54 protein-coding genes (2 of these 54 cut by a window edge) are annotated in these 57,671 nt (G+C 49.7%); 21 read left to right on the top strand and 33 right to left on the bottom strand.

Going from position 1 to position 57,671, the window contains the following annotated elements; all coding sequences use genetic code 11:
• A protein-coding gene (locus tag VIS94_11235; GenBank protein HEY9161647.1) for a hypothetical protein crosses the window boundary here: on the top strand, window positions 1–625 show its 3' portion. It extends 401 nt beyond the left edge of the window; only the last 625 of its 1,026 coding nucleotides appear in the window; the start codon falls outside the window, past its left edge; it ends in the stop codon at window positions 623–625.
• 92 nt (window positions 626–717) lie between these two features.
• Here the strand turns inward: VIS94_11235 and VIS94_11230 are convergent, their stop codons facing one another.
• A complete protein-coding gene (locus VIS94_11230; GenBank protein ID HEY9161646.1) occupies window positions 718–2,193 on the bottom strand; it encodes a phospholipase D-like domain-containing protein in 1,476 nt (491 codons plus the stop codon).
• A 203-nt stretch (window positions 2,194–2,396) separates the two neighbouring features.
• Between VIS94_11230 and VIS94_11225 the strand changes: the two genes are divergently transcribed.
• The gene (locus VIS94_11225; GenBank protein ID HEY9161645.1) at window positions 2,397–3,836 is read left to right on the top strand and encodes a hypothetical protein; all 1,440 of its coding nucleotides are present in this window, start codon (window positions 2,397–2,399) and stop codon (window positions 3,834–3,836) included.
• On the top strand, window positions 3,823–4,047 hold the full coding sequence (locus VIS94_11220) for a hypothetical protein (protein ID HEY9161644.1): 225 nt from the start codon (window positions 3,823–3,825) through the stop codon (window positions 4,045–4,047). The genes VIS94_11225 and VIS94_11220 overlap by 14 nt, the downstream gene beginning before the upstream one ends.
• A 53-nt stretch (window positions 4,048–4,100) precedes the next feature.
• Here VIS94_11220 and VIS94_11215 read toward each other — a convergent pair whose 3' ends face one another.
• Window positions 4,101–5,348, bottom strand: coding sequence for an acyl-CoA dehydrogenase family protein (locus tag VIS94_11215; protein HEY9161643.1), 1,248 nt, complete (start codon window positions 5,346–5,348; stop codon window positions 4,101–4,103).
• A gap of 117 nt (window positions 5,349–5,465) precedes the next feature.
• On the opposite strand from VIS94_11215, the gene VIS94_11210 reads away from it, so the two are divergent.
• On the top strand, window positions 5,466–6,530 hold the full coding sequence (locus VIS94_11210) for a DUF484 family protein (protein HEY9161642.1): 1,065 nt from the start codon (window positions 5,466–5,468) through the stop codon (window positions 6,528–6,530).
• Here the strand turns inward: VIS94_11210 and VIS94_11205 are convergent.
• A complete protein-coding gene (locus tag VIS94_11205) occupies window positions 6,506–8,143 on the bottom strand; it encodes a radical SAM protein (GenBank protein HEY9161641.1) in 1,638 nt (545 codons plus the stop codon). The two genes, VIS94_11210 and VIS94_11205, sit on opposite strands and share 25 nt — an antisense overlap.
• 63 nt (window positions 8,144–8,206) lie before the next feature.
• On the opposite strand from VIS94_11205, the gene VIS94_11200 reads away from it, so the two are divergent.
• From VIS94_11200 to VIS94_11190, 3 genes are read left to right on the top strand one after another with little or no spacing between them, the layout of a single operon-like run.
• The gene (locus VIS94_11200; GenBank protein HEY9161640.1) at window positions 8,207–9,568 is read left to right on the top strand and encodes a phosphomannomutase/phosphoglucomutase; all 1,362 of its coding nucleotides are present in this window, start codon (window positions 8,207–8,209) and stop codon (window positions 9,566–9,568) included.
• Complete coding sequence (locus VIS94_11195) at window positions 9,568–10,242, top strand: TIGR04211 family SH3 domain-containing protein (protein HEY9161639.1); 675 nt, start codon at window positions 9,568–9,570, stop codon at window positions 10,240–10,242. The genes VIS94_11200 and VIS94_11195 overlap by 1 nt, the downstream gene beginning before the upstream one ends.
• 25 nt (window positions 10,243–10,267) lie before the next feature.
• Window positions 10,268–11,248, top strand: a complete 981-nt coding sequence (locus tag VIS94_11190; GenBank protein HEY9161638.1) for a threonine/serine dehydratase — start codon at window positions 10,268–10,270, stop codon at window positions 11,246–11,248.
• A 71-nt stretch (window positions 11,249–11,319) separates the two neighbouring features.
• Here VIS94_11190 and VIS94_11185 read toward each other — a convergent pair whose 3' ends face one another.
• The 5 genes from VIS94_11185 to VIS94_11165 are packed head-to-tail and all read right to left on the bottom strand — an operon-like array spanning window position 11,320 to window position 14,800.
• Window positions 11,320–12,225 (bottom strand): thiamine pyrophosphate-dependent enzyme, encoded by a 906-nt coding sequence (locus tag VIS94_11185; protein HEY9161637.1) that lies wholly within the window; start codon window positions 12,223–12,225, stop codon window positions 11,320–11,322.
• A 10-nt stretch (window positions 12,226–12,235) separates the two neighbouring features.
• Window positions 12,236–13,435: a transketolase C-terminal domain-containing protein gene (locus VIS94_11180; protein ID HEY9161636.1), complete on the bottom strand. Its 1,200-nt coding sequence runs from the start codon at window positions 13,433–13,435 to the stop codon at window positions 12,236–12,238.
• Between the two features lie 5 nt (window positions 13,436–13,440).
• A complete protein-coding gene (locus VIS94_11175) occupies window positions 13,441–13,752 on the bottom strand; it encodes a 4Fe-4S binding protein (GenBank protein HEY9161635.1) in 312 nt (103 codons plus the stop codon).
• 2 nt (window positions 13,753–13,754) lie between these two features.
• A complete protein-coding gene (locus VIS94_11170) occupies window positions 13,755–14,315 on the bottom strand; it encodes a 2-oxoacid:acceptor oxidoreductase family protein (GenBank protein ID HEY9161634.1) in 561 nt (186 codons plus the stop codon).
• A gap of 32 nt (window positions 14,316–14,347) precedes the next feature.
• Window positions 14,348–14,800, bottom strand: coding sequence for an Lrp/AsnC family transcriptional regulator (locus tag VIS94_11165; GenBank protein ID HEY9161633.1), 453 nt, complete (start codon window positions 14,798–14,800; stop codon window positions 14,348–14,350).
• 172 nt (window positions 14,801–14,972) lie between these two features.
• Here VIS94_11165 and VIS94_11160 point away from each other — a divergent pair, with 172 nt between their 5' ends.
• Window positions 14,973–15,779: a PilZ domain-containing protein gene (locus VIS94_11160; protein ID HEY9161632.1), complete on the top strand. Its 807-nt coding sequence runs from the start codon at window positions 14,973–14,975 to the stop codon at window positions 15,777–15,779.
• 183 nt (window positions 15,780–15,962) lie between these two features.
• Window positions 15,963–16,361: a hypothetical protein gene (locus tag VIS94_11155; protein ID HEY9161631.1), complete on the top strand. Its 399-nt coding sequence runs from the start codon at window positions 15,963–15,965 to the stop codon at window positions 16,359–16,361.
• 21 nt (window positions 16,362–16,382) lie between these two features.
• On the opposite strand, the gene VIS94_11150 is transcribed toward VIS94_11155, so the two are convergent.
• Window positions 16,383–16,595 (bottom strand): hypothetical protein, encoded by a 213-nt coding sequence (locus VIS94_11150; GenBank protein ID HEY9161630.1) that lies wholly within the window; start codon window positions 16,593–16,595, stop codon window positions 16,383–16,385.
• A 71-nt stretch (window positions 16,596–16,666) separates the two neighbouring features.
• Between VIS94_11150 and VIS94_11145 the strand changes: the two genes are divergently transcribed.
• Complete coding sequence (locus VIS94_11145) at window positions 16,667–17,413, top strand: alpha/beta hydrolase (GenBank protein HEY9161629.1); 747 nt, start codon at window positions 16,667–16,669, stop codon at window positions 17,411–17,413.
• A 240-nt stretch (window positions 17,414–17,653) separates the two neighbouring features.
• On the opposite strand, the gene VIS94_11140 is transcribed toward VIS94_11145, so the two are convergent.
• The 5 genes from VIS94_11140 to VIS94_11120 form a co-directional block, all read right to left on the bottom strand.
• A complete protein-coding gene (locus VIS94_11140) occupies window positions 17,654–18,064 on the bottom strand; it encodes a hypothetical protein (GenBank protein ID HEY9161628.1) in 411 nt (136 codons plus the stop codon).
• Between the two features lie 5 nt (window positions 18,065–18,069).
• Window positions 18,070–18,597: a hypothetical protein gene (locus VIS94_11135; protein ID HEY9161627.1), complete on the bottom strand. Its 528-nt coding sequence runs from the start codon at window positions 18,595–18,597 to the stop codon at window positions 18,070–18,072.
• Between the two features lie 194 nt (window positions 18,598–18,791).
• Window positions 18,792–21,392, bottom strand: coding sequence for an ATP-dependent chaperone ClpB (gene clpB / locus VIS94_11130; protein HEY9161626.1), 2,601 nt, complete (start codon window positions 21,390–21,392; stop codon window positions 18,792–18,794).
• Window positions 21,393–21,629: 237 nt separating this feature from the next.
• Window positions 21,630–22,454, bottom strand: coding sequence for a CoA-transferase (locus VIS94_11125; GenBank protein HEY9161625.1), 825 nt, complete (start codon window positions 22,452–22,454; stop codon window positions 21,630–21,632).
• Window positions 22,447–23,493, bottom strand: coding sequence for a CoA-transferase (locus VIS94_11120; GenBank protein HEY9161624.1), 1,047 nt, complete (start codon window positions 23,491–23,493; stop codon window positions 22,447–22,449). The genes VIS94_11125 and VIS94_11120 overlap by 8 nt, the downstream gene beginning before the upstream one ends.
• Before the next feature lie 315 nt (window positions 23,494–23,808).
• Between VIS94_11120 and VIS94_11115 the strand changes: the two genes are divergently transcribed.
• The 4 genes from VIS94_11115 to VIS94_11100 all read left to right on the top strand — a co-directional run bounded on the left by VIS94_11115 (window position 23,809) and on the right by VIS94_11100 (window position 28,074).
• Window positions 23,809–24,750, top strand: a complete 942-nt coding sequence (locus VIS94_11115; protein ID HEY9161623.1) for a carbohydrate kinase family protein — start codon at window positions 23,809–23,811, stop codon at window positions 24,748–24,750.
• On the top strand, window positions 24,750–25,607 hold the full coding sequence (locus VIS94_11110) for a class II fructose-bisphosphate aldolase (GenBank protein HEY9161622.1): 858 nt from the start codon (window positions 24,750–24,752) through the stop codon (window positions 25,605–25,607). The genes VIS94_11115 and VIS94_11110 overlap by 1 nt, the downstream gene beginning before the upstream one ends.
• A 90-nt stretch (window positions 25,608–25,697) precedes the next feature.
• A complete protein-coding gene (locus VIS94_11105) occupies window positions 25,698–26,942 on the top strand; it encodes an SIS domain-containing protein (GenBank protein HEY9161621.1) in 1,245 nt (414 codons plus the stop codon).
• A 163-nt stretch (window positions 26,943–27,105) separates the two neighbouring features.
• Window positions 27,106–28,074, top strand: a complete 969-nt coding sequence (locus VIS94_11100; GenBank protein ID HEY9161620.1) for a PfkB family carbohydrate kinase — start codon at window positions 27,106–27,108, stop codon at window positions 28,072–28,074.
• A gap of 47 nt (window positions 28,075–28,121) precedes the next feature.
• On the opposite strand, the gene VIS94_11095 is transcribed toward VIS94_11100, so the two are convergent.
• The 6 genes from VIS94_11095 to VIS94_11070 form a co-directional block, all read right to left on the bottom strand.
• A complete protein-coding gene (locus VIS94_11095) occupies window positions 28,122–29,951 on the bottom strand; it encodes an amidohydrolase family protein (GenBank protein ID HEY9161619.1) in 1,830 nt (609 codons plus the stop codon).
• A gap of 591 nt (window positions 29,952–30,542) precedes the next feature.
• Window positions 30,543–31,898, bottom strand: a complete 1,356-nt coding sequence (locus VIS94_11090; protein ID HEY9161618.1) for a sigma-54 dependent transcriptional regulator — start codon at window positions 31,896–31,898, stop codon at window positions 30,543–30,545.
• On the bottom strand, window positions 31,895–32,956 hold the full coding sequence (locus VIS94_11085; protein ID HEY9161617.1) for a hypothetical protein: 1,062 nt from the start codon (window positions 32,954–32,956) through the stop codon (window positions 31,895–31,897). Before VIS94_11085 ends, VIS94_11090 begins: the two co-directional genes overlap by 4 nt.
• Window positions 32,934–35,111: an ATP-binding protein gene (locus VIS94_11080; protein ID HEY9161616.1), complete on the bottom strand. Its 2,178-nt coding sequence runs from the start codon at window positions 35,109–35,111 to the stop codon at window positions 32,934–32,936. The genes VIS94_11085 and VIS94_11080 overlap by 23 nt, the downstream gene beginning before the upstream one ends.
• Before the next feature lie 12 nt (window positions 35,112–35,123).
• On the bottom strand, window positions 35,124–36,482 hold the full coding sequence (locus VIS94_11075) for a UTP--glucose-1-phosphate uridylyltransferase (GenBank protein HEY9161615.1): 1,359 nt from the start codon (window positions 36,480–36,482) through the stop codon (window positions 35,124–35,126).
• Window positions 36,427–37,704 carry a replication-associated recombination protein A gene (locus VIS94_11070; GenBank protein HEY9161614.1) on the bottom strand — a complete coding sequence of 426 codons (1,278 nt, stop codon included), beginning with the start codon at window positions 37,702–37,704 and terminating at the stop codon, window positions 36,427–36,429. The genes VIS94_11075 and VIS94_11070 overlap by 56 nt, the downstream gene beginning before the upstream one ends.
• Before the next feature lie 268 nt (window positions 37,705–37,972).
• Between VIS94_11070 and rpsT the strand changes: the two genes are divergently transcribed.
• The 3 genes from rpsT (at window position 37,973) to VIS94_11055 (ending at window position 40,826) form a co-directional block, all read left to right on the top strand.
• Window positions 37,973–38,245 (top strand): 30S ribosomal protein S20, encoded by a 273-nt coding sequence (gene rpsT / locus VIS94_11065; GenBank protein HEY9161613.1) that lies wholly within the window; start codon window positions 37,973–37,975, stop codon window positions 38,243–38,245.
• A 130-nt stretch (window positions 38,246–38,375) separates the two neighbouring features.
• Window positions 38,376–38,588, top strand: coding sequence for a hypothetical protein (locus tag VIS94_11060; protein ID HEY9161612.1), 213 nt, complete (start codon window positions 38,376–38,378; stop codon window positions 38,586–38,588).
• Window positions 38,589–38,648: 60 nt separating this feature from the next.
• Window positions 38,649–40,826 (top strand): acylase, encoded by a 2,178-nt coding sequence (locus VIS94_11055; protein HEY9161611.1) that lies wholly within the window; start codon window positions 38,649–38,651, stop codon window positions 40,824–40,826.
• Window positions 40,827–40,897: 71 nt separating this feature from the next.
• Here the strand turns inward: VIS94_11055 and icd are convergent, their stop codons facing one another.
• The 12 genes from icd to VIS94_10995 form a co-directional block, all read right to left on the bottom strand.
• Window positions 40,898–42,103: an isocitrate dehydrogenase (NADP(+)) gene (icd, locus tag VIS94_11050; GenBank protein ID HEY9161610.1), complete on the bottom strand. Its 1,206-nt coding sequence runs from the start codon at window positions 42,101–42,103 to the stop codon at window positions 40,898–40,900.
• A gap of 108 nt (window positions 42,104–42,211) precedes the next feature.
• Window positions 42,212–44,122, bottom strand: a complete 1,911-nt coding sequence (locus tag VIS94_11045) for a histone-lysine N-methyltransferase (protein HEY9161609.1) — start codon at window positions 44,120–44,122, stop codon at window positions 42,212–42,214.
• 1 nt (window position 44,123) lies between these two features.
• Complete coding sequence (locus VIS94_11040) at window positions 44,124–44,933, bottom strand: LysM peptidoglycan-binding domain-containing protein (GenBank protein HEY9161608.1); 810 nt, start codon at window positions 44,931–44,933, stop codon at window positions 44,124–44,126.
• The gene (aspS, locus tag VIS94_11035; protein HEY9161607.1) at window positions 44,930–46,717 is read right to left on the bottom strand and encodes an aspartate--tRNA ligase; all 1,788 of its coding nucleotides are present in this window, start codon (window positions 46,715–46,717) and stop codon (window positions 44,930–44,932) included. Before aspS ends, VIS94_11040 begins: the two co-directional genes overlap by 4 nt.
• A 129-nt stretch (window positions 46,718–46,846) precedes the next feature.
• Entirely contained in the window at window positions 46,847–48,067 is a 1,221-nt protein-coding gene (gene hisS, locus VIS94_11030; protein HEY9161606.1) for a histidine--tRNA ligase, read from the bottom strand.
• Between the two features lie 72 nt (window positions 48,068–48,139).
• On the bottom strand, window positions 48,140–49,012 hold the full coding sequence (locus VIS94_11025; GenBank protein ID HEY9161605.1) for a radical SAM protein: 873 nt from the start codon (window positions 49,010–49,012) through the stop codon (window positions 48,140–48,142).
• A 71-nt stretch (window positions 49,013–49,083) separates the two neighbouring features.
• Window positions 49,084–49,503, bottom strand: a complete 420-nt coding sequence (tsaA, locus tag VIS94_11020) for a tRNA (N6-threonylcarbamoyladenosine(37)-N6)-methyltransferase TrmO (GenBank protein HEY9161604.1) — start codon at window positions 49,501–49,503, stop codon at window positions 49,084–49,086.
• Entirely contained in the window at window positions 49,500–50,801 is a 1,302-nt protein-coding gene (larA, locus tag VIS94_11015) for a nickel-dependent lactate racemase (protein HEY9161603.1), read from the bottom strand. Before larA ends, tsaA begins: the two co-directional genes overlap by 4 nt.
• A gap of 7 nt (window positions 50,802–50,808) precedes the next feature.
• Complete coding sequence (locus tag VIS94_11010) at window positions 50,809–51,468, bottom strand: lysoplasmalogenase (GenBank protein ID HEY9161602.1); 660 nt, start codon at window positions 51,466–51,468, stop codon at window positions 50,809–50,811.
• 41 nt (window positions 51,469–51,509) lie between these two features.
• Window positions 51,510–52,298, bottom strand: a complete 789-nt coding sequence (locus VIS94_11005; protein HEY9161601.1) for an SDR family oxidoreductase — start codon at window positions 52,296–52,298, stop codon at window positions 51,510–51,512.
• A gap of 33 nt (window positions 52,299–52,331) precedes the next feature.
• Window positions 52,332–53,066, bottom strand: a complete 735-nt coding sequence (locus VIS94_11000) for an RNA methyltransferase (GenBank protein HEY9161600.1) — start codon at window positions 53,064–53,066, stop codon at window positions 52,332–52,334.
• Between the two features lie 12 nt (window positions 53,067–53,078).
• A complete protein-coding gene (locus tag VIS94_10995; protein ID HEY9161599.1) occupies window positions 53,079–53,834 on the bottom strand; it encodes a slipin family protein in 756 nt (251 codons plus the stop codon).
• Window positions 53,835–53,968: 134 nt separating this feature from the next.
• On the opposite strand from VIS94_10995, the gene VIS94_10990 reads away from it, so the two are divergent.
• Window positions 53,969–54,604 carry a metallophosphoesterase gene (locus tag VIS94_10990; GenBank protein ID HEY9161598.1) on the top strand — a complete coding sequence of 212 codons (636 nt, stop codon included), beginning with the start codon at window positions 53,969–53,971 and terminating at the stop codon, window positions 54,602–54,604.
• Here the strand turns inward: VIS94_10990 and VIS94_10985 are convergent.
• A complete protein-coding gene (locus VIS94_10985; GenBank protein ID HEY9161597.1) occupies window positions 54,601–55,752 on the bottom strand; it encodes a TraB/GumN family protein in 1,152 nt (383 codons plus the stop codon). The two genes, VIS94_10990 and VIS94_10985, sit on opposite strands and share 4 nt — an antisense overlap.
• A 100-nt stretch (window positions 55,753–55,852) precedes the next feature.
• Between VIS94_10985 and VIS94_10980 the strand changes: the two genes are divergently transcribed.
• The 3 genes from VIS94_10980 to VIS94_10970 all read left to right on the top strand — a co-directional run.
• Window positions 55,853–56,881, top strand: coding sequence for a 3-deoxy-7-phosphoheptulonate synthase (locus tag VIS94_10980; GenBank protein HEY9161596.1), 1,029 nt, complete (start codon window positions 55,853–55,855; stop codon window positions 56,879–56,881).
• Between the two features lie 329 nt (window positions 56,882–57,210).
• Window positions 57,211–57,453 carry a type II toxin-antitoxin system Phd/YefM family antitoxin gene (locus tag VIS94_10975; GenBank protein ID HEY9161595.1) on the top strand — a complete coding sequence of 81 codons (243 nt, stop codon included), beginning with the start codon at window positions 57,211–57,213 and terminating at the stop codon, window positions 57,451–57,453.
• Window positions 57,450–57,671, top strand: partial view of a Txe/YoeB family addiction module toxin gene (locus tag VIS94_10970; GenBank protein ID HEY9161594.1) — the 5' portion only. It continues 42 nt past the right edge of the window; only the first 222 of its 264 coding nucleotides appear in the window; its start codon is at window positions 57,450–57,452; its stop codon lies off the right edge, out of view. Before VIS94_10975 ends, VIS94_10970 begins: the two co-directional genes overlap by 4 nt.

Raw genomic sequence — 57,671 nt, 5'->3', positions numbered from 1 at the left:
TATCGGACAGAATTTTGAATCGCTTGGCTTCGACAGCATAATTATGGAAATCACTGATACGGGCGTAACCATCACAGCTTACTTAAGCGAGAATCCGATTGATGACATGCCTGTAAACCTGACCTGGAATGAGCTTGACGGCATAGGCGACCTGGATGATCCACCCGCATACCAGCTTTTCAGCTGGATCGGCTATTCGGTATGGATGTACTATTATGAGCTTATGGGCATTGAATACAGAAGCATGAAACTCATTTATGACAATGCCGCTGACATTGCGCTCAATAAGAAGGTTACTATTGACGGCACGGCATTTCCCCCCGGTACCGGCACGCCGGGAAAACTTGTCATAAACTGGATCGATTCATCAGGCGACGGCATCATGGGGCAACGGGACAGCTTTACATGCTTATTCACGAACTGGTGGGAGGATATCCCTGAGGGTGACCATGATGCCCTTTTCAATGGAACCATATACCTGACCGACTTCAGCAAAACCGATAATAATATCGGATTCAACTGTGCGTTCAGCAGCTTCTCGGTAACTGAAACCTATAACGGATCGGTGGATGAAGGGTCACGCCTGACCATGAACGGCGGTTTTAGCCTGCGCCTGTCCTGGTAACAAAAGACTGCGGCAAGAAAAGCTCAAAATCAAAAGTTCAGCGATTTTATCCCCGCATGAATCCGTCGGGGATAAGGATCATATGACATTCATCAATCATCGGAATGTGGAGGCGGGATATTTTTGCGGTGTTTTACGCGGATTCTGAACGCCCTTAAAAAAAGAACCAGAGCAAACCATATGCTCAAGAGTGCAAACGGAACAGCCAGAACTCGCGGCCATAATATTGCAAGTGCTGCAAGCGCCAGCAGTATAATCCCCGCACTGAACATGATCTTCGCATCCGCCGGATCCAGGATCCTGCGGCTTGTAATGGCCGCTTCCACCACCCGGCCTGCCCGGATGACGCCGACCCCGGCACGGCCCAGGTTTCCCTTTCTTCCCCCCTTTGCCGGATGGTCTTTTCTGGGCCTTTTCACGCTGGGTCTTGCTGCATGGCGTTTGTCCAGAACGATCTCTGTTGAATGCGTCAGGTCCTCGAGATACATACGTTCCATGACAAGGGCCAGATTTTCATCCTCGATGGCCACGTCGAGTTCATAATTCCCGAGCCAGCTTGAAATGTTCAGGTTGCTCGAGCCTATCCTTGCCCATCTACTGTCCGATACCGCAGTTTTCGCATGGAGCATCGGGCCGTTCCATTCGAATATCCTCACCCCTGATGTTAGAAGCGGCTGGTATCCGGCCCTTGAAACCGCCCTCAATACGGGAATGTCGGTCGTACCCGGGACAAGGAGCCTTACATCGACGCCGTCTCTTGCCGATGCCATAAGCGCCTGAACATACGGGGTAAGCCCGACAAAGTACGCATCAGTAAGCCAAAGAGATCTTCGTGCAGTAGCTGCTATGAGCTGATCCATCCGGAACAGCCCTGCAATATTAGGGACACTCGCCACAACACGCAGCATCACGTCTCCTTCCGGGTGAAGGGCGCCTGCTTGAGGGATCTCTTCTTCGGGCAATCCCGGACCCATTGTTGCCCAAACGTCTGCAAAAGCCTTTTCTATATCCGCAACAGCCGGCCCCTTAATCATGACCCCGGTATCACGCCACGGTTCAATCCCCTTTTCCGGATACCCTGCCCATGGACGCCCCACACAAAGGCCCGAGACAAAGCCGATACTGCCGTCTATCGCTATCATTTTACGGTGGTCCCTGCTGAGCCAGTTGAGCGGACGGTCAATGCGGGGCGCGTTGAAGCAGCGCACCTCCACCCCTGCAGCCTTGAGTTTTTTCATAAAACGTCCGGATGTCCTGCCGAGAGCACCCATCCAGTCATAGATAAACCTGACCATGACTCCTTCTCTCGCCTTTGCCGCCATAACCTCGGCAAACTCGCTGCCGATATCGTCGTCATAGATGATGTAGGTCTCGAAATGGATGCTTTTCCTGGCCCCGTGCATGGCTTCAAGCCAGGCCGGATAATTTTCGGCTGCATCCTTCAGAATGCTAACGCTGTTTCCCTGTATGAGAGGTGCACCCGCTGCCCTTGAGAACGCCTGCTCGGCAAGGAGCCTGAGATCCGGATTCGTCCCGGAAAAAGGCCTTATTGAATATCCTTTCTTCATGGGAATACATCTAACAAGGCACGCTCATAATGTCCATAGACACTAGATTATCAGGTCTTTAAAAATCAAGTAATTATCAACTCTTTACTATCGTTCCTAAAAATATCATAGGGGGCGGATATGACGTTACCTAAGAATTGACCGGCCTTCATGCTTGTTATATAATTAAATCTTAATTTATTTTGTATTAGGGGGGGATTCCGATGGAGATTAAGAAAATCAACTGTTTTTTCTACATGTTCATTATTTTTGCTGCGTCATTATCGGGCTGCATCACAAGCTTTTCCCCAAAAGATTCTGTAGTTGCCGTCAGGCCAGGTGAAACACAGGTGTTCACCATCAAAACCTCCCCCGTCTACCAGGAGTATGAATGGTTACTCGACGGTATACGGCAGAACGGCACCGGGAATAGCTATGAATATACACCGGACGAGTCCGATACAGGCGAGCATGAGGTTAGAGTGATTGCCGGCAGCGACCGGCATTCATGGAAGGTCCTTGTAAAATCTATCACCTGGGAGAAAACCTATGACGTGGGCAGTTCCAACATTTCATACTCATCTAACACCGTTTTACAGACAGACGATGGAGGATATGTGGTCGCTGGCATCACCGACAGCAGGCTGACCATACTAAGGCTGGACAGCGCAGGGAACAGACTGTGGGATAGGAAACTGGATAATTTCTATGACTATAACAAACCAAAAATCTCGATAGCCCAGGCAAAGAACGGCGGATTCGCGGTTGTTTTGACACAGTCGATCGAGGTTGGTTATAGTGATTATGAAGAAAACGTCATCGCAATAAAACTGGACAAATTAGGGAATGTCGAATGGTCTCAATATTATATCAAAAATGTCGAGTCTAAACTCATATCATTTAAAAAAGTTACTGACGGTGGCTATCTCCTATATGCCAACAAACTGCCTGTTGGGCTAGTACTGATAAAGCTCGATGATGACTTGATGATATCATGGGAAATAAATTTTGAATCATTTGGTTACCCAACCGAAGTAATAGAAACTGATGATGGTGGCTTTAATGTCGTGTTTGGCGAATACTATGGCATAAACTTAAAAAGATATGATTCTTCTGGTAATTTTGTATGGGAAAAAGACAATAAATATTGCAGTGGATTTTGTAATGACAGTATTATACCTGCAGATCATGGGGGTTTTTTGATTTATTCAGGTAAGCTAACGACAAAATTTGACCAGAAAGGCGATACACAGTGGGAATTCAAGGGTATCACAAACCCGATAAACCGTTCAGATTCGTTGCATACGATAAAGCATGCAAACGATGGTGGTTATATAATCGGAGGATCGTCAAGGCTTTTCCCAATAGAAGGTTACTTCTGCTTACCAATATATGATTGCATAGCCGGGATCTGCAGATGGAAGATTTTTTGCGGATTATTCCCGATCAAAGAATTCGCAAGTGATGCATGGGTGAGTAAAATTGACTCTGCAGGCGATTTTGAATGGAGCAGATATTACGGAGATACGATTGACAATTATTCTATTGAATCCATCAGTCAGACCTCTGACGGAGGCTTCATCGCAGCCGGAAGAAAAACGAGCAGAGATGGCAGTACAAACATGTTCTATGTAATCAAGCTCGATATGAATGGAAATCTTTAGAAGGAACCTGCTGGACACTAGGTTTTTGATGACTCCTGACGAGTTGAAGACGAAAGATGTTCACAGGAATACGACGATATATCTTGTGATGAGATATTCCGGGCTTTGCAACCGGGGAATCGGCGAATTGTTCGGCGGCATGCATTATACGGCAGGAGCACGCTGCACTCCGGCTTCTCATAAGAACCGGGCAAAAACAGGAAACTCATAAGTTAAGTCGAGAATATTTTGTCAAGGTTCAAGGCCTGACACGGACACGTGAGGTTATTCGTAGACTTTTTCCTCTTCTGCATCCGCATTTAAAGCGTCAGCCTCCACATCGCGCTGGTCAACCTTGGACACTGATTTCCAGTACTCCTTGTACCACTCGGTCTGAATTATGTACTGCATGATCTCGTTCGTGCCGACCCATATCATCGAGAGTCTCATGTCCCTTAGCATCCTCTCGATCGGATATACATTGGTATAGCCTATGCCGCCCATGACCTGCATGGCGTTGTTAACGGCCTCCCAGCAGCTTTCGGTCACGAACTTCTTGGACTGCGATACCATGCGCCTTGCACGGCCAGGTGTCACTTTGCCGGAATCTATCGCAAGCGAGGTCGAGTAGCACATTGAACGTGCCGCATCGAGCAGCATGACCGCATCGGCCACCTTGAAGCCGACCGCCTGGAAGTTCTGTATGGCGAACCCGAAGGCCTTTCTTTTGCTGGTATATTTCGTGGCGATCTCGACCGCCGGACGGACACTGCCTATTGTCATGGACGCCGTGCCGAGACGCTCAGGGATCATCATGCGCTGAAAAACCTCGAAGCCGTTGTTGAGCCCTCCCAGTATGTTCTCTTCGGGCACATAGACATCCTTGAGTACAAGCCTTGCCGCGCCGCCTCCGCGCACTCCCATAAGACCGTATATGTATTTCGTCTCGAGTCCTTCGGTCCTGGGCACGATGAATGCGGTAAGCGACTTGTGCGCAGGAGCAGCCTCGTCCGTCTTGGCATATATGAGGAAATAATCCGCACCCTCGCCGCCTACGATGAATCTCTTCTGGCCTGTGAGCCTGTAACCGTTTCCGTCTTTTACGGCTTTGGTGGTCGCACCGAAGAAGTCGGAACCTCCTCTTGGTTCGGTAAGACCCTCGGCTGCATAGACTTTTCCGGCAAGCAGCGGGACAACAATTTCCTGTTTAAGCTTTTCGCTGCCGTATTCACATATCGCCTCAGCCACAATGTCGGCGCCAACGCCCCACAGACAGGCCAGAGAATAGCTTGCAACACCTATCTCTTCGGCAACTATCCCGTCATCGACCCAGGAAAGACCCCGACCGCCGTATTGTTTCGCAATCCTTATCCCCAGCAGATTTCTCCTTCCAGCTTCAAGAAGATATTCATGGGGGAATTGAATCTTTTCGGCATCCATATCCAGTATCAGCTGCTTCGGAACCCATTTCGTGAATGCCCTCGCTTCGTCTCTCAGCCTGATCCGGTCTTCATCCATTATGAAATCAAACATGCTTTTCACCTCCATTATCAGGTTAGAAAAGAATAGCACGATGAGCCTGCCCCGGCAACATTGAAGAGCACTCAAGATATAAACCGGAAATACCGTAAAGCGTCTCAGGAGAAGACGATGCGGAACATGACCGAAAATGAATGGAATGCACTGATTGAAAGGCTCAACGAGAATGAAAGAATCGCGCACCAGTTTTTCGAGCTCCAGGCAAGCGTACTCTCCATCCACAACTTCAGGGACTTCTTCGACAGGCTTTTAAAAGGTATCGAGGAAAGATTCAGGGTCCCTTATGTATGGGTTTCGCTTATAACATCCAGCAGGGTGACGCGGCTTGTAAAGACCTTCATCGCTTCCGAGGATTTTTTAAGGCATCTCAATTTCATAGACCGCGAGGCCTTTCTTCAGATAACGGACGGTTCGCAAAAGCCAAGGCTTGCAAATTCCGGTCTTGAAATATACAGAAACCTCCTGCCCTTCGGCCAGAACATGCCGTTCAGGTCCCTTGCCATGGTTCCAATAACATTCGAAGGCAAACCGGCAGGAAGCCTCAATTTTGCCGATACCTCACCCGAGCGTTATCAGCCTGGGATCGACACGGGCTTTTTAGAGCAGTTGGGCATGGTAGTTTCCATCTGCCTTTCCAATGTCGCCGCCCATGAGGAGTTGAATACGCTGGCATTCAAAGACCCGCTGACCGGGCTCCTCAACCGCAGGGCCATGGAAAACGTTCTCAAGCGTGAGTTCGGAAGGGCCAGGCGGTATATGATACCGATGTCGCTCATATTCATCGACCTCGACCACTTTAAAAAAATAAACGACACATACGGGCATGACTATGGCGACGACCTGCTCAAATTTGTTGCAACAAGCCTGTCCGAAATGGCCAGGGAGAGTGATATAATAGCGCGCTTCGCAGGCGACGAATTCGTGCTTATATTGCCGGGGACCTCGGTTGTCGAGGCGGAGAAATTCATAAAAAGGGTCAGGGAATACTTCAATGACAACAGCCTCAATTTCAAGGGAAACCGGATACTGGCCCAGTTTACATACGGCATCTCGTCTGTAGGCGACGACGGCGTGAACGATCCGTCAGCCCTTATTAAAAAAGCCGATGAAAGGCTCTATGTGGCAAAGGAAAACCGGCCGGAGGGACGATATCAAAGGAAAAAGAGCGGCGCATGATTTGATGTGAAAACCTTCGGAGTCCTTCTCAGGATTGCAGACACAAAAGGGTCTCTTTTAAATTCCCTGTCAATGAACATCCTCGCTTTTTTTCTACCCCAGTCTTTAGGGTGTATAAAATCCCTGTAGAGGCTCAAGTCGCCTTCATAGAAATCCCGCAGATCTAAACCGGACTCATGGGCGCAGGCGGCGGGCAGGTTGAAGATTGCAGCGTTTATGAAATCTATGGAAGCCGCATTTTCCCTTACGAAATCGAGTGTCTTTAGGGCCGATTCGCCGTCTTCCTGCGGTGTCCCGAACAGGAGATAAATATATGTGGCGATACCCGAACTTTTCAAGACCTCAAGCGCCTTTGCCGCAAGCCCGATGTCAATGCCCTTATCAAGGCTATCGAGTACGTCCTGATCGCCTGACTCGATGCCCAGCTTCAGCATCCTGCACCCGGAGAGTCTCAAAGCCCTGCAAAAATCCATATCGGCCAGTTCCTCGGTCACCCTCGCGAAACCATACCAGGGTACACCCGGAGGATCTACGGCAAGCTTCTTTAAAAAGACCGGTGGAACTGTGCTGTCAACGAAATGAATGAGGCCCGGGGAATATTCATATGTGATTGCCGAAAGGGACTTGAGTGCCGGTACGGCATGGCATGAGAAGCCCTCCGTAGAGGTAGCCCTTTCCTGGCAGAAAGAGCACCTGTTCCAGCAGCATGCGGATGATGCGGCAAATGGTATTATCGAGACCGGGGAAAGATATTCCGGCAGGTCTTCTTTTACATATTCATATTTATATCCGATCTTATTCCGAATGCTTTTGAGCTTTAAGACATCACCGAAAAACCTCTCGCCGCTTCCTGCGACCATATCATCGATAAGGCCTTCAAATGGATTTTTCCAGTCAGGAAGACCCTTCCATGCTGTGATGAGCCCGCCTCCCATTATTATGCGCATGCCCGGGAAAAGTCTTCTGATAAGGCCCGCCAGAGCGAATGCACATATGGCCTGGCTTAGATAATTGACGGACAGGCCCACAATATCCGGCGATTCCTTTTCGATAAACGGAATTACCTGCCGGGAAAAATATCCGAAAAACGGGTTTTTCTCAGGCTGTTCTGCACAAAGAAGAAGATCGGCGCTCCTGAGGGGCAGAAGGTTTTTGTCGTGATAGTCTGCAAGGCTTACGGTTGAACCGGCAGATATCTTTCTACCCGAAGCCCAAAGCACCCTTTCTATCTCCGTTACCGCCTGAGTGTACCTTCCTGTGCCGTGAAATGTCTCGATCCTTCTCAATACGGCCAGATTCCTCTGAAGCCTTCTCGAGGACCTCGATGTCCAGATGTCATCCGGGAGGCCTTCCGGGTTCATAAGGTTAAGCAGTCCATAAAGGGATGCATCTATTGTTTTTACTCCGACGCCGTTGTCATTTAAAAATCCGGCCAGCCTGGCAATGCCTGTCGGCGGTTCGGAAGGTTTGGCTACAGGCGGATATATGAGCAGAATGTTCATGAGGGGATAAGAAATGCAAACCCCCGCAATGTCAAGTTCTGTTTGCTGCGAAAATTTTTTGCTGATGCGCTTAAAGGCTATAAGATAAGACACTTTTAAAACCCTTTTCATTTGACATTGACTCTCATCTCCCATTTATTTAAAAAAACAACGGCGAATGAATTCGGAGGTTTGATGAATCCACAGGTGTTCAGAGAATACGATATAAGAGGCATCGTTGACAAAGATCTTGATGATTATTTCGTATCAGGGCTTGCAAACGCACTTGGGGCATACTGGACGGATCACGGCGTAAAAAAGGTTGTGGTGGGTATGGATGCCCGACTGAGTTCCCCGCGGTTCAAAGAGATAATGGTCAGAAACATAACCGCAAGCGGCATTGACGTTATAGATATCGGCCTTGTGCCAACACCCGTAATGTATTTCGCACTTTTCAGGCTCGACATTGAAGGCGGTGTTGCGATTACCGGATCGCATAACCCGCCCGACAACAACGGATTCAAGATAGCACTGGGAAAAACAACAATCTACGGCAGTGAAATCCAGAAGATCAAGACATATATGGAAAAGGGGACCAGGGTAAAAGGGGAAGGTGTTGCATCCTCTTATGACCTTATCCCTGAATATATAGAAGACATTGTTTCACGCATCAGGACCTGCCCTAATAAACTCAAAATAGTCCTCGACCCCGGCAACGGGGCAGGGGGAAGACCTGCCCTGGCGGTCCTTGAGCGGCTCGGCATGGATGTAACGGGCATATGCCTTGAGCCCGACGGCAACTTCCCGAACCACCACCCTGACCCGACCATAGCCGAGGGAGTGGAGATGCTCAGAAATAAGGTACTCGAAACCGGCGCAGACATAGGCATAGGACTTGACGGCGACGCCGACCGTATAGGCGTAGTGGACGCCTCAGGAAAAGTCGTCTACGGGGACATGATAACAGCCGTCCTCGCCGATGCCATACTTGAGGAGAAACCCGGCGAAAAGATCATCGGAGAGGTGAAGTGCTCAAAAGTTCTGTTTGAAAGAATCAAGGCCTCAAAAGGAGTCCCTGTTATGGGCAAGGTGGGACATTCCCTGATGAAGGCCCGGCTGAAAGAAGAAAACGCCGCACTTGCAGGAGAGATGAGCGGACATATATTCTTCAAAGACAGGTGGTATGGTTTCGATGATGGCATCTATGCTGCAGCCAGGCTTGTCGAAGTCCTTTCGAAAGCACCCGCCCCGCAGGCTGTATTCGATGACCTTCCAAAGATGCATAACACCCCTGAAATCCGCTTCCACTGCCCTGATGAAATAAAATTTAAGGCGGTTGAAGAATTTACGTGTTATGCAAAGGATAAATATCCTTCATGCATAGATATCGACGGTGTGCGTTTTGAGGACAAAAGAGGATGGGGACTGGCAAGGCCTTCAAACACTCAGCCTGTAATCGTTTTAAGGTTCGAGGCGGATACGAAAGAGCGTCTTGATAATCTTGAGAACGACACAAGGGCTAAACTTGAAGAAATAATCAAGGAACTGAAACGATAATGAGAGAATTCATAATCCTGATATTGGTTGCGGCGGTCCTTTTCGTGATACCCTGCGGCATGCTCGAAGCAAGAGGCTATTACGTGAAGGAGCGCGTAACCCTTGCATTGAAGAAATCCCCGGCCGACTCTTCCCCTGCCGCTGGTTATGCCAGTTCCGATGACTACCTGGAGGTAAGGGACCAGTCAGGAAACTGGGTGAAAGTGGTTACCCCGAAGGGCGTTGAGGGCTGGGCATCTTTATCATACCTGACAAACGAATCGCCCAGGAGCCTTATTATCGAGCAGCTCAATGCAAAGATTGCCTCCCAGAACGATTCCGTAAGGATGTTTCAGGAATCGAACAAGGCGCTTGAAAAAGAAAACCGCGAACTCAAATACAAGTTGAGCAATTCCGCCCTCGAAATACAGAAATCAAAGAACGCCTTCAATAAGTTGAAAGAGGCATCCAGCGATTATCTGAATCTCGAGCAGTCATACAACAAGCTTGCCGAAGCTGAAAAACTGAAGGCCGGACAGCTTGAAGAACTGTTGAAGGAGAACCGTGAACTGAAGCTCTCCGAAAGGATTAAATTTACTCTCATCGGAGGAGGATTTATTATATTAGGTTTGGTACTGGGTTTTGCAATAAACCTTTTAAAGGGCAAATCCAGACAGACAGGCTACAGACTTTAATTCATTATCAGGGAGGGAGGACTGAATGATAAAAAAATACGAAGCGCTGAGTGAACAGGTGAACCTGACAAGGGCGTTGATGGCCAGGTCCGTAATTTACAGATATCTGAACAGGACAAACCTCATCTGCTATTCAGAACTTTCAAGGTTGATAGGCTGCGATGCATACATAAAGCATGAAAACCATAACCCGACCGGGTCGTTCAAGATAAGGGGCGCCCTTAATTTCTATCATCACATGTCAAAGGAAGAGCTTGAGAACGGCATCCTAGTAGCGACAAGGGGCAATCACGGTTTGGCCATGGCATGGGCAGGTCAGTTTTCCCATGTGCCCTGTACTGTCGTCGTTCCTGAAAACAACAACCCTGAAATAAACCGGACAATCGAAAGCTATGGTGCAGAACTTATAGTACACGGCGAAGATTTCTACGATGCCCAGACCTACTGTGAAGAACTCGTGGACAGTGCAGGCTACTATTATGTCCAGCAGGGCAACGAACCTGAAATATTGAACGGTCTTGCCACGATGGGGCTCGAAATACTCGAAGACCTGCCCGATGTCGATACGATCATCTGCCCGATAGGGGGCGGAGCAGGCTGTGCATCTCTGATTAAAACGGCGCGAGCCTTCAAGCCTGGAATAGAGATCATCGGCGTTGAGGCGCGAAACGCCCCTTCGTTCTACAGCTCCTGGAAAAAAGGCGAGATCGTTATTCTGGATGATGCGCACACGGTTGCGGACGGGCTTGCGGCAAGGAGCGTCTTCAACCTGCCTTACATAATACTCAAGGACACAATCAGCGATGTAATACTCCTGAGCGAAGAAGAGATCCTGGAAGGCATCAAACTTGCTCTTGATACAACGCACAACCTGGCCGAAGGGGCCGGAGCCGCATCCATCATGGCGGCAGTCAAGATAAAGGACAGGCTTGCCGGCAAGAAAGTGGTCATGATCATGTCTGGCGGCAATCTCAATATGGTAACGCTGAAATCAGCCATCTGCTGAAAATATTTGATGCATCACCGATGTAAGACTGCATTGAATTATAAAAAAAGCCCGCCATCCGGCGGGCTTTTTCATTCCTCATCCTTTTTATAATACCCGGACCATTTGGCATCGATTGCCTGCTGTATATCTGATATCTGTTGTTCGGTAAGCGTCTTGAACCTTGACTGCGCCCTGAAATAGTCCCTGACTGGTGTGAGTTTACGTTTTTCCACAAGCTTTTCGGAAGCGGCGGTGAGCTTGAACTCTCCATTTACCACCTCATAAAGGTCGTAATAGCCTGTTTCTACAGCCAGTCTGCCTATTTTAATCCCGTATCTGGGGTCGAACCCCCATCCGGGAGGACATGGTATATGTATATGAAAATATTTGGTTCCAGGCATGTCGATGCATTTTTTAATCTTGTCATAAAGGTCCAGAGGATAGGCAGCGGAACATGCGGCCACATAGCTTAGATTGTGGGCGGCCATGATTGCCGGAACGTCCTTTTTGTTCTGTAGCTTTCCCTTCAGCGGCGTATTGGCGGTAACAGCACCTATCGGCGTGGTACCCGAGCGCTGCACGCCCGTATTCATATATCCCTCGTTGTCATAACAGAAATATATGAATTTCTCTCCTCTCTCTGCTGCACCGGAAAGAGCCTGAAGCCCAATGTCGCTTGTACCTCCATCACCGGCCCAGCCGGCAACTCTCACATTATCTTTACCCAATGCCCTGAGCGTTGCCAGTACTCCAGATGCGGCCGCCGCTGTTGAAGCGAATGTCACATTAAGACAGGGGAGCTTTGTCGAGGCTACAGGAAAGAGTCCCTGAAGCACGGTCAGGCAGCTCGGCGGCACCACCAGAATCGTGTCTTTGCCAAGGGCCTTGAGTCCTATCCTGTACGCGATTGCAAGACCGCAGCCTGTACAAGCCCTTGTTCCGGGCTGTACAAATTCTTCCGTCGGTAAATTCAGTATTGTTGTCTTAGCCTGCATGTGAATTCTCCTATAGCTTGAGCCCGATCCATACCGGCTCTTTGGCAACTCTGCCTTTCGTAGCAGCCCTCAGCGTTTCTGTAAGATCATGGGTCTTTATATCGCGTCCGCCTATGCCGAGAACAAAATTCTGGACATATGGCATTGAGCCTGTCCCGGCAAGGCTGTCATAAAGAGCGGATTTCAGATCCGAAGCAAGAGCGCCTTCATAGCCGTAGCTGAGCGCCTTTTCATAGACGATGACGCCTTTTCTGCCCTTCAATGCCTTTGCTATGGCCTCGTCGGGGAATGGCCTGTAGAATTTAATTCCCATGACGCCGACCTTTATGCCCTCAGCCCTTAAGGCGTCAACAGCCACCCTGAGCTGATATGTTACGGAACCAAGCCCTACGGCCACATACTCTGCATCATCGCAGAGATAAGGCTCTATGTAAGGATCGCCTCCCCTGCCGAATATCTCGTCAAACCGTTTTTCCGTCTCTGCCGCTACGGCCAGAGCCCCCCTCAGTTCTTCCTGAAGCAGATATCTTATCTCCATGTATCCGTGCGCAAGTTCGCCCCTGACATCCATCCTGACATCCGGGAGCGTGACAGTGTTGAGGTTGGCCGGATCATTCGGGTCAAGCGCATAGTCCGGCTTGAACGGCGGGAGGAACGCTTTGACCTTATCCGCATCAGGCACTTCAAAGGGCATGTATGTATGCGATAGTATATATCCGTCATAACATACCATGATAGGAATGCTCGTCTTCTCAGCCAGGTAATATGCCTTTATTACCGTATCGATTATCTGCTGATGGTCACTTGCGTACATCTGCATCCACCCGGTATCACGCTGTGATATCGAGTCCTGCTGGTCGTTCCAGACGTTCCAAGGTGCCCCCACTGCACGGTTTACAACACACATGACGATGGGAAGCCTTGCACCGGATGCCCATTGCACCTGTTCATGCATATATAGAAGACCGTTGGAGCTTGTCGCCGTAAATGATCTTGCACCTGCCGAGGTTGCGGCAATGCAGACGGACAGCGCCGAATGCTCGCTTTCGACCGGAATATATTCGGCCTTCATTTCGCCCGCTTCAACCCATTCCGAGAGTTTCTCCGTTACCGGCGTCTGAGGTGTTATCGGATATGCGGCAATCACATTTACCCCGCAGAGCCTGACGCCGAGTGCTGCAGCAACATTTCCGTTTTCAATAATATGCATGGCGTCTACCCCTTGTCATTTTCGTCGGCAAATTCCGACTCATCCACCATTGTTATAGCCTTTGTAGGACATTCCTCGGCGCAGATCCCACAACCCTTGCAGTATTCGAGGTCGATGGCTGGCGGGATGGTCCTTGCAATCACAACATCCGGGCAAAAAAGCCAGCATATAAAACACGCCTCTGCATTCCTTTTGCATGGGATACAAAGGCTTCTGTTCAATACAGGTCTTGTTACCCTCCACGAGCCTGTCCTTCCCCCGTCTCCGGGTCCGCTTTCACTGTGAGAAGTCTTTCTTCTGTAATTCCTGGTCCCCATTCTCAGCCTCCCACAACCGTTCTCTCATAGGCCAGTTTGGCAGCCAGCGAGTTTTTCTGAGGTTTTCTTGTGCTGAATTCCTCTTCGATACCTTTAATAAGTATATCCAGACCCAGAAGGGATGTCGCTTTTTCAAGAGAACCGATTATCCCCGTGTTTACCATGCCGTGCGGAAGGCCCGCCTCGACCGAAATGGCCGTGATGTCCGCAACCGCAAGCTTGAAGCCCTTGAATGAGTATGCATCCAGGTGCTTTGGAGTGTTCAGAACGATTATTCCTCCTTCTTTGAGGCCGCTCGTCACATCCGCCTCGTTAAGCAGGAGATGGTCAAGAACGACCACTATATCAGGTGTCTCGATGGGAGACAGGTCATAAATCTTTTCCCTGGATATTTTAAGAGATGTAAGTACAGGGGCGCCTCTGCGCTCGGTACCGAATGTGGGAGCCATTACGACGCCCGAATAACCTGAAGCAAAGGCGGCTCCGGCAACGATCTTTGCCGCAGTGATAGCTCCCTGCCCGCCTCTGCCATGCCAGCGGATTCCGATAAATTCCTTATTCATGAATGCACCTTTCCATGCAGTATTTATCTGTTTTAAACCGGGATAATCCACTTGTTGAAGCTTTTCAGAATCAGGAATGTCTCGGTTTTTCCGACACCTTTTATCCTGGCAAGCTCGTCTTCCAGAAACTTGATAATCCCCTTGTTCGAATCAACAAGAACCTCGACGATAAGGTCATAGCGTCCCGAGGCTATAATCACATTCTGTACACTAGGGAGTTCGGAAATATGCTGCCCGATTGAATCTAGGTTTGCCACTTCCTTCACTTCAAGGGCAATAAGCGCAACTACCTTGTCCTCGAATGAGTCCGGATTGATAAGACCTGCTACTCTAACCTGATTTGACCTGGCAAGCTTTGTAAGCCGGTTTCTTATTGTCGCTTCGGCAAGCCCCAGATTTTTTGACATGGTCTTTGCCGTCGTTCTTCCATCAGCGGCAAGCAGTCCGATAATCTTCCAGTCGGTCTCGTCAAACTTCTCTTTCATGGCAATTTTCTCCTTAAAACTTCTTAATAGCGCAACAATACCGCTATTACAAGACCTATACCTTGCATAATAAGGGGAAAAAAACAATGTTTTGAAATAATTTGTTAATATCTGAAGGCTCACATGCCGATAAAAAAATAGTATGAATATTGACAAGCTGTTGGATATCAGGATGCCGCTGTCGGCGCATACGGCTACAGGCCAGAGTATCGAAGGCATTATAACCAGCATTATCGGTGAAGATATATTCATATTCAAACCGGGTACTCCCGTCAACATTGAGCCTGAAAAGCTGATCAAGGTCTCTGACGGCAGGGATTCGGTTCTTGCAAAGGTTATCGAATCGACAAAGGCCGGCATAAGATTGAGCATTGAGACCCAGGCGAAACCTCCCGATGAACGACGTGAAGACGTCAGAATCAATGACAAGATATTCTATAAGGCGACACTGTTGGGACATGTCCATGAAAGCGAGGACTTGATATCATCCGCCATGACAAGAATCCATTCGGAAAAGCTCATAATAAATTCATTCATCAAGGGCAGATACGGAATGACCGGCTCGGACGATGCTCCGTACAGCCATGATGCTCAGACAAATCAGGAGGTCTGGGAACTGAACAGAAAACTCGACCTCCTTATTTATATGTTTCTCACGGATGAATTCAAGAATCTGATCCGGTCCACCCCGAAAGAGGTTAACATTAGCGCGGCAGGTATAAGGTTTATTTCACAGACCCCTCTGGATGTAATGGATATCATAGAGCTTCATATGGCTCTTCCCATGTCGCCGCTTTTGTATATCAGGGTGGTTTCAGAGGTTATAAGGGTAAAAACACTTGCCGTGGAAGGCAGGGAACAGCACTCCATCGTGGCCCGGTTCCTGCATATGGATCCCGAAACAAAAGAGGATATCGTACATTACATATTCAAGCGGCAGAGGGAACTCCTGAGAAGGCGGCTTGAGTTTGAACGCTGAAGACTACCCGGCCGTTATCGCCAATAATCAATTTTCATAAAGATATTTCTCTGACAACGAAACCTGTCTTATTTGTGTAATGAAAACGCTAATGATTAATTATAATAATGCCGATACGTTATATATTATTTTATAAATTTGAGCATAAAACCGTTCTAGAACTATCTTAAAGGGAAGGTTCCAATGAACAAAGTGGTAGTAAGGCTGATTGACGGTAATCTGATAAAGGGTGTTACCACCGACTTCTTTCCGGGGAAGGATGTCTTCCACGTGAGTGTTGCGAATGCGCCGGCCGGAACAAAACCTGTAGAAATAAATATCAGGAACATGAAAGCAGTGTTCTTCGTCAAAGACCTCACAGGAAATCCTCAGCACGTCAAACAGAACGAGTTCGACCCCAAGCACCCTCCGGTAGGCCGCAGGATTAAGGTGGTGTTCAAGGATGGCGAAGTACTTGTTGGAACTACAGTAGGATACCACCCGGAGCGTTCAGGATTTTTCGTAGTTCCGGCAGATGCAGACTCAAATAACGACCGCTGCTATGTAATCACGGCAGCAACACAGGATATCAGCTTCATATAACCCGGAAAGAAGTACTGCGATCTACTTTATCCGATGAATTGATTGACTGATGAAATGCCAGGCGTTCTTAACAGCATTCTGTCCCTGCGGCAGTTTCAAGGCAAAGAGCTCAGGGCAGTGGAACATCCCTTCCATAAGTTCCAGTTTTACATCAACACCAGCTTTTTTCGCCTTGTCTGCAAATCTGATCGAATCATCAAGGAGCATCTCATAATATCCCACATTGGCCGTCATTATAATTTCCAGTCAAGACAAGACAGCTTTACGCCTTGCAGACAGGCCGTAAAAGGCTGTAATATGGCATTATGACCATTACAGAACGCAACTGCTTTTATCCCGATCCTTTCCCGTATTACCACCCGTCACAGGACGGATTGAAGACCGACGAGTTCTTTATCGATGAAATCATCCACTGCTGGCTTATTCACCCAGGGAAACCATCAGGCGCCCCGGCAACCGTCGTGCATCTTCACGGCAACGCCGAGAATATGACCTCTCATGTGCTGGGCTCGCTCTTTTTCCTTGAAATGGGTCTGAACCTTTTGACCTTTGATTACAGGGGATACGGGAGGTCGCCCGGGGAACCGAGCCTTGCGGGTATTCAGGAGGACGCGCTCAACGTGTTCGGCCACATCTTCTCAAACCCGCTTGTATTCGGGAAGGACGTTTTCGGGTTCGGTCAGTCGATGGGAGGCTTTACTCTGGGCCGGGTCCTGCCTCAGATTCCTGCGCTCAAAGGCGCCATATTCGATTGCGCACTTCATTCATTCCGCGCGCTTTTCATGGAAGGCTACCCCATGTACGCATGCGATGTGCCCGATATATCATCTCTTGAAACGCTCCCCTTGAGCAGTGTTCCCAAACTCTTCATACACGGCACAGCCGATGAGGTCGTGCCTTTCTCGCATTCGGAAAAGATGTTCGAAGTCGCGGCACCGCCGAAAGAGCTGATGCTCATGGAAGGGGTATCCCATATCGGCTCCATATCATCCCCGCATGCAGGAGAATACCGGGAGAGGATCAGGGAGTTCATAAATTCATGCAGGTCTTGACTGCAAAAAATTATTGAACAATATTGGCCGTCATGCCTGTGAAAATAAAAAAAACCAAAGCTCGCAATCTGCTGGCCGTGGGTGCCCATTTCCGTAAGGCCGGGGCCATTGAATCGGAAAAGGGGAAACTGCCGCGCAAAGTCAAGCACAAAAAGCGCAGCGAGCATGACGGTTGAAGGCATTTATGAGAAAAACCCGGAAAGCGGGCAACTGCTGATTGTTAGAATATATTCTCCAGCATCAGGGCCTTTTGTTTAAATCCATATTGTTCAGCATGTCCTGAGCCTGCTGGAACATCTCGGGGATAAAACATTCGTATTTTCCGGGGGAGGTCTGACGGACAAGGGCGGTTATAGTCTTCCCGTCGTCGGTGCCCTTCCATGTGGTGGTGATGGTTTCCGAATGGCATTTCACCTCAAAATCGGAATATACCGGCCAGCCGCCTAACTCTTTTGAAAAATCGCCCACCCTGTTCACCCTCAGGCTGTCGATGGTGACGTCGCCGCTGCAGGTTTTCGCCTTCCGGGCCGTGAGATATTCCTCGATGAGCGGGTACACATCCTTTATATCCGGTTTTTTTCCGTGGCCGCCACATCCGGCAAACATGAACATACTGACTAAAACCGCCAGAGTCATACAGGCATATCTCATATAGTTCACCTCTTAATTCGGCATTTCAGCTTTTTTAATTCTTCTTCCATTTGTGCCACATTGCGTCTGACAGCATCTTTAAGCTCAGATACAGTCATTTTTTCAAAATCAAGACCATATCCATTTCGTTGAAAACTTATCCCGTCGTTTTCCTTCCATGCGTATGGACAATCGGGTTGCCAGCGATAGTAGTACCAGTAAGTCTTCTCATCATAATGTTTAAATGTTAGCTCAATCTGATCATCCGAATAATATCTATACTGTGGATCACAATGCCAGACGCATAAACGTGAGGCAACAGTAACCTCGCGAAACAGATTATCGGCCGCAGTGATTCTTAGAAGCAATGGATCCGGAATTGTATTGTTCAATGGCAATTCCAATATTGTTTCATCAAGGCCTTCGCGAAAACTCAGATCATGTGTGTACTCCTCAATACAATCCCACCCCATTGCAATCCATTTGATGGATTCTTCCCATTTCTTAATTGCTTCTTCTAATTCTTCTAAAAATTTGTCATTTTTGTGATTCATTTTTTAACCCATCATAAAATCCCGACTTGGTAATAGCAATAAATTTAAACTGCAGCTTTAACAATAATTACTACATTAACTAATCTAACATATGCATAAAATCAATCGATGCAAGGACTTCATAAATTCAGTTCATTCCAAAGCCGGAGCTTTGGAACGAGGAAACGAAACAGTTCGTGCCTGTGGCGAATTGTTTATGACGGATTGTCTATCCTGAATGCAAGCTCGCCCGCTTTTACATCAACATGGATGGTGCCTCCGGGGATCACGTCGCCCGCTATTATTGAGCGGCCTATCCTTGTCTCGAGTTCTCGCTGAATGAAGCGCTTTAAAGGCCTTGCGCCATAGACGGGATCGAAGCCTTCCTTGGCTATGAACTCCAAGGCAGGCTTGGTCAGATCAAGCGCAATGTCCCTGTCTTCGAGCCGCTTCTTCAGATCGCCGGTCAACAGCACGACAATCTTTTCTATCTCAGCGAGCGTCAGCGACTTGAACAGCACGGTGTCGTCCACCCGGTTCAGGAACTCCGGCCTGAAGCTTCGCTTGAGTTCGTTCATGACGGCGTTCCGCGCCTTTTCAGTAAGCTCGCCGTTTTTGTCGAGCCCCTCGATCAGGTCCTGTGAGCCTATATTGCTTGTCATGATTATGACCGTGTTCTTGAAATCGACTGTCCTGCCGTGCGAATCCGTCAGCCTGCCGTCGTCCAGTATCTGCAGCAGCACGTTGAAAACGTCCGGGTGAGCCTTTTCAATCTCGTCGAAGAGCACTACCGAATATGGCTTTCTGCGCACCGCCTCCGTCAGCTGGCCGCCCTCTTCATAACCGACATAGCCCGGGGGCGAACCTATGAGCCTGGAGACCGCGTATTTTTCCATGTACTCGCTCATGTCTATGCGGACCATATTTTCTTCGGTATCGAAAAGCGCGTTTGCTAGCGTTTTCGCCAGTTCGGTCTTTCCCACGCCTGTTGGGCCAAGGAATATGAATGAACCGATCGGCCTCTTCGGGTCCTTGATGCCTGCGCGCGCCCTTATGACAGCGTCCGCAACCGCCTGCACGGCCTCGTCCTGGCCGATCACGCGCTCGTGCAGGATGGAATCGAGCCTCAACAGCTTTTCGCGTTCACCCTCGACAAGCCGTGTCACCGGTATGCCTGTCCATTTGGAAACGATCTCGGCGATGATATCCTCGCTGACACTTTCACTCAGCATGGTCGCATTGTTCTTTTCCTCTGCTTCATGAAGCCTCTGCATGAGCTGCGGCAGTTTTCCGTGCTTGAGTTCGGCGGCCTTGTTGAGGTCATAGTCGCGCTCGGCCTTTTCGATTTCGAGCCTCGTCTGCTCGATCTCTTCCCTTATCCCGCGCAGTGACTGGATAGATTTTTTCTCCTCTTCCCATTTGGCCTTCATCGTCGCGGTCTGATCCTTCAGGTCTGCCAGCTCTTTCCTGAGTTCGGCCAGTCTCGCATGGCTCGCCTTGTCGGTCTCCTTCTTGAGCGCCGCCTCTTCTATCTCAAGCTGCATTACCTTGCGTGTCACCTCATCGAGTTCGGCGGGCATGGAGTCGATCTCGGTGCGTATCATGGCGCAGGCTTCGTCAACAAGGTCTATTGCCTTGTCAGGGAGAAAGCGGTCGGATATGTAACGGTTGGAAAGGACAGCGGCAGAGACGAGCGCACCGTCCTGAATCTTCACACCATGATGGACTTCGAAGCGCTCCTTCAGGCCCCTTAAAATCGATACCGTATCCTCCACAGTCGGAGGGTCTACCATAACGGGCTGGAAGCGGCGCTCGAGTGCGGCATCCTTTTCTATGTGCTTCCTGTACTCGTCGAGCGTGGTAGCGCCGATGCAGTGGAGTTCGCCTCTCGCAAGCATGGGCTTGAGCATATTGCCCGCATCCATCGAGCCCTCTGCGCGGCCCGCGCCAACGATGTTGTGCAGCTCGTCTATGAATAACAATATCCTGCCTTCGCTTGACTTTATCTCTGAAAGGACGGCCTTCAGCCTCTCCTCGAATTCGCCCCTGAATTTCGCACCTGCAACGAGCGATCCCAGATCGAGCGCAAAGACAGTTTTGTCCTTCAGTCCCTCCGGCACATCGCCCTTCACTATGCGCTGGGCAAGGCCCTCTATTATGGCGGTCTTTCCTACGCCCGGTTCGCCTATGAGAACCGGGTTGTTCTTTGTCTTGCGTGAGAGGATCCTGATGACGCGCCTGATCTCTGCATCACGTCCTATGACCGGGTCGAGTTTGCCCAGGCTTGCCTGCTTGACCAAGTCAACCCCGTATTTTTCAAGCGCCTCATAAGCTGCTTCCGGATTCTGGCTCGTAACGCGCTGGTTTCCGCGTATGGCCGTGAGTGCGGCCAGAACCCTTTCCTTCGTTATATTGAACTGTGAAAGCATTTTCCCGGCAGGATGAGACTTGCCTTCATCAAGCATTGCAAGGAGGATGTGCTCGACCGAGACATATTCGTCCTTCAGTCTCTTGGCCTCCTCCTCGGCCTTCACAAGAAGCCTGTTCAGCCGCTGAGTGATGTAGACCTTGCCCGCTTCAGCCCCCGGACCAGAGACTTTGGGCCTCTTGTTCAGGTCCTTCTCGACCTCTGCCTTGAACGGCTCCAGAGGAACATCCATTTTCACGAACAGCCTTGGAACAAGTCCGTCCTGTTGTGTTATGAGGGCCAGAAGCATGTGCTCGACATCGATTTCCACATGGCCGAACTTTACGGCGATATTCTGTGCCTCGGCAAAAGCTTCCTGTGATTTTTCGGTGAGTCGGTTGGCGTCCATAATCATCTCCAATTATGTAATCTTTATTAAGGATATTAGTGATGAACCCCTGTGATTTCAAGGAAGTCATGTCTGATTTCACAAGCTTTAGTCCGGAGATGATCCGGAGCGTTGATGAAATTATGAATAAATCGTTTATTGAACATATCATCATCAACGCACCGAAACATATCTGTTCAGTCGTTAACTCTGCACGCCGGCACAAGCCATGTGCCGTGAATCTTCGTTAGCTTTTCCTCAGTTGTTCTGCCTCGCTGCCGCCTTGTTGAGCGCGTTCGATATTCCGAGTTCGTACATAAGCTTCCTGCCCACGGCTTCGGTCGGTGCAAAGCGTCTGACGAAATCGATCTCCGCATCCGTAGGTCTTTCCGTCACCGAAAGATCGGCCGCTATCTTGAGATCCCAGGGCACGTCTTTCTTAACCATGTCCACGGTCACACCGGGATGAAGCTTTGAAAGATAGAGCTCTTTCGTTGTATCGTCGAACCTGAAGACGCCCTTTGTCGTAAGGAGCATCGAGGGGCCGGAACCTTTGGGAAAAAGGCCGCTGTCGTCTCTGCTGTTGCCGCCTTCAAGATATCCCGGCGATGTGAAGTAGTCCAGCTTCTCTACAAATTCTCCGCCGCGCATGGTAAGGATCGTGTGCCTGGCGTATGACATGAAGTCAGAGGCTCCTCCGGAACCGGGCAGACGCATCTTGGGCTTGAAGTAATCGCCGATCACCGTCGTGTTGATATTGCCGAAGCGGTCGATCTGTGCCACTCCCAGGAAGCAGACATCGATGAAACCCCTGTACGTCATAGTGAACATCGAGAACAGGTCCGTTGCGTAGGAAAAGCCCCTGCACGAGTTTGCATCCGCTATATGATTCGGCGGTACGCACGGTTCGATGTCTATTATGCCGGATTCCATCATCAAGGTCGCATTGGGCGCATGCAGGGCCTTGGCCATGGCCCCGGCCGTAGTCGGAAGTCCCACTCCCAGTATGACGCGGTCACCGTCCTTGATCTCCCTTGCAACCGTTATAATCAGAAGTTCGTCAAGCGAATATCTCTTAGCCATACAACAGTCCCCTTTCTTCCATTATCTTTTCCATTTCCTCGATGGTAACACCCATGGTTCTTTCCCTGCCGTTGTCTTCCCATGATGAGATGTACGCCGAACCGTAATTTGCCGGCGCCGAGTAATACGGCTTGGCCTTGATCGCATCCAGCAGCCCGGAGCCGTACTTTCCGATGTAGTGGTCTATGTACGCCTGACGGTTCGCACAGCCGTATACCCATTCGTCCATCCAGGCCTTCAGACCGTCACCCGTCATATCGGACATGAAGAACATGGCATATGCCATCTTGTCCAGGTTGTAGTATCCCAGGACCTCGGTCGGATGCGCTCCCCAGGGGGCCTCGACCACGGCGTCAACCCTGTAGGCCGGGATTATCGTGAGCTGCGGACTCGACTGGATGATGTCGTGCTCCACTATCTCCTCGCAGGAGACTATTATCCTCTTGCTCGAAAGCGCAGCAGCGGCAACACTTCCGAGCGCACCCCAGTACTGCGCGTTCCCGAACTTGTCGGCCCTCTGCACGTGCACTATGCATACATCGGGGTTTGCTGCAGGCACCGTGAGGATATCTTTCCCTGTATAAGGGCATTTGATGATCCTGTACTTGTCGTCGGCCATGAAAGAGCGCTTGCTGAATAAATCCGTAACCATGGGACCTTCAAGCACCTGCATGAAGCTGAATCCGTGCATTCCGGCGACCAGCCTCGCATTGTACTGGAAGTTCGTGTAGTCCTCCATTTCAAGCGAGCCGTCGCGAAGTGCACGTTCTACGGCGGAACCGCCCTCTTTTCCTCCGGCCCTGTAGACGTATGTGGTGACGAGCCTGTCCACACATCCCCCTCCGACAAGCACCTCGACGTCAAAGACACCTGACTGGGAATAGAGCGTGAATCCCTTTTTCTGCTGCCTTATGATTTCGAAAACCAGCGCAGCACATGTTCCGACCGTGTAGTTGCCGATGACCAGATGATCGCCGTCATGAACAAACCTGTTTACTGCTTCCTTGGCGGTCATAACCTTGTTCGACGATTCAGGCATAAACGCCTCCTTTAAAGGATGTTGTATTCTCAACCCGAATTAATAGCAGGTAAAATAATAAAATGCGTATATGTGTATAAATAATGAGTAAATGGCCGGCTGTAAAGATATTTTGCGACGGGATGTTTAAGAAATTACAAGTAACTATTTTATTGATCATACTGACATCTGCATTATATCCTGCTGTTATTCTTCTTGACATACAACTCCCTCTTTTTGTTTAGTCAGCTTATCCCGATGCGGCTTAATATAATCACCGAAGTCATGCAAGGCGCACGGGCTTAAACGGGAAATATCTTTCAGGAGATCAATGAAGTGAAAAAAGAAGCTTCTCCCGATTGCAGGCGCGTTTATGATTGCGTAGGCCTGGGATTCTGTGTCGTCGATTATCAGTGCCTGCTCGACAAGTTTCCGGCAATAGACGACAAGACGGTTGCGAAGAAATACATCCACCAAGGCGGCGCGCCGGTTGTGACGGCTCTGGTTGCACTGGGAAAATGGAAACGTGATGTTGCGATGATAGGCATTGCAGGCGACGATGACGAAGGCCGCTTTATCACGAAAGAGATGGCGAGTTACGGGGTGGACACATCGCATATGATTCTGACCAGGAAAACCGAGACGAAAAAGGCGTTCGTGTGGATCGACCTGTCAAAGGGAACCCGAACGATGGTGCTTGGCCGCGAACGTGTTATACCGCTGCCCGCCAGCGTTGCTTACAAAAAGAATTTTCCGCTGTGCAGGTTTCTGCACGTGGACGGCAACGAGGCCCATGTTGCGCTCAAAGCGATGAAGCTCGTGCGCGAGCGCGGTGGCGAAACGGTTATAGACCTGGGCAGACCGCGAGAGCATATGGATGAACTCTTCACGCACACGGATCACTTCATCGCTTCCCATACATTCGTCAAGAAGTTCTTCGGCGAAAAGGCGACGCCCGAAGATGCAGTATGGAAGATCCTTGAGCGCGGCCCGAAAGTGGCCCTTATCACCCTCGGTGAAAAGGGCTGCATCGGTGCAACTGCCGGGGGCAAGTTCCGCGTGCATGGGATAAGCCGCAAAGGCTTCGTTGTCGACACCACCGGTGCAGGCGACGTCTTCCACGGAGGATACATTTTCGGATTATTAAAAGGCTGGCCACCTGTAAAATGCGCCGAATTTGCCAACGCGGCGGCTTTTCTTTCCTGCGGAGCAATCGGCGCGCGGGCAGGCATACCATCACTGAAGCAGGTGATGTCGCTCTTAAAGGAAAAGCGGTAATGTCGCTCAAAAACAACAGCGATCTTTTAAATCACGCCGCCTCTCACGGCTATGCGGTAGGGGCATTCAACGTGAACAATATAGAGCAGATCCGCGCAGTCCTGGAGACGGCCGTCGAGGAGAAGGCGCCTGTCATAGTTGCGGTAACCGAAAGCGCTGTGAGATATGCCGGTTGGCCTCTCTTCAGCAAGGCCCTGACTGGGATGGCGGATGCCTCTCCTGTTCCTGTATCCGTACATTTCGACCACGGCGAAACGTTTGAAAGCGTGGTAATGGCCATAATGGGCGGTTTTACATCGGTAATGTATGATTGCTCGAAGCTTCCGCTTGCGGAAAACGCGGCACAGATGAGGCGGGTCGTGGCCGTGGCAAGGTCCGAAGGTGTGAGCGTTGAGGGAGAGATCGGCCATGTCGGCGGTAAAGATGCAGGCCCTGCTGAGGTTCGTGACGAGGAAATCCTCACTGACCCGGATGATGCAGCAAGATTCGCCGAAGAAAGCATGGTGGACTCTCTTGCGGTAGCCGTGGGCACGGTTCACGGAATGAGGAAGCAGACCGCTAAAATTGATCTCGAGCGCATATCCGCCATTGCGTCAGCCGTTAAAGTCCCCCTTGTGCTTCATGGGGCATCCGGCGTGCCTGACGATATCTTTAAGGAGGTCATCCGCCGCGGTATCAGGAAAATCAATATCGGTGCTGAACTCCAGAAAAGCTTCACTGCAGGAGTGAGGGAGTATCTAGCTGAAAATACGGATGCCATAGACATCCGGAAAATATTCAAACCAGGCATAGACAATATGAAGGAAGCAGTAAGAAAGAAGATGCGGCTGTTCGGGAGCAGTGGTCAAGCATGGTAATTCCACTTCGCATTCAAGCGCTACCTTCGTCAAAATGCAAAGCGGAATTAGAATAGATTTTACTATAATAAAGTAAAAGGAGCGTGGGTAATGGCGAAAAAGAAAAAGTCCGAAGGAGTAGAACCAAGGAAGCGATGGGACTGGCTCGAAGGCGGAGGCGAAAGGACAATCGAGGGGACCGGTGAATATCCCACGATGTACATTGCGCTAGGATCCGAGCCCAGAACAGAGCATCCGTTCAATCTTTACCGGGATATATTGAGCATCCCCCAGGCGCTGCGCGACACGCTCGATACCATTCCTGACCAGGTGGCCGTCGTTGCGGAAAAGATCGCCAAAAGGAAGCTAACACGCATAATCGGCACCGGCCTCGGCACGTCGCAGTTCGTGTGCATGGGCGCGGCGGCCGCATTCGGGGCATTCGCAGATTTCGACGCAGACCAGGCGGACAGCGGCGAATTCATCACAAGCCGGCGTAACTGGAACCTTAAGAAATCGGCGTTCCTTGTGTTCTCCGGCAGCGGCCGGACGTTCGACGCGAATGCCGCAGCAAAAAAAGCGGCAGACGGAGGCGCATACCTTGTCGCCGTGACAAGCGTTCCGCACAGCCCGCTTACGAAGATCACCGAGGACGCAATCATATGTCAGGGCGGGTTCGACACCGGGGGTTCCGATACCTTTCATTATGCGACAAGGTTTGCGGCAGGCGTCCTGCTTGCGCTCGAACTGGGCAGACGTGTCACACCCGGCAGAGTGAACTACGACAAGCTCCGCAAACAGCTTTATGAAATGCCGGACTGGCTTGACGCCAACAAGAAGGACCTCGATGCCAGGTGCCGGACCATCGCAAAAAGGTACAGGAACGCGCGATGCTTCATTTCAGTCGGCGGCGGGCCGAACCTGGCGACCGCCGAGGAACTCGCGCTCAAGTTCGACGAAATGGCCCACATCCCATGCAAGGGAATGTGCCCTGACCGTCACATTCACGGAGCACTCGGCCTTACGGATGAACGCATCGTGACAGCCATCATCGCCCCTGAGGGACCATCGTACCCCTGGCTAAAGCAGATTGCGCAGGCGACTCTCGGGCTCAAGACTCCCGCGATCGGAATCGTTTCGGAAAACGACAACGACATCGCGCCGATGATGGACTATGTGTTGCGCCTGCCGGATGTCGATGAGCACATCTTCGCGGTTGTTTCGACCTTTGTCATCCAGCTGCTGCCTTATTACTGCGCCGTGGAATTAGGAGATATCAATCCCGATTGCCAGCGCTCGAACATTCCCAAACACGCGCGGGTCTGGATGCAGCTGTTCCCGCCGGGGTCTCATTGATGCTTTAACAGCTGTGGACAGACAAGACATTCTACTTCCTCTTTGCATTCAAAATGATACCAAGGAGGCAAGGAGGAAGCGACGCAGGCATACTTTGACGTATGTCGAGGAGCATTCCGACGCAGCCGACGACGGTAGCGTTTGAATGCGAAGGGGAGGCCATATGAAATATGATGTCGCAGCCGTAGGAACGCTGAACCTGGACATGATCATTTCGGGCAATGCACCTCACGACATTGAGGCCCTTACCAGATGGGTCGATATTTCCGAGGTCGAGCTTACACCCGCAGGTTCGATGGGATACTGCGCTTCCGACATGGCAAAGCTCGGTCTTAAAGTTGGGGTCATTTCATGCGTGGCGGATGATTTTTTCGGCGAATGGATATTGAAAAGCCTTACAAAAGCGGGCGCCGATGTCAGCCATGTGGATGTCATCACAGGCGGGAAAAGCGGCATAGGCATATATATTCTTCTCTTCGGAGACAGGAAGCGCCCCCTCACGGGCAGGCTTTCCACCCATGCGCCGTGGCCTGCCCGGCTTACCGGGGCGCAGGAAAACCTGCTCAGGCATTCCCGCATGCTGCTATGTGCGGGATATCTGCACTACCCTCAGATGTGGGGAACACCTACAGTAGAGCTTTTCAGAAAGGCAAGACAGTTCGGGCTCAAAACGGCACTTGATACCCAGTTCCCGATGACACAGGCCGAACTGCCCTGGATAAAGCACTTCGACAACCTGCTTGATTATGTGGATATCCTTTTCACAGACGACGTCGAAGCACTCAGTATAACCGGGCTTGACTCAATCGAAGCTGCAGCGAGTGACCTGCTTGCCCGGGGACCAGAGCTTGTAGTCGTAAAAAAGGGCGCTGAGGGCTCATTGATAGCGACGGCGAATAAGGTCTTGAATGTGCCTGCGATAAAGCCAGCGAGTTTTCAGGATTCGATAGGCGCCGGAGATGCGTTCGATGCCGGTTTCATCTATGGAGTGCTCAAAGGGTGGGAACTTGAGAAAACCGCCCGGTTCGCCTCAACGGTCGCGGCCTGCACGCTCGAAGGCATAGGCGGTACCAAAACCGCGCCGTCGGCCGCGCAGGCGGCTTCCATTGCAGGTATATCACTCAAGCCTTAAGATTGTCTTCCATCGTGTAACCCTGCAAAACCTTTTCTATAAAGCTGTTATACCAGAACTTTACCTGCCATGATCGAACCGTCGGCTTTACCTTTATCAGCCACCTGCATGCCGTTGATGAATACAGCCTCCACTCCGGTGGGTTTATTGCTGGTTTCCGTAACCGTATTGTTGTCCCTTATGTTTTTGAAGTCGATAACCGTGATATCAGCCGCCAGCCCTTCTTTCAGGAACCCTCTGTCCTTTATACTGTAGCGTTGTGCGGTAGCACCGGTCATCTTGCAGACAGCCTCTTCAAGAGATATTATCTTTTTCTCTCTCGCCAGCTGGAAGAACCGCGGGAAATTCCCGTAGGCAGCAGGATTCTGAACACCGTGCTCTTCAGGCAGGGCATCGGTCATGAACAATGAGGCCGGATGCCTCATCAGGGACTCGACAACCGTCAGATTGGAATACCTGTGATTGAGCACCGCAGCGGATACATTGGTTTTCTTGGCTATATCCATGGTTGCATCAAACCAGTCCACCCCTCTTTTCTTCGCTATCTCCGAGAGGAACATTCCGTTGAACTCGTTCAACTCCGGATTATTTGCATAGGTAATCTGGATGTCATTTACACCAAAACCCAGGAAACGCTGAGCCAGCCCGAATTCGCTCCTGAGCCTTTTAAGCATTTTTGTATCGGTATAGGCGGCTGGCGCCTGCGCCAGGAACCATGCAGGGAAAATGGAACCGAGTATAGACTGGCCGCAATGATACGAGTAGGTGTCGAACTTGACGTCCACCCCTTCCTTTATCGCCTTGTCAATACGGCTGAGCGCCTCATCGCATGTCTTGAATGTCCTCTCCCCCACAAATATCAGGTGTGAGATCTGCAGGCGGACACCCGTCTCCCGCGCAACATCGAGCAGTTCGTCTATGGCTATGAGATTGTGCGGTTCATACCCGTCAAAAGGCATCATGTAATCCAGAAGGATTTTCGGCGTGCTCATGGGATATCCCGGAGCCAGAGCCGAGTATGCCCTCAGATGAACCGTCATCAGCTTGTCCTTCTTTTTGACGAGTCTGGCGATTGCACGCAGTTCGTCGCCATGAGCAAAGATTCCCGGCTCATACTGCAGGCCGAATGAGACGCCGGAAGCACCCTGGTCCATGGCGTTTTCAAGCAGACCCAGCATTTCCTTCATTTCGTCATTACTCATCGGCGAGGCGTCAAATCCGCGTATTGAAGTCCTTGTTGTGCCATGCCCCACAAGGCTCATCATGTTGTGGGTCATTCCGTTCTTCTTCAAATAATCAAAATAATCCTGCATGGTGTCCCACTGGATATGGATGAGTTCCATCGGGAACAGGCTGTTCCCTATCTTGCCCATGAAAGGAGAGCTTTTGCGGTACCCGGCAATTGCGAAGCCGCACTGTCCGGCCATAAAAGTGGTGATCCCCTGGGCCGTGAACGGAAGCTTGAGCTCATCATGGCCTTTGATCGGCAGATACCAGTCCATATGGGAATGCGCGTCGATAATGCCCGGCATCACGGTCAATCCCGTGCAGTCGACGACCTTGCCTTCGGCATTGATTTCCTGCTCCGATATTTTCACTATTTTGTCATCAGCAATAAGCAGGTTCCCCTGAAAACCCTTCCTGCCCGTTCCGTCCACAATAAAACCGTTTTTAAGGAGCGTATAATTCCCGCTTTTCACGGAAACGGCTGTTTGCGGCTCAACGGCGGGCACACCCGAGGCCCTGGCTTTGCCGCCTGCAATGTTCAGAACAGGCAGTGCCGCAAAGAATGCCATCACTTTCCCGGCAAGGGCGAGGAATTTCCGTCTGGAATGCTTTGTCTCGATGACTGTTTCATCTTTTCCGCTGATATCCATATTCATATCTCCTTGAAAAGTTTTTTGAGCTGAAGCTTTAAATCTTTGACATCCAACCCTGAGAGATTCCGGAAGAGGCATCGATGAGGACCGCGAAAGCCCCATTGTGCCGCCTCAAAATTCCCGCCGCTCAGCAGTACTTTCTCTGAAACACCTTTGTGCTGTTACCATTAATATACTTTTCAATTAAAAAAGGGAATTCAATCCATATATCAGTTGGGAAAGGAAAAGGTGCCTGGCCTTGATCCATGACGAATAAATTATTTTGTCCCGGTTCAAGGGCTGACACCCTATGGTTCTTAAAATCATTTCAAGTCTATTGTCATATTATCATCAGCGTCCCCTAATTTCTCCCCAACATTTATGTGTCTGCAAGAACTTTACTTAAGAACATCTTTGCCGGATTGATATGTAAAGTTATACAGTTCTATGCAGAGTTCCGTTATGCATTCAAGATGATACCTAGGAGGCTATGTCTCTCGCCTTCGCTACGCTCGGCTCGAGGAGCGAAACAGGATGCTCATGATCCCATTCTTGAGGAGCATTCCGACGCAGACGACAACGGTAGCACTTGAATGCGAAACGGAACCGCTATTCATCCTCGGTCTTGTCAAATTTTCTGTAGAGAGTTCTGGTTGACACGCCGAGCAGGCGTGAGGCCATGGCTTTATCACCCTTCGTATATTTGAGTGTCTCCTCCATGAGCTGGCGCTCAACCTCTTCAAGGGGCGTCCCCACCGTGAATGTAAGCATCTCTTTTGTCTGCGCAATACCGGACGAGGCCATGTTGCGCGGCAGGTCGTCCTCTCCGAGCACTCCGTCCCTGTCGAGTACGACACTCCTTTCGACTATGTTTTCAAGCTCTCGTACGTTTCCCGGCCAGGCATAATCCATGAGTATGTCCATTGCCCTGGACTCGATGCCGCTTACGGTCTTGCCGTTCTTCATTGCATAGCGCGTAAGGAAATGATGGACGAGCGCCGGAATGTCCTCCTTCCTTTCCCTTAGCGGTGGTAGGTTTATCGTTATGACATTGAGCCTCCAGTAAAGGTCTTCCCTGAACCGGCCTTCCCTGACCATCTCATCGATTTTTCTGTTCGTTGCGGCGATAATCCTTACATCGACGGTGATGGTCTTGTTACTGCCGAGCCTCTCGAACTGGCCTTCCTGAAGTATGCGCAGAAGCTTGACCTGCACCGGCTGAGGGACTTCTCCTATTTCATCAAGAAAGATGGTCGACTTGTCGGCCGCTTCGAATCTTCCTTCCCTGCGGCCTTCGGCGCCCGTGAACGCGCCTTTCTCATGTCCGAAAAGTTCCGCCTCGATCAAAGTCTCGGGAATGGCCGCGCAGTTGACCCTTATCATGGGCCTGGCCGCCCTCGGGGAAAGGCGGTGTATCATGTTGGCAATGACCTCTTTTCCCGTACCGGTCTCTCCGAGTATCAGGATTGTAGCCTGGCTCGGTGCGGCCTGATTGACTATGTTGATGACATCCTGCATGGCGCGGCTCTCGACGCCCACAATGAGGCCCGATTCAAGCGATTCGACCTGCTTCTTGAGCTTGAGGTTATCCAGCGCCAGAGTCTGCTTTTCTATCGCCTTGTTCACGGCCTTGAGTATTTCCGCCTTCTTGAAAGGCTTGGTTATATAGTCATAGGCCCCTTCCTTCATCGACTCGACAGCAGTATCCACGGCAGCATAACCGGTTATCATTATAACTTCCGAATGTGGCGAGACCGATTTACAGAGTTTCAAGAGTTCAAGGCCGTCCATTCCCGCCATCCTGATATCTGTAATCAGAAGATCAATCCCGCCGGACCTGATTATTCTGAAGGCGTCCTCTCCGTTCGAGGCCGTATCAACCGCATACCCTTCCTTTTCCAGTATGACCTTGAGCGATTCCCTTATACCCACTTCGTCATCGACAACCAGTATCCTTCTGCTCATGGCTTGAACGGGTCCTTTCGAAGTTCATTCGCCTTGACTTTAAGCTTGCGGTTCTTAACTGAAATTTCCTTGAAAACCGCCTGACCGTCTTTGCTTGCATAGACAAAATAATTTCCGGGTGCCACCCCTTCAAAAACCGCCCGGCCTTTTTCGCTTGCCCTGGATGAATACCGCACTGCCGATTTTTTCAGCTCCCCCGCCTCGCGGGTAAATTCAAGGAGGGCCGCCGATTTAGCGGCATCAAATTCCTTCTTGGCCTCATTATATTTAACAGTATCTTCCTGCGCCGATAAATTCTCGCTCGAGGTCCTTGCCAAGATGCCCTGAAGCCTGTCCTGAAATGCCTGCTCGGCAGTCAGGATTTTGCTCTGGTCCTTGTATTCGACCGAGTTGGTAAAATGGATATCGGTTACTTTAAGTGACAATCCCTTTTCGGCATTTTCTCTGACATAGGCAAGATCGTTCTTACTCATCTGTCCCAGAAGGAAAGAAAAGCTGTCAGAGTTCTCCTCCGTCGTAATCAGGCTTTTACCGGGGGCGATGCCTGCCTTGAGCGTCGTCCTGTCGACGAAATCAAGGACCAGCTTAGACGATGTCTGTATCTGCATTTTTCCGATCACGGGCGTATAGACTGCATCCGCAATTATCCTGTCCGAATTGTTTACTGCCGTATAGGTAAACTCAATCTCTCCGGTAGCGGATGTTTCAGGAGATATGAAAGACTTCACCTTGTTTATTTTAATGTCAAGTTTTGAAATATACTCATTTTTGATTTCCTTGATCTTAGCATTCACCGCATCATTGTCGGACCTGCTCGAAACAAGGGCCTTATCCGCCAGGGCTTTCAATTCCGGAAGGTTGTAACGGGCTTGAATACTCTTGATATTCGAATTGTATTTCCCATGAATGAAACTGAGTACCTCGCCGGTACCCTGAGACATTAGAAACACCTCGCCCGTCCCGGGAGGGACAACAGCAATTACCTTTGACCCGTCAGCCATTGCAGCCTTTGCTGCAAAGAGGATTACCGCCAGACTAATTATTGTTTTCCTTAACATCTTCTTTCTCCATTTCCCCGTTATAAACCGGCAGCGTCAGCATGAAAGTGGTGCCCGAGCCGCGCTGACTTTCCACATCCACCCACCCGTCATGGGCATTGGCTATGTACTGAACCAGATACAGCCCCAAACCCGTGCCGTTGTCTTTTGTCGTAAAATACGGGTCGAATATGCGCCTCTTTATATCTTTCGGAATCCCCGATCCCGTATCCTTAATAAATAATACAAGATGCTTGCCCCTTTCCATCATCTGAACCTCGATTTCTCCCCCCGACGGCATAGCATCGATGGCGTTCTTGATGAGATTTATAAGCACCTGCCTGAACTGCCCGTTATCGATGTTGATCTTTGTTGAAACCGCAGGTTCGGTATATTTCAGAATGATATTGCGCCTGCTCATCTCCGGCAGCATCATATCAAGTACCGATGAAACAACGGAGTCCGCTTCGATCACCTGTTTTTTAGGCATGGGAAGCCTTGCATATGCAAGGTATTCCTCGGTAATGTTCGAGAGCCTGTCTATCTCGTTGATAACCACTTTTAAAAGCCTCAAGGCCTCGGCGTTCTCGCCGGTAACCCCCTTAACTTCATCCTCCAGAAGCTCGGAATGAAGCATTATCGAGGTGAGCGGGTTCCTGATCTCATGGGCCATGTGGGCCGATATCTGACCTACAGAGGCAAGCTTCTCCGCTTGAATAAGCTTTTCAGTAAGGGCCTTTTTCTCTGTTATCTCGACTCCGTACTGTACCACAAGATCAACGCTGCCGGACATGCCTGCAAGGGGTATGGCGCTTATATCAAAATATCTCTTCTCGCCGTCGATCTCAATCATCCTGTCTCTGAGCGTCTGGATTGCCGAGGTATCAAAGGCGGCCTGTATGACCTCCTCGGGGCAGAATATCTGTTTTTCGTCGAAATCGTCGATACAGTTCATGCCGGTCACCTTGCTGCGCTCTTTTTTGTAAAGGCCGCAGAAATTCTCGTTTGCATCCTTGATGAGCATTCTGTCGTCAACGGTAACAAGAAAATGGGGAACGCCGTTGAATATTGCTTCAAGTCTTTTATTTGCGGTCAGCACCTGGTCCGCCCATCTGTTGCGTTCGTCCGCCTTGGTGCGCGCCCTGTTTATTCTCAAAAGGAACAGGGTGGCTATAACGATGAATGCTATGCTGACTGAACCAAGCGTAAGAGTGTTTTTGAAGGTGCCCTGCATGAGGTACACAACCTCCCGGTACGGGGAAGTGACGACAGTGACCCACCGCCTGTTCAGAAAATGAACGGAAGAAAATGCGAGCAGTTTTTTTGTAAGCTCTCCATTGGGATAATGAGGAAATACGATTTCGGAACTTCCGCTGTTTTTGACCTCCATCTCCTGTCTGACTTCTTCTATGCCCTGAATCGGGATTCCGTTGTTTTTCATCTTCAGTATCACATCATGTATGTTCATACCCACCATGGAAGGATCGGGATGATAAAGGAGCATGCCGGTCTCATCCACCAGCCAGGTGTAACCCGTCTTTGAAGGCCTTACAGTTGCGACATACTGGGCGGTTATGTTCTTGATATCGATGGCGCATCCGATGACCCCGTTGAATTTCTTATCCGGCCCTACAAGCGGAAATACTATGACAAAGGTCTCGAACTTGCCCGGAATATTCCGGTTTTCCTCTCCGCCGACAAGAATTATATCAGACACATAAGGCACCTTCATCTGCCGGGCCACCCTGAAATAGGTGCGGTAGCTGAAATCCTTGCCGTCAATCCCGGGCAGAACATCCGAGGGAAAATGATACTGCATTATACCCGTGTCATTTTCCCAGAATATGAAGTTCACCTTGTTCCTGAGCGACGTGTAGGCGTTTTTCATGGCTATGGAAATTTGCTCTCTGTCACCTTCCGCAACAGGTTCGATGCGTGACGTCAGGCTCATCACATTGATAATGTCGTTCATGTACTGCTGTATGCCCATTGCCATCTGTTCGGCCAGAAGCTCCTGCTCGCGGTTAAACTGGGCGGCCATCTCCCTTTCCACTATCCTGAACGAATGCATGGCGAAGATTACTACAAAACCGAGTACCATCAGGGAACCCACCCAGATGATAATCCCCCAGTATGTTTTTTTGAGATAGCCGGTAAATGAGGTAAGAAGGTTCAATCTGGCCTCCGGTTATTCTATGTAAATGTTCCGCCCGGCAATATCCGGAATATCTGAAACACGCCTCTTCACATCTACTGCATCCAGGGCGAAGAGGGGGCTTATTTCAACGAGTGTATCCCGGGGGACTTTGATGCCTGCACTGCAAAGCCATGACCTGTGCAGGTCGGACTGCATCTCTTTTGAGGATTCGAGAGAGTCTTCCCCTGTGGCGTTTTTTACCGGTGCGAATTCATCTTCCCTCTTTATCTCCAGTGTAACCGATGACGAGGTCAAAGGCAGAGCATCGAACACGAAGCCCTCATACTTGATACCGATTATTTCCTGCGGCTTGCCTGACTCATCGAGCGTCTGGATCTTTTTGAGCGCCTTGTGAAAAGGGATTGAAAGCCCTTCTGAGGTTATCCTGTCTGCAAACGACACGTTTATCATGTGTATGGCAATCGAACCTGCCCAGTATCTCATGTCACCATTTTCGTCCTTTGCATAAAGCAGGTCCTGAGGCATGTCGCTGTATTCGATCACGCATGTCTTGCCGCCTGTTCTGGCAATCACGCCTACCTTCTCTTCGGGATTTCTTTTCTTGAGTATCTTGGAAGACATCTGTGCCGATTTTTCCCTGTGCAGACCCACAAAAAGCGGGTCGCATATCTTGACCAGCGGGTTGTCCACTTGAAAATAAAACAGCTCTTCAATACCCAGGTTTTTCATTAATTCGATGCATCCGTTTCGCCTTAGTGCGGCGAAAGTGCCGCCGTGACCGTCGGGATTCATGAAAAGCCCTCCGGTCCGCGAAAGAACAAATCTGCCTTCAGAGGTAAACGACGGGAGCATGCCCTGTATGAAAAAATGAACCTCGTTTTCATTAAGTCCGAAATAATTGTTTTTGATAAAAAACTCTTTTGTATCCTTATCGTTAATCCTCGATGTCATGATGAAAAAATGCACCGGCGCACCATAGCGGTTTCTAAGGGCAAGTATTTTTTCCGAATGTATTTGAAAAAGGCTCTTGTGCATTACCGGGCTCACTTCGACAGTACCCTTGGGAACGGAAACCCCCAGTCGCGAACCCTGTCCGCCTGCTACAACGACTACAGCCACCTTGCCTTCGGATATAAGATTTTCACCAGACGAAAAGTAAGGCCCGGCCTCGGCAGTTGAAGCAAATCCGGCAGATATTATCTCGACCGGTTCGATTGCACCTTCGAGCGGTTTATACATGTTGAGCCCGTTGATCAGATTCTTCACGACCTGAGGGTCGAACGCATCGAGATCAGCTTCAATCTGATCCTTTCTGATGTAAGGGGCACCTCTTTTAATCAGGTCTGCGAGTCTGTCCTGATGCAGCTCTCTTAGCCTTGTTTCTAGCATCGATTATCTCCTTGAGCCTTTTTTCAAAACCCTCGTTTCCGGGGTTGTAAAGTCTTGTCCCTTCAAGACCTTCCGGCATGTACTCCATTTGAAGCGCCCCCAGGGGGTCATCCGGCGCATATGCATAGCCCTTTGCATAGCCAAGTTCCTGCATCAGTTTTGTAGGGGCGTTTCTTATGGCAAGGGGTACAGGCGGTGTCCCTGTTTTTGCTATCAGTTTTTTTGCCTTCATTTCCATAATATAAAGGGCATTGCTCTTAGGCGCCAGAGCCAGGTAAACCGCAGCCTGATACAGTGCAATATCGGCCTCAGGCATGCCTACCGAGGTGAACGCATCCCTTGCAGCCATAACCATGCGCAGTGCGTTGGGATCTGCCATCCCGATGTCCTCGGAGGCCATCCGGATCATGCGCCTCAGTATGTAGAGCCTGTCCTCGCCTGCTTCCATCATCCTTGCAAGCCAGTAAACACTGGCATCGACATCGGAGGCACGTACGCATTTATGAAACGCGCTTATGAGGTCATAGTGATAATCTCCCATCCTGTCATGATAAAGCGGCCTTTCAAGCAGCCCGGCCAGGTCAGCCTTTCTGATGACGGAATCCTCCGACCTCGTTACTATGAATTCAAGAAGGTTAAGCGCTGCCCTCGCATCACCGTCTGCCGCCGAGGCTATAGAGGCAAGAGCGTCCGGTTCTATTTCCTTTCCAAGGGTTTTGAGTGATTCGTCAGTAAGCGCCCTTTCCAGAATTATGAGGATTTCTTTTGTTGAAAGTGATTTGAGCACAACGACCCTTGCCCTTGAAAGGAGTGGGGAAATAATGGAAAAAGAAGGATTTTCAGTAGTTGCGCCGATAAATATTATTCTTCCGCTCTCCACATGGGGCAATAGCGCATCCTGCTGTGCCTTATTATAGCGGTGTATCTCGTCGATGAAAACAATCGGGGTTTCGGCCTTGTTATCGGCGTCGCCGGTTACCTTTCTCAATTCCTGAAGTCCGCTCGTTACGGCACTCAGAGAATTGAACCTTTCAGGGAACAGGTTGCTGATAATCGTTGCTACAGTGGTCTTACCGCTGCCCGGGGGACCCCATAATATGGCTGACTTGGCGGCGCCTTTTTGAAAATCGGTAATATATTTTTTCGCCTGGGCCTGTCCGATGAGGTTATCAAGGCTGATTGGCCTTATCCTGAAAGCTAGCGGCTGAGCGGATTTCCTCATTGGAATAATATATCAAAAAAAGAGAATAAAAAAAATTTCAAAAAAAATAAAAAAAACTGTTAAGTATTTTTAAATCATACCGATATGGAATAATAGGTTCTTCAAGGTTCATTCCCCGTAGAACCTCCTCATATGTTGCAGGTCGCCAAGGACCTGCTTTTTTTTTGCCTGATTGAAACCCTGCACTATAAAAACCTTGACATATATTTAAGCCCTATATATTAGGTTTTAGCTCACAGCGAGAATAATTAGGAGGATATACAAAGATATGGCAAACAATCCGTCTGCATTAAAAAGGGTCAAGCAGAGCGAAAAAAGGCGTATAAAAAATAAGAGCACCAGGTCCACCATCAATACAACCATAAAAAAGGCATTCACCCTGCTTGAAGAAAAGAACACAGATGAAGCAAGGGCTACGTTCAAGACAGCGGTTGCAAAACTTGACAGCGCTGTGAACAAGGGCGTGTTGAACAGAAACACCGCATCACGCAAGATATCAAGGCTTACAAAGAAATTCAACGAAACCTCAACCCAGGCATAAAATATCCTGCCGGCTGCAAAATCCCGCCGTTATTCAGGCGGGATTTTTATTTTTCAGGTCTAAAGTCTGTTGACACTTCAAGCCCGCACATGCAATATTCTTTCATCTATTTAACTCGGAGTGTTTAAAGATGGATGTTGACGGGATAAAGTCAAACTCGAAATGGATAATAATAGGCATTGTTATCCTATTCGGAATCATTTTCATCCTCCAGAACTTCGAGCAGACATCCTTTCAATTTCTCATCTGGACGCTCTTTTCCGGACCCAAGTGGATAATAGTTTCAGGTACATTCATAATCGGTCTGGGCTTCGGATACCTGCTGGGTAAAAAGAAGTCATAAATTTCAGACCGGCATAACTTTATATACCTTTTTTCGCTTAAAGTTTTTCACGGAGGAGATATGTACAAGAGAATCAATTCATATTCCTGCATTTCCGTAATTTTAATAACCACCCTGAGCCTGATTTTAACCAGTACCGTCAATGCCTCTGAAGTCGACCCGTCCAGGACAGCTGCCAGATACGATGTGCGGATCCTGCGCGATAGTTGGGGTGTGCCGCACATATTCGGCAAGAAGGATACGGATGCGGCTTTCGGTCTAGCTTATGCGCAAGCTGAAGATGATTTCAAGACGAGCCAGCTGGTGTTGATGGCAGTGAACGGCAGGCTCGCAACAATTGCCGGAAAAAAATGGGCCGGAAACGATTATCTGGTGCAGCTCATGCGATTGTGGGATACCGTCAATGAAAAATACGAGACAGACTTAAGCCCTGAGACGAGAGCGCTTTGCGAGGCATATGCCGACGGCGTCAATTATTATGCAGCCCTTCATCCTGATGAGGTGTTACCCGGACTCCCCCCGGTCAGCGGAAAGCATATCGTAGCAGGCTTTGTACACAAGATGCCCTTGATGGTGGGAGCAGACAAAGTGCTGGAAGATCTCTTCAAGGATAAAAAACCTGCTGTCTCAACAGCAGATAACACGCTCGCTTTGTCATTTAAAAACGAGAACTTCTCACTTTACGGTACCAGAGCTGGTTCAAACGCCTTTGCGGTATCCCCGAAGCGCGCTGCCGACGGCAAGACCCTTCTGGCAATCAACTCGCACCAGCCCTGGGAGGGGCCTGTGACCTGGTATGAAGTGCAGGTGCACAGCGACGAGGGATGGAACATGACCGGCGGGATATTTCCCGGCTCTCCCGTTGTTTTTCACGGCCACAATGAATACCTGGGCTGGGCGCATACGAATAACTATCCCGATCTGGTGGATACCTATGTCCTTGATATCAATCCCGATAACCCCAATCAGTACCGCTTTGACGGGCAGTGGCGCGATCTGGAGGTACGCAAGGCCCCCATCCGGGTAAAGTTGTTTGGGCCTATCCACTGGACTGTAAACATGGAAGTCTGCTGGTCCGTTTACGGGCCGGTAGTACGCAGGCCGCACGGGGTCTATGCCATCCGCTGGGCGGGCATGGGAGACATTCGACAGGTGGAACAGTGGTACCGGATGAACAAGGCACACACAATGGATCAATGGGAACAGGCCGTGCGCATGTCGACGCTGCCCATGTTCAACTGCACATATGCAGATAAGGAGGGAAATATCCTCTACCACTATCAGGCGCTTCTGCCGCTGAGGGCCAAAGGCTTCGACTGGAAAAAGACCGTGCCGGGCAATACCTCGCAAACGCTGTGGACTGAGTATCTGCCGTATGACAAACTCCCGCAGGTTAAAAATCCGGCTTCCGGCTTTGTCATTAACTGCAACAATACCCCCTTCCATACGACCCTTGACCCTGAGAATCCGAAAAAAGAGGATTACGCCCCGGAATTCGGCATAGAAGACCGCATGACCAACCGCTCAATGAGGGCGCTTGCACTTCTGGGAGCCGATCCTTCGATTACTGAAAAGGCTTTTTACACCTACAAATACGACATGGCCTATGCCCCTCAGTCCAAGATGGCCGGGATGGTAAGCCGTATCCTTGCCCTTCCTGAACCTGACGAAAATACGCTCAAGGATGCAAGGACCACCCTATGCAACTGGGATCTTCAGACAAATCCTGAGAGCCGTGGTGCGGCACTGGCGGTGCTGAGCTATATGAACATTGTGGCCACAAAGGGAAAACCTGAAGTCAAGGATATCACTGATGAACAAATGAGAGCCGGATTCGAAAAGGCGGCTGCTACCTTGAAAAAGAACTTCGGCAGAGTTGATGTCGAATGGAATCAGGTCAACAGGCTGATAAGGGGACATGTCGATCTGGGTCTCGGCGGAGGCCCTGACGTGCTTCATGCAGTGGATGGCGATCTTCAGAAAGACGGACGGTTAAAGGGAAAAGAAGGTGACTCCTATATCCTTATGGTCAGTTGGGACAAAAACGGGCTGGTTCACTCCGAGAGCATCCATCAGTACGGCAGCGCCACGCTGGATGAGTCATCGCCGCATTATGCGGACCAGGCGCCTCTCTTCGTTAAGTGTCAGCTCAAACCCGTGTGGCGCGATGAGTCCGAAATACGTCAGCATCTGGAAAAGGAATACAGGCCCGGTGAAGAGATCAGGGGAAAGAAATAATCAAAGAGAATAATTCTTGGTGCTGCATCTGTATCTGATGCAGCACCAATTCAAAACCTCTGGTATCTTTTTTACATTCTTTCGATTATTGCGTTTGCAAATCCCGAACAGCTTACCAGCGTTGCACCGTCCATCTGTCTTTCAAGGTCATAGGTGACTTTTTTATCGGATATGGCCTGAGCTATGCCCTTTCTGACAAGGTCTGCCGCTTCCACCCAGCCGATATGATCGAGCATCATGGCGCCTGAGAGCATGAGAGATCCGGGATTGACCTTGTCCTGTCCGGCATATTTGGGAGCCGTACCGTGTGTCGCCTCGAACACCGCAACCGGAATGCCTATGTTCGCGCCAGGGGCCATGCCGAGTCCGCCTACCTGAGCGGCCAGCGCATCGGATATGAAATCGCCTATCAGGTTCGGAACCGCCAGAACGCTGTATTCGGAGGGCCTCAAAAGCACCTGCTGGAACATGGAATCCGCAATGCGGTCATTTACAAGAACCTTGCCCTCAGGGACCTTCGCACCATTGAGTTCGCTTTCGATTACCGCGACATCCGAGAATTCGTCCCTGACAAGCTGATATCCCCAGTCCCTGAAAGAGCCCTCGGTATATTTCATGATATTGCCCTTGTGTACCAGAGTCAGAACAGGCTTCTTCATCCTGACCGCAAATTCCATCGCCATGCGGACAAGGCGCTTTGTTCCGGTTATGGAGATAGGCTTTATGCCGACACCTGAATCAGGCCTTATCTTTGTCCCGAGTTCGTTGTTCAGGAAGTTAATCAGCTTTTCCGCCTTTTCCGTCCCCTGCTGCCATTCGAAGCCAGCATAGACGTCTTCGGTGTTCTCCCTGAATACTGTTATATCGACGAGTTCGGGCCTTTTCACCGGGGCAGGCGTGCCTTCGTAATACTTCACCGGCCGCACACAGGCATAAAGGTCAAGCACCTGCCTTAGCGTGACATTAAGGCTCCTTATGCCTCCGCCCACCGGAGTCGTCAGGGGGCCCTTTATGCCCACAAGATATTCCTCAAGGTCTTTAAGCGTTTCTTCGGGAAGCCATTTGCCTGTTTTATTGAAAGCCTTCTCTCCTGCAAGGACCTCGTGCCATGATATCTTTTTCTTTCCTGCATACGCCTTCTCCACAGCCGCATCCATCACGGCCTGTGAAGCCTTCCATATATCCGGGCCGATTCCGTCGCCCTCGATAAAACATATTACCGGATTATCGGGCACATTCAGTTTTCCATTCTCGAAAGTAATCTTGCTTCCAGTCATTTTCTCTCCCTCAAATTATTGTCGTGAACTTTGAAATACCATTAATGAGTAAAATGAATGGAATTTATATCAACTCACCACTTCCCACTCACAACTCACCACTTTTTTTTATATCTGTTTATTCATCTCCTCCCACATCAGGGCGTGGTACTTATGAATGTCCCTTGGGCTCATGGCCATGCCCTGGGATTCATAGACGCTCTGGATGACCTTGACCACGTCTTCAAAGCGTATATCCAGACCCAGAACACCGATCATATCATCATCTTCATTAGTTATCGGCGCAGAGACGGTCATGATAAGGGCCCCGGTTATTCTTGATGACATGATGCCGCTCACATGAAGCTTGCCGTCCTCGACCGTATTTCTGAACCACTCGCGGTCGGAGCAGTCCTCATGCTCCTTTATCTTATGCAGGAAATGTCCGCGGTATTCAGGCTGCGTAATGTTGCGCGTCACCTTGATACCCTTCATATCGGTTACATAGGCAAACTGAATGAACGGGTATTGCTCGATGAATTCGGTGAGCGCCTCCTCCATCCTGTCGCGCTTCATGCTGGTCATATTCTTGTTTTCAAGGAGCTTCTCGATAAGCTTGCTGGCATATTCCGAGACCTCAGCCTTGATAAGGTCAAAGCCTGACAGGAAGAGCTGCGGGATAAAGCGCATGGTAAGCTTTTCCAGCTCTTCGTCGCTCATCGTGGTCATGCGGCCGTCCTCATATTCCTTTATAATCTGCTGATACATCTTCGTGATGCCGGGATGTCTTTTGTCAATGAGACTGTCTTTGTCAAGCTTGTAATGGTTGTTTATCCAGTGCACGAGGCTCGCTTTTCCCGACTTGTCCGTGATTGCTATTGCTATGGGTTTACCGAGTATCTTGGCGGTATCGAAGATATTGTAGATTTCCTCGTTCTTGACCAGACCGTCGGCGTGTATGCCGGCCCTTGTCACATTAAAGTTCTCCCCAACATAAGGGAAATTAGGCGGTATGTTATAGTTCATTTCCGAATTCACATAATTGGCCAACTCGGTCACGGCGACCGTATTCACGCTCTTATCCATACCCCTTAACTGCAGATATTCGAACACCATGGCCTCGAGGGGGGTGTTGCCCGTCCTTTCACCGAATCCGAGTATGGCGCAATTGACGGCGTGGCAGCCGTAAAGCCATGCAGTGGTTGCATTGACTAGCCCTTTATGAAAGTCGTTATGCCCATGCCATTCAAGAAGCCTGCCGGGTACTCCTGCATCATCGATAAACGCCCTTACCAGTTTGTCAACCGATCTTGGCAGTGCCGCTCCCGGAAAGCTCACGGCATATCCCATCGTGTCGCACAACCTTATCTTGACGTCTATCCCGGACTCTTCGCTGAGCTTCATAAGCTCCCTGGCCAGGGGTACACAAAACCCGAATATGTCGGCTCGCGTCACATCTTCAAAATGACACCTGGGTATCACACCGAGAGCAAGGGCCTCCTTGACGATCCCCAGATACTCGTCAAGAGCTTTTTTCCGGTCGAGCCCCATCTTTAGATATATGTGATAATCGGAGACCGAGGTCAGTATGCCCGTCTCATCCATCTCCATTTCCTTGACAAGCTTGAGGTCATCCTTGTGGGCCCTTATCCATGACGTAATCTTCGGATATTTGTAACCTTTTCCCCGGCATGCCTCCACTGCAGCCTTGTCTTTTTTCGTATAAAGAAAGAATTCACTCATCCTTATGAGACCATTCTCTCCGCTGATCCTGCTCAGGAAATCGAAGATTGTCTCTATCTGTTTCACAGAGAAAGGCGTCATAGACTGCTGGCCGTCTCTGAATGTCGTATCCGTGATAAATATATCATCGGCGGGCTGAACCGGGATGATCCTCATGTCGAAATCTATTTTGGGAACTTCCTCGTAATTGAAAATATTACGGTAATAATTTCCTTCTTTCCTGTCCTCGATGCCCGACGGAAAATTCTTGCCAGGCGTGTAGTAGAACAGCTTCAATTTATCGTCCCATCTTGCCATCTTACTTGGTCCTCCTTGGAATCAATGCATCCTTTGGAATCTTTTCAGGTTCACCTGCACCTGCTTCCCTGCGCGCCTGAATTATTTCTTCGAGACTCATGTCTCTTGGTATTTTAAGCTCCTGTCCGCCATAAAGCACCTTGGGGTCTTTAATCTGATCCCTGTTGGCCTTGTATATGAGGGGCCACATGAACGAGTCGTTATAGATATCATGCCTTGAAGCAACACTGGGAAGGGTATCCCCCTTCTTGACAGTATATACAGATGGAAGGGTGGAACTTGAATCCGGCTCCCCCTGCTTTCTTGTATCGTCTTTTTTTATGACCACTTCTTTCCCGAGGGCTTCAATCTTTTTCTGCTTTGCCTCTGCCGTAGCGGCCCTTGCATTTTCAAACTTGGCGTCAAAAGTCGCCTTAAGGGCTTTCATCTTCTCACTGTCATTATCGGCATAGGCGTTCTGCATTTCCATATAGACCAAAAACAATTCGTTGGATTCCTTTGATGCATATTCAAAACCCGAGATGGCTATTATGCTGCGCAATCTCTCTGTTGAATCGTTAAGAATCTGTCGGTTTTCACTATCAACACCCCTGAGATATTTAAGCGCAAGATCAAGCGCCGCCTTTTCATCGCTGGTATTGCCCTTCTTTCTGGCCTCTGCCGCAATTTTGAAACATTCAAGGCTCTCGGAAATCAAAGCCTCCTCCGTCTCAGGTTTCTGGACAGGACCGGCCGGTTTCTTATCCTTTGATGTCGTGGCGCACCCTGCCGCCATAAGTAGAATCAGTATAAAAAATGATAACCTTTTCATGATTTGACATCCAGCAGGTTAATTCCCAGTTCGGTAAGCTGGGCCGAATTAACCTCCGAAGGCGCATCAGTCATCTGGCAATACGCCTTCTGCGTCTTGGGAAAAGCTATGACATCCCTGAGCGACGAGGCCCCGGCAAGAAGCATCACCAGCCTGTCCAGGCCGAACGCGATTCCGCCGTGCGGGGGTGCACCGAACTCCAGCGCCTCGAGCAGGAAGCCGAACTTGGTTTTTGCCTCCTCTTCGGTAAAGCCGATCGAATTGAAAACCTTCTGCTGGACATCCCTTCTGTGGATACGTACACTTCCGCCGCCTACTTCGCTTCCGTTAATGACCATATCATAAGCCTGTGCACGAACCTTCAACGGGTCTGTGTCCATAAGGCCCAGATCTGATTCGTGAGGCGCCGTGAACATATGGTGTACTGCAACAAGTCTCTTCTCCTCCTTGTTGTACTCGAACAGAGGAAAGTCGATGACCCATAATGCGCTGAACTCGTTTTCGGGAATCATACCAAGCTTCGCCCCGACATGAAGTCTGAGCGCACCGAGGCTTGCATTTACCATGGCAGCGTCTCCCGCAATGAAGACCGCCGCATCACCTTTATCCATACCAAGCTTTTCCTGGACGGCCTTTTTCTGTTCGTCATTCAGATACTTCGCAATACTCGACTGCCAGCCGTCGTCGCCCAGCTTAGCCCAGAGGAGACCCCTGGCGCCGAAATCCGCCACGAACCCGCCCAGGTCATCGAGCTCCTTGCGCGACATGCCCGAGCCCCCCTTGATTGTGAATCCCTTTATTATCCCGCCTGACTCGACGGTAGAGGTAAAGACCTTGAATGTGCTGTCCTTCAGTATGTCCGTTACATCCTTCAGCAGCATCCCGAAACGGGTATCCGGCCTGTCCACGCCATAGGAGTTCATCGCCTCCTCATAGCTCATCCTGGGCAGAGGATCGGGCAGCGAAACTCCAATCGTCTCTTTGAACATGGTCCGTATGAGCCCTTCGCATAGATCGAGAATGTCGTCCCTGGTCATGAAGGAGAATTCCATATCTATCTGGGTGAATTCCGGCTGACGGTCGGCTCTGAGGTCTTCGTCACGAAAACATTTTACGATCTGGAAATAGCGGTCGAATCCCGAGATCATCAGAAGCTGCTTGAAAAGCTGCGGCGACTGCGGCAGAGCGAAAAATTTCCCCGGAAAAACCCTGCTTGGCACAAGGTAGTCGCGTGCTCCCTCCGGTGTGCTCTTTGTCAGGACAGGGGTTTCGACCTCGACAAATCCTTTCGAATCAAGGAAGCGCCTTGTTATGAAGGCCGCCTTGTGCCTCAATATAAGGTTCTTCTGCAGTGCTGGCCTTCTGAGGTCCAGATACCGGTACTTGAGCCTTAGCAGTTCGGTTGCATCAGTTGAGTCTTCGATCACGAAAGGTGGCGTTTTAGCCTCGTTAAGTATCGCTATTCTTTTTGCCGTAAGTTCCACCCTTCCTGTCTTCATGCCTGCATTCTGCATTTCCTTAGGCCTTGGGTTAAGCTCCCCCTGAACCGCTATACAGTATTCCATCTTCAGCATGCCGCCGGTTGAATGCGCCTCGGGCTCGGTCTCGGGATTGAATACCACCTGGCATATGCCGCTCCTGTCCCTGAGATCGACGAATACAAGCCCTCCAAGATCGCGCCTTTTCTGCACCCAGCCCATGAGTGTTATCATCTTGCCACAATCATCAAGGCCTACTTCTCCGCAGTAATGGGTCCTCTTAAATCCGGCTGTTTCTGAGCTCACGCTATTCTCCTTAATCAAATATAGTGGTGAGTAACGAGTGCTGAGTAAGAAGGCAAAATCAAATTCAGATTCAATAATGCTCCAGTTTCAGAATTTTTCATTACCCGCCTCTTGCTTTTTAAAAATTACTTATCCAACAATATCTACAAGTTTTTTTAACAGATCTTCCTGTTTCACCTGCTCCTGAACGCCCGTATTCAGGTCCTTCATGGCAACGCTCCCGCCGGCCATCTCATCATCGCCTATTATGAGGCATATCGGATAGCCGGATTTACCTGCCAGTCTCATCTGGACCTTGAAGCTTTTCTCAGGCGCCAGTTCCGTTCTTATCCCCTCCCGCCTCAACTGTGCGGCAAGCCTCAAGGCCTCTTTTTTAGTATTCTCGCCAAGAGCCGTTATAAAGCAGCCCTTCTTTTCTTCAGCGATATCAGGAATCAGCATCAGAAGCCGCTCCATTCCAAAGGCGAAACCGACTCCAGGCACGTCATTACCACCAAGCGCGGCGACAAGCCCGTCATACCTGCCCCCGCCGCCTACGGCATTCTGAGACCCCAGACCTTTTGCAGTCATTTCAAAGGCGGTACGTATATAATAATCCAAGCCTCTTACCAGCCTGGGATTCTTTTGATAAGGGACATGAAGGGCATCAAGCCCTGCCAGAACCATATCATAATGCGTCCTGCATTCCTCACAGAGATATCCTGAATTTTCAGGTGCACCTTCAACCGATGTCCTGCATGCATCAACCTTGCAGTCGAGCACCCTGAGCGGATTCATGTACATCCTTCTCAGACAGTCCGGGCATAGGCTTTCTTTTTTTGCCTCAAGAAAATCCTGTAGCGCCTTCTTGAAAGCGAGTCTGCAAACCGGACAGCCGAGCGAGTTTACTTCAAGAGCGACATCAGACAGCCCGAGCGCCACGGCAATGTCATATGCAAGGGCAAGAGTTTCCGCATCGGATAACGGCCCTGACTCTCCCAGCCTCTCGCAGTTAATCTGGTGAAACTGGCGGTAGCGTCCTTTCTGCGGCCTTTCATAGCGGAACATCGGGCCGATCGAGAAAAGCTTCTGCACCGGTTCCTGGCCGAGAAGTCCATGCTCGATAACGGCCCTCATGACCGAGGCCGTGGCCTCCGGTCTGAGTGTGAGCGATGAATCGCCCTTGTCGATAAAAGTGTACATCTGCTTTTCAACGACATCAGTATCCTGGCCCATGCCTCTTGAAAAGAGTTCCGTTTTTTCGACAACAGGAGTCCTCAGTTCGGAAAACCCGTAGAGGCTGAAAACCCTCCTTGCCGTTTCTTCGACAAATCGCCATTTTGCAATTTCGGCAGGGAGGATATCGTTCATTCCCTTGACTGCTGTAATCAATTTATTCCCTCCAGAATCAAGGTGTATATCACCTGAGCTTGGCTTGTCAATCTACAGGCCTCTGGCCCATTCGGGCCTGAGCATCTTTTCGTCGTTCAGGGCCCTGTCTATCAAACCTAATATTTTTTCCTTGTCAGCCGGGATATCACCGCTAATGGGCAGATAATTCGACGCATGCTCGGTGCCGAAGCGGCAATTGGTAAGGTTGAGGTCTTCAACAAACCACCTGAGTTCCTTGAGCGTACCCAGTTTGTCCGGAAGCGTGAAACCGCCCCCCATAAGCTTCTTTTCATACAGCTCTTTATAAGGCCCGAGCATGAGAGTCAGGCATGCTACAAACTGCGGGTCGATGGCGCTGACCACCCTTGCCGAATCCTTTGCATGGACGAAACTGCCCTCCACGCCTCCCAGTCCTAAGAGTATGATCGTTGACATCCTCAGCCCCGCCCTCAGCGCCTTTGTGCAGCCGTCTATTATCTGCGCCGCGGTTGCGCCCTTCTTTATCTTCTTGAGCAACTCGTCATTTCCGGTTTCTATGCCGAGATAAAGGGTGCTGAGCTTGAGGTCCCTCAAAGCCCTGAGTTCATCTTCTGTCTTGGCAAGAAGGTTTGTGGGTCCGGCATAGACATTGACCTTTTCGAGGCGCGGAAACTTCTCGTTTAAAAGCCTAAGGACCCTGATAAGATATCCAGTCTCGACGCCCATCACGTCGCCGTCGGCAAGAAATATCCGTTTTGTGTGAGGGTAGATCGAGGCCATCTCGAGTATGTCCTTCTGAAGGTCATCCCACGGTCTCACCTGATAACGCTTGGTCTTGTACATGCCGCAGAAAAGGCATTTATTCCACGAGCAGCCGAGCGTCACCTGAAAAATCAGGGCACGCGCCTCGGACGGCGGTCTGTACAGGGGCATATCATACCGCATGGCTTTAATTCTCCTGGTGGTTTTATTTTTTCTGGACAGACAATAAAACCACAAAAATCCGATTTTTTCAATCAGCTGTTGGTATGTGAGATTTCCTGCTCCGTGAAATGACGGTAAGGTTTTATGTCAAGAACTGGGGTTTCGTCGACCATGTCAAGGTTTGCAACATAAAGGATATTGTCTTCAACCTTTTCAAGCCTGAGCACGGACATGCCTATAGGGTTCGGCCTTTTTGGCGAACAGAGTGTGAATACGCCCTTCAACTCACCTGTTGTGCATTTTCGCTGTATAAGCTCGTATCCTTTTGAGAGGTGAAAATGAAAAAGAACGATTATACTTTCTTCCCTTTCAATAAATTTGAGGCCTTCTGCATATTCGGGATAAATCTCGATTGTCCCTTTGATGTCGGATATCGTGAAAAACCTGGGCGCATCCCTGGCATCCTTTATCGGAGAATGGATAATTCCGACAGGTTCAAAGATTATGCTCATTTGCCGCCCCCTGATAAAGGCGTACAGTACGGCCCTTCCGGTATAACGGCAATCGTCTTATTTTCCGAGACCAGCGTGTCTACCATATCCTGAAGGGCTCTTTTAACCAGGTGCGGTTCTTTATTGATCGACAAGGCCGAGATATGTTCCGCTTCATCTTCATCAAGCCCGCTGCTTAAAAAGATCAGTCCGCCGGTTCCGACTTTATCCACAGCCCTTATCTGCATCTGAAATTCCCACTGATCCTTTTCCACCCGGCATGATTTCTTTATATGCTCAATAAATCCGTGACAATCCTGCGAGTGGGCAAACATGATGTCGCGGTATTCCTGCGAGCCCAGGTGCTCCCTGCAAAAACCTGCGGAAATGATTTTACCGCCCGGCTTTACGGCGGGGATTGCACCCACCATCCCTTTTACGCACTGATAAAATGTCGTATCAAGCGGATAGCCGCCCGAGCCGGTTATAACTGCATCCGACTCGTTTTCAACAACCGGGCAGGCATGCCTGCGGACAAAAGAGCAGGCCTTTTCATGTGCCGCCTCAAGTCCGCCTGCGAATGCAGCGACAAGCCTCTTTCCTGAATCCAGGACAACGTTCAGAGAATAATCGACGCCCGCAAGCCTTGCAATGGAAAGGGCCTCCTCATGGCAGGGGTTGCCTTCAAGTATCGCATTAGCCGCCCCGGGGCTGGCCAGAAAATCGTGGCTGTGAAACGCCTGAATCGTATCAAGCGATACCAGGCCGGGACATACAGCCTTTCTTCCGCCAGAAAAACCGGCCATGAAATGCGGCTCAACAAGGCCTGTCACTATCCTGAAGCCGGCCTCGACGAAATCCCTGTTCAGAAATACAGGCCTGCCTGAGAAACTCAGGCCTTCTATTCTTTTTAATTTACCGGTTGAATCATGGTCAACGATCGCATATTTTTTTGCAGCATCGCCGAACATATACTCCCTCTCGTCAGGCGTGCTCGGCCTGTGCATGCCTGTAGCCACCAGAATCAATATCTCTTCAGGCCTGACTCCTGTGGATTCGATCTCTCCTGCAAGTTCGGGAAGAAATTCCCTGTAGGGAACAGGCCTCGTTATATCCGAAACAACAATAACCACTTTGCCTTCACGTCTGGCCGCAAGCAACTGCCTGAGTCCGGGCGAACCGATGGGGTTTCTGAGCGCATCAGATACTATACTCGAAGCGGGCGCGGCGGGCTCTGGATAACTCGACCTGTAAACCTTTGCATCTTCAGGCACATCAACAGCCAGAACCGATTTATCGTATGGGATTTCAACAAGCATATCCGCTTCAGATGAGCCCTGTCGAAAACGCAATCATGAACTGTGCCGTATAATACATGGGCAGCCCGATGACCCGGTTCAGGAATTCCTTTTTCACAAACCTGTGCCTGGCAACAAATATGTCGGACACATAGAAGAGTATAGCCCCTGCATAAACCAGTATCTTGCCTGTCATATCCAGCATCGAGTTGCTCTTTAACGCCGAAGCGCCCATGACCATTGCCGAGATGATGAGAATATAGGCAATCACCGGCCCCAGCATGCTTCCCAGAGTGGGTTTGAGCCAGAAAAACACACCCATGCTCAGGGCAACACAGGAAACCGTGGTCACCCACATTACGGCGCCTGCAGTGCCGCAGGAAAAAAATGCTATCGTATACATGACATGTCCGGCAAGAAAAGCCCCGAGTCCTGCGGTAAAAACCTTTTTATTGAAAAAGAATATCAGGCAGACATCCCCGATCAGACACAGTATCAGCCCGGCAAATACAAGATAGAAATATGTCATGTTCATGTGCGTTTGAAGCAGAGCTGCCAAAATAAAAAGCAGGGACAGAACGGGTTTGACACTCAAAAGTCCCCTGGTCGATTCCTTTTTTTCAAAAAACAGAAGTCCTGCAAGCAGAAAAGCTGCTATCACCAGTATTACCGGATAATGCTGCACCATATTCTCCTCCCTGGAAAAGATGTCTTATCCTGACCCTTCGGCTAATTTCTCAGTTCCTTGCGGGCAAGTACAAAGTCGAGGATGAACGGACTCACTCTCTGGAGTATATTGGTTATCTTGCCGACAGGGGTGAGAATGCGCTCACGCTGTCTTTTTTCAATGAGAATCGCAATCCCTGCTGCAACACCTGCAGGCGTGTCGTGCGGCGCCCTGTCTATTGGACGCGGTGTCCCGTCGCCCTTCATAACGGTCTTCGTCGGATCCGATGTCGTGAAGCCCGGGGTTATGACACCGACATGGATCCCATAGGGTTTGAATTCAAGCCTCAAGGATTCGGCGAGGCTTCTCAGTGCGGCCTTGCTAGCGCCGTAAATGCTGCCTGTAGGTATCGCCCTGATGCCGCTGACGCTTGAAACGAAAATGACATGCCCCTTGGAGGCCTTGAGCGCATCGAGTGCGGCAAGGGTCATATTCACGGAACCCATGAAATTTACATCCATGAGCTTGGCGCATGTGCCTGAAGTGCATTCTTCAAAATTGGCCACTATGCTTATGCCTGCATTGTTTATGAGAATGTCCAGCCTGCCGTAATTCTCGAGGGTCTTTTTTACTGCAAGGGCACAGCTTTCATAATCAATGACACTGGAAAAAACGGCCATTACATCCAGGCCCTTGGACTTTAACAGGGAAGCGGATTCTTTCAGCCTCTCCTCCAGTATGTCGGTTATTACCACCGAGGCCCCGCGGCCTGCCAGGAGTTCAGCCGTAGCGAAACCAATACCCCTTGCAGCCCCTGTTATAAGGACAACTTTTTTATTAAAAAAATCCATGTGAATCTCCTTCATTCCTTGACATCCGAGATGTCATTTCGCAGCGCCTGCCGCAATAGCCATTACTATCCCTGCAGCAACAGCTACATTGAGCGATTCAGTCCGGCCCTTCATGGGGATGAATACTTTTCTGCCCGACAGCGAAAGGATACCGGAACTCAGGCCCGAGCCCTCCTGTCCAAGACACACGGCAAAACGGCCAGTAAATATTTCTTGCCTGACAGGCTCTCCCTCGTCAAGTATCAGGCTTATTATCTCATGATCAAGGGAAGCGATTTCATCCTCTGCCGCCTGAACGATATCAACTCCAAGCAGGGAACCCATAGACGCCCTTGCCGCTTTTTCTGAAAAAGGCGATGCCGTGCCCGGCGTCACTATGATGCCTTCAAAACCGAATGCCTCAGCAGTCCTCACTATGGTCCCGACATTCCCCGGATCCTGCAGCCCGTCGAGTATGATAAGCCTGTCATGCTTTTTCAGATCACCTATTGTTTTATAAGGACGCTTAATGAAAATGATTATACCCTGCGGCGTTCGAGTGTCTGCAAGTTTTGAAAAAAGCTCTTCCGAAAGCAGGACAAAGTCGAACCGGGGAATTCCGTGCAATTCGATATAGGAAGGTGTGACAGCAGAAAAAACGTGTTCATAGCCGCGCGAAAGGGCGTCTTCAGCAAGCCGCCTGCCTTCCAGCATAAGCAGGCTTCTATCGTTCTTTGCATCCATGAGCGCCTTGAAGCGCTCGTTGTTTCTGCTCCGGATCGGCTCCATTCATCAAGGACGTCACTTTTTCATGAATACCGACAGGATGTCTATCGGCACCGGGATAAGCGTGTTTGTGGTGCCTTCTGTCGATATTTCCCTGATTGTCTGAAGGAACCTCAACTGAAGAGCGATAGGTTCGGCTGCTATTATCTGCGCCGCTTCAAACAGCTTCTGGGCCGCCTGGAACTCGCCTTCGGAGTTTATAATCTTCGCCCTTCTCTCACGCTCCGCCTCGGCCTGCTTCGCCATGGCACGCTGCATCTCTTCAGGCAGGTCGATGTGTTTCAATTCTACGGCGGAAACCTTGATGCCCCAAGGATCGGTCTGCTTGTCAAGGATATCCTGTACATGGGCGCTTATCTGCTCGCGCTTGGACAAGAGGTCATCGAGTTCGGCCTGTCCGCATACGGACCGCAGTGTCGTCTGGCTCAACTGGCCTGTGGCGTAAAGGTAGTTTTCCACTTCGATAATGCTTTTAAGCGGATTGACCACACGGAAATAAATGACCGCATTCACCTTTACCGTGACATTATCCCTGGTGATGACATCCTGTGTCGGAACGTCATGGACGATAGTCCTCAATGATATCCTGACATACCTGTCTATGACGGGGATTATGATTATTATACCCGGGCCCTTCGGTTCCGGCAGGACACGTCCGAGCCTGAATACCACCGCCCTTTCATATTCGTTTAAGATCTTGATTGCCGAGAAGAGGAACAGAAGGACGATAACGACAATTGTTATGGTTGCATAGGTTGTATACATCTCCATGATTTACCCCCTGTAGTGGTTAGTTTTTTATTGTCATTCATTGTAGCGAAAATCATTAGTGTGTGAAATCGACGATTAATAGTGAATACAAGGATTGGGTTGATATATCAAGGCATTTCTGGTTTGATGCCTTCATGCATATTTTCATTGCAGATCTACACCTCAGGCCTGGTAATAAAGGCGATGAAGCGCTTTTCATTGACTGGCTGGACAGATTCGGAGCGGCGGCTACAAAGGTTTACATACTGGGTGATCTTTTTGAATACTGGTATTCGGGAATAGAACCCAGAGTGGCAAATGTTCTTGATGCGCTAAGACACAGGGATATAACCGTTCTGGCCGGAAACAGGGATTTCCTCATGCATTCTGCCGCAGTCCCGGGACTGGTTGACGGTGAAGACATGCGGTTGAGCCTTTACGGAAAAGATTACCTCATCGCACACGGCCACAGCCTGACGACGCATGACATGGGGTTCGGCATACTTCATTCCATCGGATGGCCGCTTCTGAGATTCCTCGACAAACACATGAAAGTGGAAACAAAGGAAAAAATCGCCGATTCCATGATAAAGGCTTCGTCCAAAATAAGACCTCTCAGTTCAGAAATCAAACCCGGCATATGCGATTTAAAAGGTGTTGATACTGTCATATGCGGGCACCTCCACAGGGGAATAATGAGGGAAGACCTGATTGTTCTGCCGGCGTTCGCCGATCAGAGGGCCTGGCTTGAAGTCGATGAAAAAGGCAGGCGTTTTTTGAAGCTTCCTTAACTTTTCAGAAGAACCTTTGTAAGCATGGGCATGGCGATAAGAGAACCGAATATCGTCCCCAAGTTCGTCAGTATTACAACCAGAAGTATCCTGGTTATAGGGTTGCGCCAGAAACCACGTACAGTTTCGATATCTGTATGTATGGTTTCAAAGTCCGACACCTTGGGCTTTTTAAGCCATGCCTCGGTAAGACCTGCGAACCAGCCGGATGCAAGCGCCGGATGTATGGCCGTCAAAGGCGATACGACAGCTGCTACAAGTATGGTCAAGGGATGACCGAATGCAACGAGCGCCCCTACTGCGCTGAAAAACATGGTGCTTGCAGCCCATATCCATATCATGTGCATGCCCTGCCCGATGCCTCCCTTGTGCACTCCCAGCATTACAAGGAAAAGAATAAGGACGGCGAATATCCAGCCCCAATAGCTCTTTTTTTTAGGCGGGATCTCATCAAGGGCCGCAATGTCTATCGGCATGCCGATTTTTGATTTTATGCCTTCCATGTGTCCGGCGCCGACTACAGCGAGTATCTTTTTCGCCTCTATCTGTGAAAGTTTTGCAGCCATATATGAATCGCGTTCGTCAAGAATGACCTCTTTTACCACAGGCGCCTTCTTCGCCACTTCCTCGAGCGCAGCGGTTAGCATGTCCTTTTCCTTCAGCTGTTCGATATCGTTTTCGGTAAGCTCCTCTGCGCCCAGAATTGAAACAAGCGACTGGAACATCAGATTGAATTTTTCCCTGAACGAGAGCTTGTACCATGTCCGCTGGAGCGTCGTCTGCACGCCTCTGTCAATAAGCGATATCTGGATTCCGGCAGCCTCCGCTTCCTCTATGGCCGCACGCATTTCTTCACCCGGTTTGATGCCCAGTTTGGCGCCGACCCTTCTCTGAAAAGACGCCATCAGGAGATTGATAAAGAGAAGCAATGCCTTTTTCTCCTTGATGACCTTGACGATATCGGTCTCCTGCCAGGCGGTAGGATTTTTCATTACATCATATCTGCCCTTGCATAGTTCGACGGCAACGATATCGGGTTTGAAAGTACTTATAGTCTCTTTAACCTCATCGACACTGTCCTTTGACACATGGGCCGTGCCGACAAGCATGATTTCCCTGTCCTGATAGTTTATTATCTCGCTTGGCATGGAACGGGCTTATATCGTCTGTTAGATTTACGGTCAAGCTAATTGATAGCAGACGCCCGATTTGATATAGGAATGAAAAATTATATTTGAGGGAGTATAGATGAGCTTTGAATATATGCACAAAATACCGGGCCCGGAAGAAATCAAAGATGAAATCCCCATGAGATCCGAATTAAGCCTTTTGAAAAATCAAAAAGATAAAGAAATAAGAAACATATTCACAGGCTCAAGTGATAAGTTCCTCCTTATTATAGGGCCCTGCTCGGCGGACAACGAGGACAGCGTATGCGATTACGTCTCACGTCTTGCAAAATTGCAGGAAGAGGTAAAAGACAGGCTTGTCCTTGTTCCGCGCATCTATACCAACAAACCCAGGTCGACCGGCGAGGGCTACAAGGGCATGATGCACCAGCCCGACCCGAACAAGAAGCCCAATATAACCGAAGGCATAAAGGCTTTAAGGAAACTTCATATCAGGGCGCTGTCCGAATCGGGACTTCCTGCCGCAGATGAGATGCTGTATCCGGGAAACCTGTCATACCTTGACGACCTCCTGAGCTATATCGCCGTAGGCGCACGTTCGGTTGAAAACCAGCAGCACAGGCTTACGATAAGCGGTTGCGATATGCCGTGCGGCATGAAAAATCCCACCAGCGGAGACATCTCGGTCATGCTCAATTCAATCTATGCCGCACAGCAGAGCCATGTGTTCCTTCATAACGGCTGGGAGGTGCGGACATCTGGAAACCCGCAGGCCCATGCAATCTTAAGGGGCGCGGTGGACCATTACGGCAGAAGCATCCCCAATTACCACTATGAAAACCTGATGATGGTCGCGGAGAGCTTCAATGACAGGCAGCTTCTTAACCCGGCAATAATCGTCGACACCAACCATGCCAATTCAAACAAGAAATACAAGGAGCAGCCCAGGATTGGCATGGAGGTAATGCAGAGCAGAAGACATTCGAACAGGCTCCTCAAAATGGTCAAAGGGCTCATGGTTGAGAGCTATATTGTTGAAGGGGCGCAGAAGCCGGGTGAAAATACTTATGGAAAGTCGATTACGGACCCGTGCTTAGGCTGGAAAGATACCTGGTCCTTCGTCAACAGGCTCGCCGAAATAGTCTAGGGACAGGGCGTTATAACTTTACATACCATTGTCACTCCTCATCTCGTCATTCCGGCGTACGTCAGTGTACGCCTCATTCCTCGATTTCGTCGCTTCGCGGTCTGTATTGTTATAACGCCCTGTCACCCCTTCTTCTTGATGTAGCAAACAGCAGCCGGATTCTTTGTCTTTCCGAACAAATGTGTGGAATCCTTCTTTTCTGATGTTTGTTTAACCACATTTTCAAGAATAATAGCCATGCAGCTTTTATTCTATCGCCAACCTAAAATATTTTGACAATGGCATGAATATGGCGTACTGCATAACGTACGTTAAGGGGGTTGAGAATTATGACAACGCTAACAGCATCAGACGCTCGAAAGCGCCTTTACAATCTTGTGGACGAAGTTAAAGATACACATATGCCGGTTCAGATTATCGGTAAGAGAAATTCGGCGATTCTCATTTCAGAGGAAGACTGGCGCTCAATTGAGGAAACGCTATATCTGACGTCCATTGCCGGCATGCGTGAATCAATTAAGAAGGGTTTAAAGACGCCTGTTGGAAAGTGCAAGGAGGAACCCGGCTGGTGAGCTGGAGACTGGTTTTCACTAATCAGGCGCAAAAAGATGCAAAAAGAATTGAACAGTCCGGTCTGAAACCACAGGTAATAAGATTGCTGGATTTGCTCAGAGAAGACCCTTTTCAAAATACACCGCCATATGAGAAAATTGTGGGCGACCTGACCGGGGCATACTCTCGAAGAATCAACATACAGCATCGTTTAATTTACCAAATTTTAAAAGAAATC

This window comes from Desulfomonilia bacterium (genome assembly GCA_036567785.1).
Classification (GTDB): Bacteria; Desulfobacterota; Desulfomonilia; order UBA1062; family UBA1062; genus DATCTV01.
Note: the sequence above shows the minus strand (reverse complement) of the source record. Positions and strands in the feature narration are given on the sequence as shown.

Coding starts and splice junctions, on each gene's coding strand:
- VIS94_11220 (HEY9161644.1), top strand. CDS start 3,823: ATGGAAATCTTTAGAAGGAACCTGCTGGACACTAGGTTTTTGATGACT.
- VIS94_11055 (HEY9161611.1), top strand. CDS start 38,649: ATGTACAAGAGAATCAATTCATATTCCTGCATTTCCGTAATTTTAATA.
- VIS94_11105 (HEY9161621.1), top strand. CDS start 25,698: ATGGCGAAAAAGAAAAAGTCCGAAGGAGTAGAACCAAGGAAGCGATGG.
- VIS94_10975 (HEY9161595.1), top strand. CDS start 57,211: ATGACAACGCTAACAGCATCAGACGCTCGAAAGCGCCTTTACAATCTT.
- VIS94_11090 (HEY9161618.1), bottom strand. CDS start 31,898: ATGAGCAGAAGGATACTGGTTGTCGATGACGAAGTGGGTATAAGGGAA.
- VIS94_11195 (HEY9161639.1), top strand. CDS start 9,568: ATGAGAGAATTCATAATCCTGATATTGGTTGCGGCGGTCCTTTTCGTG.
- VIS94_11190 (HEY9161638.1), top strand. CDS start 10,268: ATGATAAAAAAATACGAAGCGCTGAGTGAACAGGTGAACCTGACAAGG.
- VIS94_11140 (HEY9161628.1), bottom strand. CDS start 18,064: ATGAGATATGCCTGTATGACTCTGGCGGTTTTAGTCAGTATGTTCATG.
- VIS94_11000 (HEY9161600.1), bottom strand. CDS start 53,066: ATGGAGCCGATCCGGAGCAGAAACAACGAGCGCTTCAAGGCGCTCATG.
- VIS94_11135 (HEY9161627.1), bottom strand. CDS start 18,597: ATGAATCACAAAAATGACAAATTTTTAGAAGAATTAGAAGAAGCAATT.
- VIS94_11185 (HEY9161637.1), bottom strand. CDS start 12,225: ATGCAGGCTAAGACAACAATACTGAATTTACCGACGGAAGAATTTGTA.
- VIS94_11100 (HEY9161620.1), top strand. CDS start 27,106: ATGAAATATGATGTCGCAGCCGTAGGAACGCTGAACCTGGACATGATC.
- VIS94_11170 (HEY9161634.1), bottom strand. CDS start 14,315: ATGAATAAGGAATTTATCGGAATCCGCTGGCATGGCAGAGGCGGGCAG.
- VIS94_11155 (HEY9161631.1), top strand. CDS start 15,963: ATGAACAAAGTGGTAGTAAGGCTGATTGACGGTAATCTGATAAAGGGT.
- tsaA (HEY9161604.1), bottom strand. CDS start 49,503: ATGAGCATAATCTTTGAACCTGTCGGAATTATCCATTCTCCGATAAAG.
- VIS94_11200 (HEY9161640.1), top strand. CDS start 8,207: ATGAATCCACAGGTGTTCAGAGAATACGATATAAGAGGCATCGTTGAC.
- VIS94_11010 (HEY9161602.1), bottom strand. CDS start 51,468: ATGGTGCAGCATTATCCGGTAATACTGGTGATAGCAGCTTTTCTGCTT.
- VIS94_10995 (HEY9161599.1), bottom strand. CDS start 53,834: ATGGAGATGTATACAACCTATGCAACCATAACAATTGTCGTTATCGTC.
- VIS94_11215 (HEY9161643.1), bottom strand. CDS start 5,348: ATGTTTGATTTCATAATGGATGAAGACCGGATCAGGCTGAGAGACGAA.
- VIS94_11160 (HEY9161632.1), top strand. CDS start 14,973: ATGCCGCTGTCGGCGCATACGGCTACAGGCCAGAGTATCGAAGGCATT.
- VIS94_11005 (HEY9161601.1), bottom strand. CDS start 52,298: ATGGATTTTTTTAATAAAAAAGTTGTCCTTATAACAGGGGCTGCAAGG.
- VIS94_10990 (HEY9161598.1), top strand. CDS start 53,969: ATGCATATTTTCATTGCAGATCTACACCTCAGGCCTGGTAATAAAGGC.
- VIS94_10985 (HEY9161597.1), bottom strand. CDS start 55,752: ATGCCAAGCGAGATAATAAACTATCAGGACAGGGAAATCATGCTTGTC.
- clpB (HEY9161626.1), bottom strand. CDS start 21,392: ATGGACGCCAACCGACTCACCGAAAAATCACAGGAAGCTTTTGCCGAG.
- hisS (HEY9161606.1), bottom strand. CDS start 48,067: ATGAACGATATCCTCCCTGCCGAAATTGCAAAATGGCGATTTGTCGAA.
- VIS94_11075 (HEY9161615.1), bottom strand. CDS start 36,482: ATGCTAGAAACAAGGCTAAGAGAGCTGCATCAGGACAGACTCGCAGAC.
- VIS94_11060 (HEY9161612.1), top strand. CDS start 38,376: ATGGATGTTGACGGGATAAAGTCAAACTCGAAATGGATAATAATAGGC.
- VIS94_11180 (HEY9161636.1), bottom strand. CDS start 13,435: ATGCATATTATTGAAAACGGAAATGTTGCTGCAGCACTCGGCGTCAGG.
- VIS94_11165 (HEY9161633.1), bottom strand. CDS start 14,800: ATGAAAGAGAAGTTTGACGAGACCGACTGGAAGATTATCGGACTGCTT.
- VIS94_11205 (HEY9161641.1), bottom strand. CDS start 8,143: ATGAAAAGGGTTTTAAAAGTGTCTTATCTTATAGCCTTTAAGCGCATC.
- VIS94_11095 (HEY9161619.1), bottom strand. CDS start 29,951: ATGGATATCAGCGGAAAAGATGAAACAGTCATCGAGACAAAGCATTCC.
- rpsT (HEY9161613.1), top strand. CDS start 37,973: ATGGCAAACAATCCGTCTGCATTAAAAAGGGTCAAGCAGAGCGAAAAA.
- VIS94_11120 (HEY9161624.1), bottom strand. CDS start 23,493: ATGCCTGAATCGTCGAACAAGGTTATGACCGCCAAGGAAGCAGTAAAC.
- VIS94_11045 (HEY9161609.1), bottom strand. CDS start 44,122: ATGGCAAGATGGGACGATAAATTGAAGCTGTTCTACTACACGCCTGGC.
- VIS94_11070 (HEY9161614.1), bottom strand. CDS start 37,704: ATGAGGAAATCCGCTCAGCCGCTAGCTTTCAGGATAAGGCCAATCAGC.
- VIS94_11175 (HEY9161635.1), bottom strand. CDS start 13,752: ATGGGGACCAGGAATTACAGAAGAAAGACTTCTCACAGTGAAAGCGGA.
- VIS94_11210 (HEY9161642.1), top strand. CDS start 5,466: ATGCGGAACATGACCGAAAATGAATGGAATGCACTGATTGAAAGGCTC.
- VIS94_11085 (HEY9161617.1), bottom strand. CDS start 32,956: ATGTTAAGGAAAACAATAATTAGTCTGGCGGTAATCCTCTTTGCAGCA.
- VIS94_11040 (HEY9161608.1), bottom strand. CDS start 44,933: ATGAAAAGGTTATCATTTTTTATACTGATTCTACTTATGGCGGCAGGG.
- VIS94_11150 (HEY9161630.1), bottom strand. CDS start 16,595: ATGACGGCCAATGTGGGATATTATGAGATGCTCCTTGATGATTCGATC.
- VIS94_11225 (HEY9161645.1), top strand. CDS start 2,397: ATGGAGATTAAGAAAATCAACTGTTTTTTCTACATGTTCATTATTTTT.
- VIS94_10980 (HEY9161596.1), top strand. CDS start 55,853: ATGAGCTTTGAATATATGCACAAAATACCGGGCCCGGAAGAAATCAAA.
- VIS94_11110 (HEY9161622.1), top strand. CDS start 24,750: ATGTCGCTCAAAAACAACAGCGATCTTTTAAATCACGCCGCCTCTCAC.
- VIS94_11125 (HEY9161625.1), bottom strand. CDS start 22,454: ATGGCTAAGAGATATTCGCTTGACGAACTTCTGATTATAACGGTTGCA.
- larA (HEY9161603.1), bottom strand. CDS start 50,801: ATGCTTGTTGAAATCCCATACGATAAATCGGTTCTGGCTGTTGATGTG.
- icd (HEY9161610.1), bottom strand. CDS start 42,103: ATGACTGGAAGCAAGATTACTTTCGAGAATGGAAAACTGAATGTGCCC.
- VIS94_11025 (HEY9161605.1), bottom strand. CDS start 49,012: ATGCGGTATGATATGCCCCTGTACAGACCGCCGTCCGAGGCGCGTGCC.
- VIS94_11145 (HEY9161629.1), top strand. CDS start 16,667: ATGACCATTACAGAACGCAACTGCTTTTATCCCGATCCTTTCCCGTAT.
- VIS94_11230 (HEY9161646.1), bottom strand. CDS start 2,193: ATGAAGAAAGGATATTCAATAAGGCCTTTTTCCGGGACGAATCCGGAT.